The following is a 57671-nucleotide window of genomic DNA, read 5'->3' on the forward strand; positions in this document are numbered from 1 at the left end:
GCGTGGGGGTCGGCTGGGTGAGGGCGGCGGCGTCCAACTTGAGCCTGGGTGTGCTGGCGGTCGTGTAAGTGATCGACTTGCCGGTGGTCTTCATCCGGGAGATGAGCTCGCCGATGCTGGTGGCAGGAAATTTCTGGCGGAGTACGGCCAGCGCTCCGGTCACATGCGGAGCGGCCATCGAGGTGCCGCTCATCGTTCCCCACTTGGCGCCGGGAATCGAGGAGAGGATCTGGGTACCGGGAGCCAGCACGTCCAGCAGGAGACCTCGGTTGCTGAAGGTGGAGACGGCGTCGTCATCGGTGGTGCTCCCCACCGTGACGGCCGAGGAGACGCAGGCGGGAGCGGTGACCGCGTCGCCGTACCCGTTGTTCCCGGCTGCGATCACCGTGGCTACGCCCGCCTCCAGCAGGATGTCGATGATTTCCTTGCGCACGTCCGTCTCGCAGGCCGCGGTCCACCGGCCACCGCCCAGGCTCAGGTTGGCGGCCACCACCGGGATGCCGGACTCCTTGAGCTCCAGGACCTTCTCCAGGGCGAGGAGCTGAGCACTGGTGAAGCTCAGCACGCACGGCGCGGCACCCGCACCGCAGAAGTCCTCGGAGTCGAACTTGCTGAACACCTGGATCGCGACCAGGCCGGCGCCGGGGGCCACGCCGGCCGGCGGGGCTCCGCTGACGTTCGCGCCTTTGCCGACGGCGATGCCGGCCACGTGGGTTCCGTGGTCGCAGTCGAGGTCGGCGGCCGCGCACGGCCCCTGATCGGAGTCGGCCGCTCCGGTGCCCTCCTGCTCGTCCTCACCGCTGGGGCAGAGGCTGGAGGCGCCGTAGTCGACGTCGGAGGGAGAGAAGCAGGCCTCGGCGACCACCCGGCCGGCGAGGAAGGGGTGATTGCGTGCCACCCCGGTGTCCAGGACGGCCACCGCGCCGCCGGCGCCGGTCAGGCCCGCGGCTCTGGTCTTGTCGGCGCCGATCAGGGGGATGCTCTCGGCGAGGACCGGCGGGACGGGGACGTCCTCGGTGACGCTCACCACGCCGGCCTGCGCGGCCAGGCGGTCCAGGCCGGCGGCGTCGACCCGCATGGTGACCACGGGAAGGCGGGAGAAGGTCGTCAGGGTCGTGCCGGCGGCGGCCGCGTCGAGAAGCTGGGCCCGGGACTGGGTGAGCACGTTGACGCGGATCTTGCGGTTGTCGGTCGTCTTCTTCCGCAATACGGGATCGATGACGGGGGAATCTACGGCTTTTGTGGCTACGTCGGTCGGTGTGGGCGTAGGGGTTGCCGACGCGGTTTGGGCGCCCGTGAATGCCGTGACAGTTAACGCCAGAATGATGGCCAGGGACCTCACGGATGCTACGGAGGATAGAGACCTTTTCATGGCAGTATTTCGCCTTATCTATCGAAACCTGTGCGTTATCGAATACGTGGGCCGCGGAGCAGCAGCCACAACAGCCAGGCCTGGAACACGCCGCACCCCACCAGCGCGATGAGCAGGACATCGCCATCCGGGGCGTTCTCCCCGATGCCGAAAAGCGCCGGAAGGATGACCAGCAGCGAGGTGGGCAAGGTGATGACCACCAGCACCACGCCCGGCCCGATGGGAGCGCCGGACGTCACGGAGACGTACTCCGCGACTCCCGCCGTGACCACCACGACGGCGAGATAGGAACCGGCGGCCAGCGCCGCTCTCCTGTCATTCCCGCGGCTGCGGATTCTCGTGCCGATCCAGCTCACCCGGGACCTCCGTGAAAGGGACCGGATGACGGTCGCCCGCCATCCGGTCATGGTCACTTGCCTGCGTCAGGTCCTGTCCGCGCCATTCTTGGGCTTACCGAGGGACACCCCTACGCGGTAGATGACGGCCCACCGAAGGCAGCTCGGCCTGGAGAGGATGATGTACTTGGGGCAGGTCTTGCTGACGAGCGTGGTGAAGAACAGGTTGTCCACGTTTTTCTCTTGGTTCCGGTCGAGGTACCACCTGTAGCCCTTGTAGGTGTTCCCGATCAGGCCATAGCCGTAGTCGTGCATGTCACAGGCCACGCGATAGTCGAACTTGTAGAACAGATTCCAGCGGGGCTGGTCCGGCGCCGACGTGCAGTGGTCGTAGTTGATGCCGACGACGCGGAAGCCGGTGGGGGTGTTCTTGAAGTACGGGTTGTGCCAGCCGTTGTGCGCCACCTTCGTCGCGCAGCCGTACTTCGTGTACCACATCCAGTTCCGGACGGTGGAGCAGTAGCTGGGGGAGGACAGAATCCCGTCGATGTCGGGGTTGGGGAAGTCGGCGGGGTCCGGTTCGGTGTCGTTGGGGTCGAATGTTCCTGCCGGCCCGGCCAGCGCGTCGGTGGCGCTCGGGCGGTCGGGCTCGGTGTTGGTCACGACGGGGGCGGCGCTGTCCGCCGGGAAGGACACGTCCCAGGCGCCCAGGTCGAGGGAGTCGATCTCGGACAGGCGGCCGGCCGCGTCGTAGGCGTAGGTCTCCTCCTGGGTGCCGCTGCTGGGGTCGCTCGTCGAACGGAGCCAGCCCGACAGGTCGTAGTCGAAGTCGGCCACGGTCTTCGGCGCCTCGGAGCCGGAGACGAGCGTGATCTCCTTGACCTGGCCGGCGTAGTCGCCGAAGGAGCCGGAGGTGGCCGTCGTGGTGGTCGCGTAGTGGAGCGTCACCGTCTCTTCGGGCTTCTCACCGACGGCCGGCTCCTTGACGGTGCTGATGCGCCCCGCGGAGTCGTAGGTCAGCGAGGTCGTGCCGTACGCGCTGGTCCCGAAACCGGCGACCCGCCAGTTGTCGCCCTGGAGCGCGCCCAGCCTGGTCCAGGTGTAGGTGGGGGTCAGCTCGGCCGCGGAGAGCGCGGCGCCGCTGTCGTTGGCGAAGGTGTCGTCGCCCTCATCCGTGTCCGTGCTCGTCTTGAGGGTCTCCACGATCGTGGTGCGCAGTTCCCCGGCCGACGCGTCCCACTTGGTCGTCTCGGTGATCTTCGAGCCGTCGGTGGCCTCGTACTTCTGGACGCCGCCGCCGGAGGGGAAGGAGACGCTGCTCGTCAGCGCGTAGCGGGTCGAGGTGCCGCCGTCCAGCTCGGTGACGACGACGGCGTCGCTCTGGACCTCCAGCTTCCTGGTGATCGTGCCGCCGAGGATCTCGGCCTGCCAGCCCGGGCCGAAGACGCCCAGCTCGGGGCGGGACTCTGGGGCGGTCTCCGGCTTGGCCAGGCCGCTGTCCACGACGGTCACGTCGTGACGCCGGCCGATCGCGCCCGCCGCCACGTCCACTTCGTGCAGCTCGTAGGTGTTGGATTCGGGGAAGTAGAGGCCGGGGCCGATCTCCTGGACCGGGACCGTCGGCGCTTCCTCGACGGTCTCGGCGGCGGCTGCCGGCGCGGCGAGCAGGGGAAGCAGTACCGCCGCGACCGCGGCGGCTAACGTTAACCTGCGCAAGCTTGTCTCCTCACAGGTGCTTCTCGGTGTTCCTCCGAGATCGTCGCGACCCCGCCTGGCAGGCGGATGGCAGCTCGCTGGCACGGTTGTCAGGAATTCCCTTCACCGATTGACCCGCCCGGTTGACGCACCCGGTTTGGCTGATCATTGTGTGATTGATCAGCAAAAAAGCAGCATTGTGCCACGCGCTTCTGGCATCCGGCTGGCAACTCGATGGCACCAGAAAGGTGAGCAGTCGGTGAAGATCAAACTGCTTGGCCCGCTGGAGATCCGCGACGACCTGGACATGCTGATACCGGTCACGTCCGCCAAACAACGCATCATTCTCGCGGCGCTCGCGTTCCGCCTCGGCGAGGTCGTCCCCGTCGAGCACCTCGTGGACTGCTTATGGGACGGTGAGCCGCCCTTGACGGCACGGGAAACCGTGCACAGCCATGTCATGCGCCTGCGCAAGCTCCTCGCGACTTCGCAGGTCCTCGTCACCCAGCCGGGTGGTTACATGCTGAACGTGGACAGGTGCGACGTGGACACGGCGCAGGTCCGGCGCCTGCGCGCGCGAGCCGCCCAGGCCGCCGCGGGCATGAACCAGCAAGGGCAGTCCGCGTTACTCCGGGACGCGCTCGCCCTGTGGCGCGGCGAGCCGATGACCGGCATCGACTCCGAGGTGCTGCGGGCGCACTACGTCCGGGCATGGGAGGACACCTGGTCCCAGATGATGGAGGAATGCGTCGACGCCGAGCTCGCGCTGGGCCGGCACGCCTCGCTCGTCGGCGAACTGCGCTTCCTCGTCGCCAGCCACCCGTTGCGTGAACGGTTCCACGGCCAGCTCATGCTGGCGCTGAACGCTTCCGGCCAGCGGGCCGAGGCCCTGCGGGTCTACCAGGAAGTCCGGCGCGTGCTGATCGAAGAGCTGGGCATCGAGCCGGGCGAATACCTTCGTGAGGTTCACCGGCAAGTTCTGAACGCCTCGCCCGAGCCCTCTTCGATGTCGCCTGCCCTGTTGCCTCTGGACGTCTACGGATTCGTCGGACGCGACCCCGAGATGGAGCGGCTCGACGCGATCCTGGCCGCCGCCGACGAGCAGCCCACCGCGGTCGTCGTCACCGTGTTGTCGGGAGCGGCCGGAGTGGGGAAGACAGCCTTGGCCGTGCACTGGGCACACCATGTCAGTAAACGTTTCCCGGACGGCCAGCTGTACGTCAATCTCCGGGGTTTCGACCCGACCGGATCGCCGATGAGCCCTGCCGAGGCGATGCGAAGCCTCCTGGAGTCGCTGGGCGTGCCACCCGAACGGGTGCCCGCCGGCCTGGCCGCCCAGACCGGCCACTACCGGAGCATGCTCGCCGGACGCCGGGTCCTGATCGTGCTCGACAACGCCCGCGACTCCGAGCAGGTTCGTCCACTCCTGCCGGGTTCGCCGGGCTGCCTGGTCCTGGTGACCAGCCGTAGCCAGCTGTTCGGGCTCGTGGCGATGGAAGGCGCCCACCCGCTGTTCCTCAAGCTGCTGCCCGTCTCGGACGCACGCAAGCTGATGGCCAGGCGTCTGGGCGCGAACCGGGTGGTCGACGAGGCCGCCGCGGCGGAGGAGATCATCAGGCGCTGCGCGAGACTTCCCCTGGCCATCGCGATCGTGGCGTCCCGGGCGGCGAGCAACCCCGACGTCTCGCTGTCCGCTCTGGTCACCGAACTGGACGACGCCTACCTGGACGTTTTCGATGGCGGCGAACCGATGACCCAGATCCGTACCGTGTTCTCGTGGTCCTACCACGCGCTCACCGCCGACACCGCCCAGCTGTTCCGGCTGCTCGGTTCCCACCCCGGCCCCGAGATCACCACGCCGGCCGCCGCCAGCCTCGTAGGCGTGTCCCTGACCCAGACGCGTCCCTTGCTGGCCGAGCTGACGCGCATGCACCTGCTCACCCAGCACGCTCACGGCCGCTACGCCTTCCATGACCTGCTGCGGGCCTACGCCGCCGAGCTCGCGACCACCCACGAGGTCGAGTCCGAACGGCAGGCCGCTCTCCACCGGCTGCTGGATCACTACGTGCACACCGCACACCACTCGGCCCGGCTGCTCAACGTCCATCAGAACCCTCTGCTCCTGGCGCCGCCCCAGCCGGGGGTCGTCCTGTCGGCGCCGACCGACCACGCGCAGGCATGGGAATGGTTCAAGGCCGAGCATCCGGTCCTGATGGCGGCCGTCTCTCTTGCTGCGCAGTCAGGGTTCGACACGCATTTGTGGCAGCTTGCATGGCTTTTGAATGATTTTCTGGACCGGCAGGGTCGATGGCGTGAACAGGCAGGACTCCAGGAGTCAGGCCTGGAGGCCGCCCGCCGTACGGGTGACAAGATCGGACAGGCGCACGCCTACCGGAATCTCGGGTGGGCTCTCACCAAGCTGAGCCGCTATGACGACGCCCTCGGGCATTTCCAGTCCGCACTCCAGCTCTACGGCGACCTGGGCAACCTCACCGGCGCCGCGCACACCCACGGGAACATGTCGGGAGTGCTCGAACGGCAGGGACGTCACCGGGAGGCGCTCAGCCACGCCAAGCAGGCGCTTGACCTCTACCAGCGGACCAACCATCAGGCCGGGCAGGCGAGGGCGCTCAACGCGGTCGGCTGGCACTACACGTTGCTCGGCGAGCATCCCAAGGCCCTCGCCTACTGCCGGCAGGCGCTCGACCTGCAGTATCTTACGGGTGACCTCCACGGCCAAGCAGCGACATGGGACAGCCTGGGCCACATCCATCATCATCTCCAGCAGCACGAGCAGGCCATCGACTGCTACCGGCAGAGCCTGGAGCTGTTCCGGCACGCGGGCGACCTGTGCAGCGTGGCCGGAACGCTCACCCGGCTGGGTGACAGCCACCAGAAGCTGGGCGAGGGTGAGTCTGCCCGGCTCATCTGGGGCGACGCGCTGCGGATCTTCGAGGAGCTCGACCACCCTGACGCCCAGCGGGTCAGGGCGAGCCTCGCGGGACTGCCGGACCGGGGTTCCATCGTTCATGAGCACATCACTCGATCGGCTGGTTTGCCCTTGTGACCCGTTGTCGGCGTACTGCTGAATGTGCAGAGCCGAGTACGGTCAGCGCCACGTTGAGGTCATGCGGGCCGGCCGGAACCGCGCGAAGGCACTGACCGGCTCCTCCGACCAGCGGATGCCGATACAGGTAGCGTCCGTGTCCTTTGTCCTTCACCTTCGTCATGATTATTCCATAGGTCGTTTGCCGTCTATCGACATCCGGAACATTAGACGGCTACTCATTAGCCATCAAATCATTAGCCGGGCAGCTATTCTGGAGGCATGACCGAGATCCTCGACCTGATGACCATCACCCACAAGGCGGTACGCGCTCTGGCCGAGGAATCGGTCCTCGGACACACTTTGGTACATGATCGTCCAAGCTCTGCTTGGGCGATCACTGTTTTGTCGCCAGGATCGTAGGTCAGGCGAAGGCCCAGTCGCCCATACGCCTCAGCCTTGTCTTGAGGATCTGCGCTACGAAGCACCTTCCTCATGTCGCCGAGCATCCGAATCATGGTGGCGATCTCTTTCTCTGTGAGTCGTCTAGGCATGCTGCCGATCACCTGGTCCAAGCGCATCTGCTCGACCTTTCGCTTGGCCTCTGTCTCGGCGATCCACCCGGCCACGACCGCGGGATCGCTTCCCGCATCCACCAGTGCCCGGTACGAGGCGAGCTTCCGCTCACACTCCGCCACAGCCTGCCGGGCTGACTCGACAGCGGCGAGACGATGGTCGTCGGCAAGTTGCGCGTCAGTCATGGCTTGGATCGTTTCTGGCAAGCGCGCTGGATCGAACACGGTCGCCAGCCAGTCATCCAAGGGCTCGACGATCAGCTCTTCCCGGACATAGACCGAACGCGGGTGCTCGACGCTGTTGGCCTGGGCGTACTCCCGCGGAAACACGCAGCGGTAATGCGGCTTACCGTTGTTCCAGCTTCCCTGCATCCGTCGTTCACAGACGCCGCAGAAGATCAGACCACGGAAGATGTACGGCCGAGGCGTCTGGCGCGGCTTCCGGCCTTCTTGACGCGTTCCAGGCGTGGCAAGCAGCGCCTGGACATCGCCGAAGGTCTTCTCGTCCACAAGCGCCTCGTGTACGGGCTGTTCGGACCAGATCCAGTCCTCCGGGTTGTTCCAACGCAGCTTGGTCATGTGACCGAGAGCAACGTCGTTCACGTCGATCAGCACTTCGTCCTTGTGCTGGCGGCTCCACACCTGTCGCCCCGTGTAGCGGGGGTTGAGGAGAATCGCCCGGACCGCGTACTTGGACCATGCAACCCCGCTGCGGTGCGAGTTCCGCCCCCGGTCGTAGGCGGACGGGCACAGGATTCCGTCGCGGGTCAGCCCTTCAGCGATCGCGAGCAGACCCATCCCGCCGAGGAACTCCGCGAAGATCCGTTGAACCACCGGCGCTGTCACCGGATCGGGCTCCAGGCGATGCAGGCGTTTTCCATCTGCGGCCTTGCCTGGGTTGGGATGAGGTCCCGCGTCCATCAAGCGATACCCGTATGGCGGCCGTCCCCCCAGGTAGCGGCCTTCCAACTGGGCGAGAGCGGCCATAGACGAACGGACCCTGAGTTTGATCCGATTCCTTTCGCCTTTGCTGATCCCGCCGAACATGGACATGATCAGCTCGTGTGCTTCGTTGGCGGGATCGATCGGCCCGCCGACCTCGGGCACCCACAGAGGCACGCCGTAGTGCTCGAACAGTGGGAAAGTCAGACCGAACTGATTGCCGTAGAACGCCCGCTGGGGCTCGCCCACCACCACGGCGTCGAACCCGCGGTCCGGCATGGCGAGTTACCCCAGCAGGAGGGCGGCCTGGGGCCGTCTCAACGGCGGTATCGAGCGCGACTTGTCCACATCGAAGAACTCCGCCACGATCCGGCCTCCACGAGGCTCTACGAGCGCTTTGGCGCGGCTGATCTGCCACGCCCGCGAGGCTTCGGGGTCCTGCCGGTCCTCCGTCGAGCACCGGCCCCAGAACGCCAACTCGATCACTCAGCTCTCCTAATGAGTTCTGGGAGTAAGCCATCCGGCAGACTCCGTGGTGGATAGTGGCCGCCGGTAGGTGAGCACTCTGCTCTCCCGGACGTTGAGTCCTGACGAAAGAGCGTGCCCCTGCCGGTTGGTCGGGAGAGTTGATCGCTGATGGGATGTCGTGCCCGCCCGTATGCGGCGTGAGCACTGCTTCATTAGGTCGCCGATGGTTCTCCTGCGGGCCGCTGACCAGCAAAGACAAACACAGGAGGACGGGTGCGACTGTTCGTGGGAGACGACTGGGCCGAAGACCACCACGATGTGGAGCTGATGGACGCCACTGGCAAGCGGCTGGCCAAGGCACGGTTGCCGGAGGGGGTGGCGGGCATGGCCCGGCTTCACGCGATGCTCGCTGAGCACCTCGGCGCCGCGGTCGAGGACGAGCAGGCCGCGAGCCAGGTGCTCATCGGCATCGAGACCGACCGTGGCCCCTGGGTACAGGCGCTGGTGGCGGCCGGGTACCAGGTGTTCGCGGTCAACCCGCTGCAGGCTTCGGAATATCGTCGGCGGCATGCGGTTTCGGGTGCCAAGAGCGACGCCGGCGATGCCCACGTGCTGGCCGACATGGTGCGTACTGATTCCCACCAGTTGCGCACCGTGGCCGGCGACAGCGACCAGGCTCAGGCGGTCAAGGTGGTCACCCGCGCGCACAAGACGCTGATCTGGGAGCGCACCCGGCAGACCCAGCGGCCGCGGCACGCGCTGCGCGACTACTTCCCCGCCGCCCTGACCGCCTTCGACGACCTGGATGCCCCCGAGACACTGGAACTGCTGGCCAAGGCGGCCACCCCGACCGCCGCGGCGAAGCTGACCATCAGCCAGATCAGCGCAGCGCTCAAGCGAGCCGGCCGCCGTGGCGACCTGGCCGCCAAGGCCGCACCGATCCAGGCCGCGCTGCGCACCGAACACCTGGGCCAACCGGAGGCGGTCACCGCCGCCCACGCAGCTTCCGTGCGGGCCCTGATCGCCGTCCTGATCACCCTGAACGAGCAGGTCGCCGCCCTGCACCGGGAGGTCGAGGCGCATTTTGGGTAGCACCCGGCCGCTGAGATCATCACCTCCCAGCCCGGACTGGGTCCGATCCTCGGCGCCCGGGTGCTCGCAGAGTTCGGTGACGACCCCAAGCGGTACAGCAATGCCAAGGCCCGTAAGAACTACGCCGGCACCAGCCCGATCACCCGGGCCTCGGGCAAGAAGAAGATCGTCGCCGCTCGCTTCGTGCACAACGACCGGCTCATCGACGCCCTGATGACCCAGGCCGCCCGAGCCATCAGCGTCTCGCCCGGCGCCCGCGCTTATTACGACAAACAGCGTGCCCGCGACGCTGACTACAACGCCGCCCTGCGCCAGGTCGCCAACCGGCTTGTGGGCATCCTGCACGGCTGCCTCAAGACCGGAACGCACTACGACGAAGCAACCGCTTGGTCTCATCACGCCGAGTCGCTTGCTGCTTGACATCTAAGCTCCTGGGATGTCTTTCTCATCTCTTCCTGCTTGAGCCGCTCGTAGGCGCTTAGCAGGATGCGGAGGAACGCCACTGCCGCTCCCGGGGTCAGGCACGGCAGTTCCTCAGGCGGCACCACCCGGATACCGGACGGATTGCCTGCTGTTCCGGGCCCGCCAGCGTACGGCTCTGAACGAGATTCGGGAGGCCCCGAGCAGGCCCCTTGTAGCCTTGGGGTCACTCTTCGATCTCCTTCGCAGCCGACTCGGCAGCGGCGGCAACGATGCGCGCCCGAGCAAGATCGCAGAAGGGTTCACTGATCTCGATTCCGACGAACGATCTGTCGAGTTGCCGCGCGGCAAGAGCCGTGGTTGCCGCTCCGGCAAACGGGTCGCAGACGGTGCCGCCGGGGCGGCAGCCGGCGGCAATGGCCCGTAGCGGGATGTCGATGGGGAATGCTGCGAAGTGCGCGGCCCTGAGCGGGCGAGTGGAGATCGACCACACGTCTCCGGGGTTTCGGCCTTGGGGGTGTGCGGCGGTATGCCGTTGCCCGGTTGCCAGCATGGACGTGCCGTGGCGCTTGCCGCAGAAGGTGTCTTGGTCATCGTGGTACTTGCCGTTGCCCGGCCAGGCCGTCGTGATGCTGTTGGGCTTGTTGCCGCCGTGGCGCGCGCGGCGGGACAGAGGCCGGTCGCCTGTGTAGGTCTCGCGGATGGCGTCGAGGTCGAACCAGTAGCGCCGCTGTTTTACGAGCAGGAAGATCAGCTCGTATCGGGTGGAGACGCGATCCAGTACGGACTGCGGCATCGCGTTCGGTTTGTGCCAGACGATGGCATTCCGGAGAATCCAGCCGTCCTCTTGGAGGGCGAAGGCGACTCGCCACGGCATGCCGAGCAGGTTCTTGGGCGGCACCGATAGTCGGGAGCGGGGACGGACGACCGGTTGATGTTGGTTGTAGTCGGCGCCCCGTGCCCAGCCGTCGGAGTTGGCGGCGTAGCAGTTGCCGATGTTGAGCCAGAGCGTTCCATCGTCCGCCAGCACCCTGCGCGCCTCGCGGAAGGTCGTGGTGAGCGTTTCCACGTAGGCGGCCGGCGTGGGCTCCTGACCGTACTGTCCCTCTACGCCGTAGTCGCGAAGGCCGTAGTACGGCGGGCTGGTGACGATGCAGTCCATCGAGGCGGCTGGGAGCTCCGCGAGTACCTCACGTGCATCGCCGAGGTACAGGGTGGAGGGACCATCGGTCCAGTAGGACTGCCTCATCGCGCCGACCCTTCGTCGGCGTGGTCACCGGCGCCGAGTGACAGCAGCCGCGGAGCGGGAACCGTGGAGGTCCCTACTCCTTTTCGGCCATCTGAAACAGATTGATCAGTGGTACTAAATGTCGGTGATGCGGCGTGGATGCGCGTCGTCATCGCCAGTTGGGGCGGGCCTCAGATCCGCAGCGCCCACGCCGGCACGAGAACCGCCGTGAGACGCATTCACAGGTGAACAAGGACCTTCGGCGACCCTCTGGCTCAGATTGAGCAGGCGATATACGGGATCAGATGATCTCCGGCGGATCGAGGTGCTCACTCTCGGCGCAAGGTCACTGGTCAAGACCGCACGAGGGTTGCCAGAAGTGGTGCCTACACCGGATGGCGAGACCGAAATTCCTCTCGCAGTGGAGCCACCCGATGAGTACCGACCGTCGCGAGACGCCCCTGAAGGACCTCTCACCACTCGATGTCGCCGAGCACGTCTTCCAACTCGTCGCGTGCGCTCCCGGCGGCCTGGCCCTCAATGGCACGGAGCTCTCGCGCGAGCTGCCCCGCCGCCTGATCCTGCTGACCGAGCTTCGCGATCTTCTGACCTCACGGGCGCTGTGCAACGCCACACACGACATCGTCTGGCGCGAACTCGTGATTCGGGCTCGCCGGGATGGCCCGCAGTGGCTCGTAGGGGCGGTCGGTACGGCGGTGCCCGCCCTCCGTCGCACCGGCGGGCGGCTGTCCCTCTACCACCACGCCACCCAGGACCGCGCGGCAATCGACATCGAGGTCCTTGCCGCGTTCATCGCCGCCGTGAAGGACATTGACCTCGATCCGCCCAGCGTGCTGCCCCGGATGTGCGCAGCCGCCCGGCGTGCCGGCGAGCGAGCCCGGCGCAATATCGAGGCTGAGGCCGCGCGGCGTATCTCGGGCCACGCTTCCGCCAAGCCGGCCGCGTCATCGGGACATCCAGATCCCGTCGTGGCCGACGCGATTGCCGCGGGCGTCGTCAATCAGCTGGATGCCGAGCCGATCCTGCCAACAGGGTTGCAAGGTCGAGCGGCGCCCGAGGCTGCCGCGGCCGCGCTCAGGCTGTCGTGCGACGCGGCCAAGAAGGAACGGCAACGGTTTGAGGCAATCCTCGCCGATGCCGTTCTGGCAAGTGACGCCGATCCGGCGCTGCAGCTTGCGATCACTTCCGCCATCCGCAGGAGGGCGGAGAGCACCCCCAAGACTTCCGCGCGGAGCCGGATCACCTCAGATCCGAAGCCCATCAACACCGAACAGAAGGGAGGCTGGGGCAACCCCACCGGCTTCGCGCGGAACCCTTCACCACTGCGGCGCCGCCGTCTCTACCGCGGCGTACTGGTAGCGGCAGTGGTTGTCATCGTCCTTGCCGCTACGGCAGCGGCGGCCTTGGCCGACGCACCGACACTCCTGCGCGCCGCCGCGCCGCCCAAGGATCTCAACACGGTCTTCGACAACCTGCGGAACTGGCTCGTCGGCCTGCTTGCCGCCCTGGCAACGCTCATGCTCACCGTCGGCGGGCTGCGGTACCTGGTGGCAGGCGGCGATCCCGGCGAAGTCCAGAAGGCCAAAGCTGCGCTCAAGGCGGCCGCGTACGGCTACGGCCTGGCGGTCCTGGCGCCGCTGTTCGTCAGCGTGCTCAAGCGCATCGTGGGCGGCGGGTGACCACCATGACGCCACCTCCCACGATCCCGGCAACCGCTCGCCTCCTGATCGTTACTGCCATCGCCGCAGCGGCATTCGGAATTGCCGCCGGCAACGCATGGGCCGAACCCACCCCTTCCCCGAGTCCTGAGCCTTCCCCCACTCAGGAGACGTTGCCCTCGCCTCCGCAGATCAGCTTCGGTTTCGGCGACTGGCTGATCAAACAGATCAACAGCTGGTTCGCCCATCTGGCCGCCTCCGCCATCAAGCCGCTGCTCGACGCACTCGCGGTGACACTGCTGGCCACACCCGACGTCTCCAGTTCCGGCCGAGTCTTCGACCTGTGGAAGGTCACGGCGATCATGGCGGACTCGGCCTTTCTCCTCCTGGCCACGATCGGCGCCGTGATCGCGATGGGCCATCAGACGGTGCAGACGCGCTACGCGGTCAAGGAGGTCCTGCCGCGCCTGGCGATGGCCATGCTGGCGTCCAATATGAGCTTTCCGATCTGCGGCAAGCTCATCCAGCTCGCCAACGGGGTGTCCACGGCGCTTCTCGGGCAGGACTTCGACGCCGAGCGGGCGACAACGCAGCTACGGCAGCTCATCCTGCCGCCGAGCAACTCACAGATCTTCTACATCCTGCTCGAACTCGTCGCGATCGTCTTGTTGATCCTCCTGCTGGTCAGCTTCGTGATGCGGTCCGCGCTCGTGCTACTCCTGGTGGTGGCCGCGCCCCTGGCTCTGGCCTGCCATGCGCTGCCGCATACCGATGGGGTGGCCCGGTTCTGGTGGCGCGCCTTCACCGGCCTGCTGGTCATCCAGGTCGCCCAGTCGCTGAAGCTGGTCGTCGCGGTGCGGGTCTTCTTCAACCAGGACGGCCGGTTCCTGCTCGGTCTTGCCCCGACGGGACAACTGGTCAACCTCGTCCTGGCCCTCTGCCTGCTGATCATCCTGGTACGCATCCCCTCCTGGATCCAGCGGAGGATCTTCGTCCAAGGCAACCGGTCGATGATCCTACGGATCTTCAAGTACGCCGTGGTGTCGAAACTCACCATGCCGGTCCTGAAGGCCATGCATCTCGGCAAAGGCGGCAGCGGCGGCGGCAAAGGCCGCGTCGGCAAGGCGGCAACCCGCGCGGTGGCAGGCAAGGTCATTGCCGGCACGATCGGCGGACCTGCCGGGACTGCCGCGGCCACCACCGCTGTGGCCGTGCGTGGCGCTCAGACAGCGAAGAGTTCAAGGGTCGCGCAGCAAGGGGCCGCAAGGGCCAACGCGTCCACAGCTCCCGGACGGCAGCCGCGTCGGCAATCTCCCGCGCGCCCGTGGACCCCGCCCGATCCGCAGGCCCGAATCAACCGGGGCGCCTCCTGGACTCCTGAGGCCTACTATCGCTGGTCCGATCCGGCCCGGCGATGGACTCCACCGGGGACGTCCACGCCGGCTGCCCCAGGGGCCATCCCTTCAACTGCGCGCCCCATCCGGACTTCCTCACCGCTCGCCAACTCAACGGTGTGGGTCCCACTTGACACCCGCCCCGCGCCACCAGCCCAAGCCCATGTTCCTGGGACTCCCGCATCGGCGACCAGCCGAGATCACCGTGCCCGCCAACGCGGCAGCAGGCGAACAAGCCGCGGAGGTGAGGAGCGGTGAGCTGGGTTGAGCCGGTGCGGATCCCGGCTGACGTGGAGCAACCCGACAAGATCATTGCTTCGTTCACCGCCCGGCAGCTTGCCATCCTGCTCGGCACCGGCGCCACCCTCTATGCCGCCTACATGGCGGTCGGCCACCACGTGCCGCTCGTGGTTTCCGCGGCAGTGGCCCTGCCCATCGCGGTCGGCGCGATCCTCCTGGCCATCGGGCAACGCGACGGTATCTCCCTCGACCGCTACGTCGTGGCCGCCATCCGGCACTACCGCTCCCCCAAGCACCTGGTCACCTCCTGCGAGGACATCCCCATGCCACCCACCTGGATCGCGGCCGGTACCCAACGCCCGCCCGCGCCGCTCAAGCTCCCCGCCCGCGGCGTCGTGGGCGACGGCCTGATCGATCTCGGGCCGGACGGCGTCGCCGCCGTGGCCGAGGTCTCCACCGTGAGCTTCGCCCTGCGCACCCCGGACGAGCAGGACGCCCTGGTCGCCGTCTTCGGCCGCTGGCTCAACTCACTGTCCGGCCCCGCTCAAGTCCTGGTCCGTGCCGAACGCGTCGACCTGACCGAGACCGTCGCCTCGCTGCAGGACAACGCCCGGCAACTGCCCCATCCCGCGCTCGCCTCCGCCGCGCTCGAACACGCCGCGTTCCTGCAAGAGCTGTCCGCCCACCATGACCTGCTGCGCCGCCAGGTCCTGCTGATCATCCGCGAGCCGGCCGCCGGGGCCAACAGTCGCAACACGGCCGCCGCGCGAGCGCTGCGCCGCCTGGACGAGGCCTCCAGGGTGCTCGGCTCCTGCGGGCTCACCGCCCGTCTTCTGGACGCCCGGACCGTCGCTGCGCTGCTGGCCTCTTGCTTCGACCCCTCAGCCCTTCCGCTACCCGGCGACGACATCGCCCTGCCCGGCGAGGTCATCACGACAGGAGGCACCTGGTGAAGATTCGCCGCACTCCCTCCAGCACGGCCGGATTCGGTCCACAGGCTGTGGAAATCCAAGCCCGGCATCTACGGGTCGGCGAAAGCCTGTGCGCCACGCTGGCGATCACCGGCTACCCGCGCGAGGTCGCGCCCGGCTGGCTGGAACCGCTGCTCACTTATCCGGGACGGCTCGATGTCTCCCTGCACCTCGAACCCGTCCCCTCCCTGGTCGCCGCCGACCGCCTGCGCAAGCAACTGGCCCGGCTGGAATCCGGCTTGCGCTCCGATCACGAGCACGGCCGGCTACTGGACCCGGGCACCGAAGCCGCCGCCGAAGACGCCCAAGAACTGGCCTCCCGGATCGCGCGCGGCCAGGCCAAGCTCTTCCGCGCCTCGATCTATCTCACCGTGCACGCCACCACCGCCGACGAGTTGGACGACGCCTGCGCCCAGGTCCGCGCTCTGGCCGCTTCCCTGCTCCTGGACGCCCGCCAGGTCACCTTCCGCCAGCTGCAGGGCTGGGTCTCCTCACTTCCCCTCGCCTACGACAACCTCGCCATGCGCCGCACCTTCGACACCCCGGCACTGGCTGCCGCGTTCCCCTTCACCAGCCCCGATCTGACCACCGAACTCGGCTCCACGGCCGTGCTGTACGGCGCCAACACCGCCAGCGCCTCCCTGGTGGCCTGGGACCGGTTCGCCCAGGACAACCACAACTCCGTCACCCTGGCACGCTCCGGGAGCGGCAAGAGTTACCTGACCAAACTGGAGGCGCTGCGCTCGTTGTATGCGGGCATCGAGGTCGCCGTCATCGACCCTGAAGACGAGTACGCCCGTCTCGCGCACGCGGTAGGCGGCGCCTACGTCCACCTCGGTGCGCCCCAGGTCCGCCTCAACCCGCTCGACCTGCCGCCGAAGAACCAGCGAGGCGAGGATCCCCTCACCCGTCGCGCACTGTTCCTGCACACGCTGATCGCGGTGATGCTCGGCGAGCCGCTCGGCCACGCCGGCAAGGCCGCACTCGACCGCGCCATCCTGGCCGCCTACCGGCAGGCGGGCATCACCACCGCCCCGCAGACCTGGAACAGACGGCCGCCACTGCTGCGCGATCTGACGGCCAACCTGGAGGAAGACTCCGACCCCAAGGCCAAAGAACTGGCAGCCGGGCTCGCGCCGTACGTCTCCGGCAGCCACCGTCAGCTCTTCGACGGCCCGACGACGACCCGCCCCGACTCCCATCTGATCGTTTTCTCGCTCCGGGATCTGCCGGAAGAGCTCAAGGCGGTCGGCACCCTCCTAACGTTGGACGCGATCTGGCGCCGCGTCTCCGACCCCTACAACCGGCGCCCGCGCCTGGTCGTTGTCGACGAGGCCTGGCTGCTGATGAGGATTCCCGCGGGCGCACAATTCCTGCTGCGTATGGCCAAATCCTCCCGCAAGCACTGGGCGGGCCTGTCCGTGGTCACCCAAGACGCCGCCGACCTACTCGGCTCCGAAGTCGGCCAGGCCATCGTCGCCAACTCCACCACCCAGATCCTGCTCCGCCAGGCTCCCCAGGCCATCGACAAGGTCACAGAGGCCTTCCGGCTCTCCGACGGCGAACGCCAGCTGCTGCTGTCCGCCGAAAGGGGCACCGGCCTGCTCACCGCCGGCGCGAGCGGACAACGCTGCCCGCTCCAGGTAATTGCCAGCGCCGCGATGGAGGGCGCACAAGTTGCTCGTCGGCACGTGGGCGCAAGGCCGAGATGATGGCCAACAGACCGCCCAAGATCATGGCAGCGCTGAGGCCGCCCAGCAGGGAAAGGATGCTCATCGCACACCCCAGCGGGCAGACAGGGGATCGAGCAGGGCAGGATCGAAGCCGACGGCTTTCAGCCGGGGCAGACACTGCGGGGTGATGCCCGGTACGGCGCGGCCACCAGGACCGGTGGCCCGGTAAATATGGTTCCGGCTCGGCAACTCGCTGTCGGCCGGGGGCAGCACCTCGAGGACCTCTGAGACGAACCGGGTGTTGGTCGCCGGGTCCAGGCGCAGGTGAACGACCAGGTCGATGGTTTCGCCCGTGTTCAGATGGATGACGGCCGGTGGTGTTTGCGCGCCGACGCCGCGGGTCCAGAGCATGACGATCCGGTTGAAGATCTCCTCGGTGCCGTCGGCGTGGATGGTGCACATCGAGCCGGGATGGCCGGTGTTCATCGCCTCGAACATCGGCACGATCTCATCGGCCCGCACCTCGCCCACGATGATCCGCTTGATGTTCTTGCGTAGAGCGTGGGGGATCAGGTCGTTCAGCCCGATACCGCCGGCCCCCTCGGAGTTGGCCTGCCGCACCTGGAAGGCGATCACGTTCTGGTGGCGGTGGGTGAGCCGGTCGAGGAAGAGCTCGTAGTCCGACTCCAACGTGGCCAGCCGCTCGGCTGGATCGATCACCGAGGCCAGCGCCCTCAGCAGCGTCGTCTTGCCGGCCGCAGTGCCACCGGTGATGACGATGTTCAGCCGGGCCAGGACAGCGGCGCGCAGGAAGGCGTACAGGCTGCGGTTGATGGTGCCCAGCTTGAGAAGGTCATCGAGGGTCACGTCGACGAGGCGATGGCACCGGATACTCGCGCACGGACGGCGGGTGACGGCCATGGTGGCGCTGAGCCGCACCCCCACTCCGTCGTCACCGTCACCCGGCCGCAGCGCGGCATTCAGCAGCGGGCTGGCGGCGGAGAACTCCCGCGGGTTGTAGCTCTTGTGCAGGGCCCACATCTGGATCATGGTGATGAGGTCGTCGTCGCTGGTAGCGACGGCGGGGCCACGTGAACAAGTGCCGTCGTTGTAAGTGATCCATACCTGGTCGCACCCGTTGAGGTCGATGCTTTCCACCCGGGGATCGTCCAGGTACGGAGTGAGCACGCCGAGTTCGAAGCGTTCGTCGACCACCGCGTCGACGAGCCGCCGTTGCGTGGCGATGCTGATCGGCGTACCGGCGGCGACCTGCTCCTGGGCCCAGCGCTGAACGCGGGCCTGGATGACCTGGCGTGCCTCGTCGCGGTCTTCGGTGTCCTTGAGGTCGTCCGCGATCGCGGTCGTGATGGTGAGGACCGCGTCGCGAAACGCCTGCTCGTTGTCCGAGGGCATCGGCGTCTGGGGGACGAGGAAGGGGTCGGTCCGAGTCTGCGGCGGCCATGAACGACTCATCGGGCCACCACCGCTGCTTTGGGAAGGTGGGTTCTCATGGCGGAGCCCAGTTGGGATGTACCGCGTATCAACGCGGAGCGATGGAAGGACTTCTTGGCGCGGTTGCCGTCGGAGAGGACCGCGGCGGACCTGGGGTCGTGCGGGATCCACGCCAGCACCGGCAGTTCGAAGAGTGCTCCGCTGATCTCCTTGAGGGAGTACGGGCCGTTGCCGATCACGCAGAGCCCGACCGCTACGTCGCCGCCGATGCGACGGCCGAGCGCGTCCAGGCGCGGGCGCGCCTGCGCGACATGCCGCAGCGTGGGGTGCACCAGCATGACCGCCAGATCGCAAGCCGCGATGAGACTCATCGGAGTGTCGGATCGGCCGATCTGGCCGACATCGAGCACCACATCCGCGGTGTCCTGCGCCGCCTTCAAAACGCCGACGATGGTGTCCCAGGCGCCGTCTAGCTGCACCAGATGCCGGGGATCACGGAGACCGGGAAGCAGCAGCCAGTTGCGGGCGTCGTGGTCGAGGGCGATGACGTGCTGCCACAGGATGGCCGGGTCCGGGCTGTGGGCGGCGGCAAGCGCCAGCTCCAGCAAGCCGCACTCGTGGTCATCCATGCTTCCGGCCAGGAATCCGCGTAGGACGTCACCACCTTGGGGATCGCATTCGGCCAGCAGCGCCCGCCCTTGCCAGGCGTAGGTCAGTGCGAGGGCGGTCGTGGTGACTCCTGGTGAGCCGCCGGGACTCATCAGCGCGTACATCGCCATTCACGGTCTCCTCGGGTTGAGGGCCAAGGCGACCTGGCCGTCGGCGGCCAGCGGGGCGAGCTTGGGGCCATCGCTCTTGCTCACCAAGACGTCCACGACCATCAGCCCGTCGTTGTCCGGCCCTTTGGTGTGGTCCACTACGGCCTCGATACCATCGGGCGCTTCCTCGTCTGAGGCGACCTGACCCTCCGGTCTGAGCACCACGAGAAGGCGATCGCCTGGCCGCAGCCCGCGCGCCGGAAGCCGACTCGGCTTGACCGCGACCGGGATGAGCTGCTGGTCCGGCAGCGGTGTGACGTGGTCGGTGACCATTCTGGGTTGGACGAGCATGCCGCGCATGAGATCGGCGGCCGCACGCATGCCGATCACCCGCGGCAGGTCTTCGCCGCGAAGCATCGCCACGTTCTGGTCGGCCCCCACTGTGGCGGTCGACACGTTGTCGGCGGTAATGGGCTGTCCGAGCGCGACATCCTGGGTCATGACCAGGACCGATTGCCGATCGCTCATCCGGTTGACCGTGTGCGCGGCGAGTGCCGTGCCGCCGGCCACCACGAGTGCGCCCAGCACCAGCGAACTGCGACGACGCTGACGCGGCTGCGGGAGGATCTTGGGCACCTGGGCCGGCGGCGCTTCACCATTGGACGACGGTGTGGGCGAGGCAGGCTGAGACTTGCGAGCCATCATGGGTTCCTTCCGACCAGCGCGGGGGCCTCACCGATCCGCAGCGGAAACGTCGACGAAGTGGTGATCGGTGCGAGCGGGCCGCCGGCGCCACCCGAGCCGGTCCAACTGGCGGACCAGACCATCGACACCTTCACCTGATACCGCGACTCGGGGAGGCCGGCACTGGACTGAGTGAAGACGTGCGTGCACTCGATGTTCTGATCGTCTGGCGACTTCGCCGGGTCGTACGGGATGCCAGGGCCTGGGCAAGTGAGCGTTCCCTGGCCTGCGCCTGGGTGAATGATCAGCTTGGTTGGAGCTGCGGTGACCTGCGCCCAGACCGGCCCAGCAGTGACCTTCTCGGTGATGGGGCGCCATTGACCTGGCTCGGCCCAGAAGAACTGACGCAGCCCCACGTACCCGTTCTTGCTCCGCGGCGGAGCAGTGATGATCTTGGGGGTGGCCGGTGTGAGCAGGCGGCGTGCCCGCTCCATGAGCATCTCAGGAGTCACCGGCGGCGCCCCTGGCTCTCCGGGAAGAACGGCGTTGAAGACGTTCTCCCTACCGTCCGGCCCTTTGTCGCACTGTACGTAGCTGATCTGCCCCGGCCCACCAATGCCGTGGCAGTTGCGAAAGCGTCCGCCTGTCCCTCCCGCGACACCGCCTCCAGCACCCGATTCCGTGTCCCTGTGGACGCCGTAGGTGACCCAGTTCCCGCCCAGACGGGTGGCCCCGTTCTCCTCTGCCGGTGGCCCGTAGACCCCGGCGACTACGGGGAGAAGTGAACTCAGCGCGACGGTGACGTACATGTCGTCCCCTTCATGCTCAGCCCCGTCAGCCGCCATCGGCCATCTGAGGAACGTTCCAAATCCGCTACTACGGTCGTGGTGGTCTTGGCATCCGCGGTCTCAGGGATAAGCCGATGGGTACGCCGATCGGCCATAGCCGCTCCGGACATGTCCAAGCAATCGGTGACTTCGGCGTACTTACCGCTCACGCGGACCTCTTTGATCCGCGGGACGGCGTGGCCATACGGTTCGCGGCCCTGCTTGACCATGTCTCGGACGCCGTCGACGAGATGGTTGAGGTAGCCGCCCTTGACGTATGGCTCCAGCAGCTCACGGGCCCGCTCAGGGGAGGATCTGCCGGCCTCAGCAAGAACAGGCCAGTAGGTCGAATAGGCCTCCACAATCAGATCGTGAGACCGGGCCGGAGAAGGCTTGGGTGTGGCTGCCATGGTGGATGCAGTCGCCGGCGCTTTGGGCGGCAGGCTCGAAGGAGTCGTCGCTTGGCATGCCGTCACCGCCATCGGCGCGATCAGGAGCGCCAGGGTACGACCGCGAATCGCCACAACCATGCACATCTTGACTCCAAGCGATTACTCGAATGCGAGGAGTAGCGTATGGTTTCAACAAAGCCCTCATCAAGGCTGTGACCAGCAGATTCTTTGGAGCGCAACCAGGCCCAACCTGTCAGCGGCATGACTGATGCGATTCGCGCCACTCTGTGCCGGTTCGCCGTTCGGCCAATCGATCCGGGGCCTGGGACGCGCCAAAGGGCCTGTGCGAACGCCGGTCAAGGGTGACAGTAGAAAACGGTGAGGACACGCCTCGTGTCTCCAGACGTTCATAAGGTGACGACTATGGGATGGTCGGCACGCATCCGGGCCGAGCGTGAGGCGCACGACTGGGACGTGCACAGCATGGCACGTCGTCTACGGGAGGCCGCTGGGAAGGAGCCTCTCCCCGATCACGCCTCACTCGTCCGATCCATCCGCCGCTGGGAGTCCGGCGCGGTCGCCACGATGACCGACGCTACCGGCTGCTCTACAGCCGCATCTTCATCACGGGCAGCTACTCCCGGCGCGCTCCAGCCGACCTCTTCACCGTGGCCCGCCTCTATCGACGTAAGGTGGATCAGCTCATCGCCGGCCCGCACACCCTGAAAGAGGAGCGGGAGCTGTTCGTCTATGCCGGATGGCTGTCGGAGATCCTGGCGTGGCTGGCCCACGACCTGGGCGATCCGCTCACCGGCGAGGCGTACGCCATCGACTGCTTCGAACACGCCGACCAGGCCGGCCATGACGAGCTGTGCGGTTGGCCGCCGACGCGATGGCTTCCATTGCGCTGCACGCCGGACAGCCCGCCCGCGCCGTCACCGCCGCGGCGCGCGGCCTCGCCCGCGTCCCGGCAGGCCACCCGCTGGCGGTGCGGCTGCACGCCCAGCGCTCACGCGGCCACGCGCGGCTCGGCGACCGGGACGCCTTCAAAGACAACCTCCATCAGGCTGACCGTCTGTGGAACGCCCTGCCCAGCCGCACCCCTTGCTCGTCCGGACGGCACCGATACCGGCCCACTTGCTACCTATGCGATGACCACCTACACCGCCTTGTCCTTCATCTGGCTCGGTGACTACGAACGTGCCCGCCACCATGCCGAGCGCGCGGTCGAGGCGCACGAGGCCACCCCGATCGGACAGCGATCGCTCAGCCGCGAAGCGATCGCCTATCTGGATCTCGGGATCGCGCTGGCCTGTCTCGGCTCACCTAAAGAGGCGGCGGCACTCGGCCTGCGTGCCCTGGCCTCGCCCCGGCTGGTCGCTTCCGTCCGCGCGCGGGCGACCGAATTGACCACCACCCTGGCGACACGGCATCCCGGAACGAGCCACACCGCGCAGTTCCAGGCAGCGCTGGCCGCCGCAGGGATAGGAGGTGCGCCATGAGCGAGCACGAGAACACGCCCGCCCAGCGCGAACTCCACATCCGCAAGCCGTACTTCGACCTCATCGCTTCAGGGGTCAAGACCGTGGAGGTGCGGGTTGGGTACGCGAGCATGCGCAAGATCCGGTCTGGCTAGGACCTTGATTTTGTCTCGGGTGATGAGCGGCTGCGAACCCAGGTCGTGCGGGTGAGTGAGTACGCGTCGTTCATGGAGATGTTGGAGCACGAGGATCCGATCGCTATCGGCGAGCTCTCGGCAAGAACACCGAGGAATTGTTCGCGGTGATCCGCAGCATCTACCCACCGGAGAAAGAACGCCTTGGCGTCCTAGCCATCGAGATCGAGGTAGTCAGTCGATAGCCGTCAGCGGAGCATGCATAGCTGCACGTCCGCTCAGGCTGGCCAACTCGCTGATCTTCCCGAAAACCCCCCGACTTGACTGAGGACATCCACCAGGTCAGGCCGTGTCCCTGCCTGTCCGCCATTGACACCCTGCCTCCTCAGAGGGGCAGCGGCTTGGCTAGACGCGATGACTCCTTCGCTGCGCACCACCATGCCCTGCACCGCCTCCGCTGAGAGAAGATCCCCTGCGGAACCACGTCAACATGCAAGCGAGAGCGCTCTATCTCCAGGAGGCGGTAACCACGCGCACATCACAAGAATGATCGCCTGGTTCGAGGGCTTCCCCGCCGTTCTTGCGGACAACGGCGCCCTGGACGACAGCGCATTCGCCGCGATGCGTATCACTCGGAGACAGGCGCGATGACCGAGGGCCACTCCAAGATTGGCAAGCGGGTGACGATTGCGCATGTCTTTCATAGTCACGCGCGAACGCGTGCTTACCGGCACGAACTCCTCGGACGCGAGGGCGTGATCGTGGCGGTGCTGCGCAACGGCAAGATCGCACTCGTAGAGCTGGACGGTGACCAGTGGAGCTATCCCGCAGGCGTGCGACGCTGGTCCATCGCCTGGGATGACCTGCAGGTGGAGACGACGAGCGAGACACCCAACAAGCGTGCCCTGGAGTACCGAGCGGGTTTCTCCTGGAAGGGGCGTCAGGCCGTTCAACATGCCGTCCCCCCGGGGGAAACCGGCTCGCCGGGGAAAGAAGTCGGCCTGTGCGGGCATGGCGCCCGCCCCTTGCCGACCTGCGGTTGGTCGGTGAACTTCTGCCCGACCGCGAAGAGCGCCTGTCCGGCGTGCGTACGACTGGCCAAGATCAAAATATCTGACCGAGGTAACGACGCAGAGGCCCTCTTAGCCTCATAAACATGCCGCCGAGGGGCCTCCGGCCGCGACAATGACGGGTGAGAATGAGGAGCGCAGCGGACACGTAACGTACACGGACGAACGCGGAGGCGGACATGGCCGGTCCACCATTGTGGTCAGCGAGAATCCGTGCCGAGCGCAAGGCGCGTAAATGGGACATTCACACGACCGCGCGCCGCCTACGCGCCGCCGCCGGGCCAGACCGTCACGACTTGCCCGAACACACTGATCTGGTCCGCGCCATCCGCCGCTGGGAGTCCGGAAAGATCAAACTGATGAGCGAGCGCTATCGGCTGCTCTACAGCGTCATCTTCGAGATGGACGAGAACACCCTGTTCACCGCGACCGCCGAGATCGCCCCATTCCAGCCGCCCATGGACGCAGACACCGATCTCGGCAGGATGTCCTCCCTCAGAGAAGCCGACCGCCGCATAGGCGGGGGCCACCTGTACCCCACGGTGATCGGCTACCTGGAGCACGACATCGCCCCTCGTCTGTTCAGCGCGGCCGACGGAAGACATTCCTTCATGGCCGCTGCCGCCTTCACCGAGATGGCCGGCTGGATGGCTCACGACGGCGGCAAGGGCATCTTGGCTGATCGTCACTTTCACCGCGCCCTTGACTTCGCAGAACTTGCCGGCGATCCGCAACTCCAGGCGCACATTCTGGGCAGCATGAGCCAGCTCGCCCGGCACCTCGGCCACCCCCACGACGCCGTAGGCCTGGCCCAGCGCGGCATCGACACCCTTACCAAGTCCAAACCGGCGGCACCCACGACGCACGCGCGTCTGCTCGCTGTGGCAGCCTATGGCTCAGCCTCACTGGGAAACGGCAGTGAATGTGCCCGGCTGCTGATCCGCGCGGAGGACGCGCTCAGGCATCGTCCCCAACACGTACCCTCGGCGTGGATCGGCCCGTACGACGAGGCCACGCTAGCGCTCGATACAGCTCGATCGATGCTGCTGTTGGGAGAGCTAGCCGAGGCGCAGCGCCAGGCACGCCGATTCCTCAAGCTGCGCTCAACGGACCGGACCCGCAGCAGAGCCTTCGGCCAGCTGGTCCTGGCCAAAACGCTGCTCAAGCAAGATCAGCTCGATGAGGCGTGCACTTTGATCACGAACGCGGCGCAGGACACCCGATCGTTGAGCTCACTTCTCGTCACCCAGCAGCTTGCCGATCTTCATGAGCAGTTGCAAGCACGTCGAGACCAGGCAAATGTCGCCGACTGCCTTGAGGTCCTGGAGCACGCGCATCGCGAGCGATGCTGGATGTACCAGTAAGGAGGTACTCCGGGTGAGTTCCGACGCACCGCTCTACGAACGTGACCCCAAGGCCTGGAACGCCTACCTCGCCGAAGGCAACGCCCGCCAACCCCGGAAGCGAGTAGGCGCCGACGTGCTGATCCGCGACGAACACGGCCACGTGCTCCTTGTGGACCCGGTCTACAAGCCGGACTGGGACCTCCCCGGCGGCATGGCCGAAGCCAACGAGGCGCCCGCCGCGGCCGCCCGTCGAGAGCTCAAGGAGGAACTCGGTCTCGACCTCGAGATCGGCCGCTTGCTGGTCGTGGACTGGGTGCCACCTCACGGGCCGTGGGATGACTCCCTGATGTTCATCTTCGACGGCGGAATTCTTGAGCATCAGCAGCTCGCGCAACTGCATGTCGTCGACCCCGAGCTCGCCGACCTCCGCCTCGCAGACCCGGCAGAGATGCCGCAACTATTGCGCCCCTACGTATGCCGCCGAGTGCGCGCCGCACTCCACGCGCTCCCAACCGAACTCGCCATGTATTGCCACAATGGATATCCGCTTACTTAGCTTGACTCTGTCGGGAATCTTGTTCGCTGTCGGGTCAGCTGGCGGCTCGCCAGGAACGCAAGCGCGGGATGCCTTGCTGGTCGAGGTAGTCCTGGAAGGCTGTCGGCGGTCGCGGGGGCGCGCTTTCTCCAGGAGGGTGCCGGCTGAGGCGTTCGACGTTGACGGCGATGGCGGTGAGCACGTGTTGCAGGTGGGCCTTGGCTTGCCCGCGGTAGCGGCAGCGGCGCATGCCATGGCCGTGGGCCAACTCGCAGATGGTGCCCTCGATGCCGGAACGCCCCGCGTAGCGCTTGTGCCAGTCCGGTTCTCGCTGCTCCGCGCGGTTGCGCAGCTGCAGTTCGTGTAGTTCTCGCGGAGGAAAGCCCACGTTGCGCGCACCGTCGCGGGAGGTGGTGCACTTGGCTCGGACCGGGCAGGGTTGGCACTGGCTCTTGGTGAAGCGGGCCACGATCAACGGGGCGGCGGTCAGCGAGGATGTCGGATAAGGGCCGTGCCAGCCCTTGCTGACCTGGGCCTGTGGGCAGGTGACTTCCTGGCGGTCGAAGTCGATGCGAAAGTCGTCGCGGGCGAAACCCTCACCCTGGCGGTTTTGGTGGGTGGGGTTGCCTGGAAGCGGTCCGACCACGGCGATCTGGTGTTCACGTTCGGCCTGTTCGAGGTGGACCAGGGAGGTGTAGCCACCGTCGACTAGTGCTGTGACCAGGAAGGTTCGCCGGGTTAGTGGTCGGAGCGGTTGGATAGGGCTTGTTGTCCGATCCAACTGCTGGGGGTGTGGTGGCTGAGCCTGTTCGTGTGCGCAGGTTGACCGACCAGGAGGGGCAGAAGCTGCAGCAGATCGTGCGCCGGGGCAGCACCAGCTCGGTGCGGTACCGGCGCGCGATGATGCTGCTCGCTTCGGCCGGCGGCAACCGGGTGCCGGTGATCGCCCAGTTGGTGCAGGCCGACGAGGACACCGTCCGGGACGTGATCCATCGGTTCAATGAGATGGGCCTGGCCTGTCTGGACCCTCGGTGGGCGGGAGGCCGTCCCCGCCTGCTCAGCCCTGACGACGAGGACTTCGTCGTGGCGACGGCCACCATCCGCCCGACGAAGCTCGGTCAGCCCTTTACTCGCTGGTCCATCCGCAAACTCGCCGCCTACCTGCGGAAGTGCACGGCCGTGTGATCAGGATCGGACGCGAGGCGTTACGGTGCCTGCTCGCCCGCCGCGGGATTACCTTCCAGCGGACCAAGACGTGGAAGGAGTCCCCCGACCCCGAGCGTGACGCCAAGCTCGACCGGATCGAGGAGGTCCTGGAGCGCTTCCCGGACCGGGTGTTCGCGTTCGACGAGTTCGGGCCGCTCGGCATCCGGCCCACCGCCGGGTCGTGCTGGGCCGAGCAGGGCCGGCCGGAGCGGCATCCCGCGACCTACCACCGCACCCACGGGGTGCGCTACTTCCACGGCTGCTACTCGGTCGGCGACGACCGCCTGTGGGGCGTCAACCGCAGGAAGAAGGGCGCCGCGAACACCCTGGCCGCGCTGAGGTCGATCCGCGCGGCCCGCCCGGACGGCGCCCCGGTCTACGTGATCCTGGACAACCTGTCCGCCCATAAGGGCGACACCATCAGGCGCTGGGCGAAGAAGAACCGGGTCGAGCTGTGCTTCACGCCGACCTACGCGTCCTGGGCCAACCCGATCGAGGCGCACTTCGGGCCGTTGCGGCAGTTCACCATCGCCAACTCCAACCACCGCAACCACACCGTGCAGACCCGGGCCCTGCACGCCTACCTGCGCTGGCGCAACGCCAACGCCCGCCACCCCGACGTCCTCGCCGCCCAGCGCCGCGAACGCGCCCGCATCCGCAGCGAGAAGGGCATCCGCTGGGGCGGACGGCCCCTCGCCACGGCGGCCTGAAGAACCCGGCGAGCCTAATCCGGTCACAGAATTAGCCGGCGTAGGGGTTGCCGCCGAGCCAGGTGGTGCCGTCGATCAGTTCGCGGACCGCGTCCAAGTGGCCGCTGTGGCAGGCGACTTCGGCGAGCACGTGGATCAGGATGTGCCGCACGTCAGGCAGCCGCCAGGTCGGCCAGATCTCCACGGGCCACGCGGCGGGCTCCTGTTCGGGCACGGCGGCGGCGAGCACAGCGTCCGCGCGCGCGATGGCCGCCCGGTAGTCGGCGAAGACCTCCTTGGCGCTCATCCCCTCGGGTACGTACCAGTGCGCCTCCGCGCCCGCCGTGAGCTGTCCCACCACATCCGGCTCGCCCGCGATCACCCCGGGGAACCAGAAGCGTTCGACATCCAGGGTGAGGTGGCGCAGCAATGCCAGGCAGCTCCAGCCGCTGGGCAGCACCGGTCGCCGCAGATCCTCCTCCGAGAGCCCTTCGAGGATCCCGAGGACGTGCTCGCGCTGGCGGTCCAGGGCGCCCTTGAGGGCGTCGAGTTCGGCGTTCACCGGGCGGCGCACAGTTCGCCGAGGCGTTCCAGGGTGCTCGCCATCTGCGTCTGCCACCAGGCGCGCCCGCTGTCCACCTCCGCGCGTTTGTCCTCCGGCATGCGCGAACCGTCGAAGATCTCGGTCACCACCGTCGCCCCGGCCCGGTCCGGGAGCAGGTCGAAGATCCACCGGTGGCCCCACGCGGCCCCGGGCTCGGTGGCGTCCGGGTGCCCTCGACCGGGCCTCGGCTCCCAGCCGATGCGGCGGTCCGGCTCGTACTCGACGACGTGGTTGTTCATCTCGTAGTCGCCGTAGCGCTCGTAGTGCATCCGGATCACGAAGACGTCCCCGACGCCCGAGACCAGGGCGTCGGAAAAGCCACCGCGCAGCATCCCCGAGCCGTCCAGGTCCGGGTGCCGTCCGGGGTCGGCCAGGATCCGGAAGATGTCCCCCGCCGGGGCCTTGATGCGCCGGGACACCGCCACCACGGCCTCCCCTGTCGTACTCGTCATCCGCGCGCCTCCGTCAACCGCAGAGCATGAGCCTGACTTCGGCCTGGACGCTACACCGGGGGTACGACAACGCCAGGCCGAGCACGTACGAGCCTTGCCCTACGCGCACTCCCACCGAACCAGTTGTGTCGCCAGCACCACATGCCGTTGGGTGCGCGGCCATCTCCGAGCAGTACTCGCGCCAGCGTGCGGCCCATCTCCACCGTCGGCTGCCGCACGTTGTCCGGCACCCGCCAACCCGGTGAACCTTCCTGGTCACAGCACTAGGTGCTGCTCGGGCCGTAGGCCCCGGCGTTCCAGCCGGGTGTGGATGCCGGGCAGGACCTCGGTGTCAGCGCTGGTCGCGGGCATGGTGACCACGTCCGTGATCACATTGGGGCCGTCGCCGGAGCAGGTCTCGGTCACGTGCGCGAGGAACCCCTGCCAACGGGTGACCTGCCCCCGACGCGCATAGCGGGCCGTCAGGTCGTAGGGCGAGATGATCCGCTTGGCCGAGGGCGGCAGACCGCTATCGTCGTCATCGTCACGCCAGCGCAGCCGCCCGGTGGAGTCGCAGTAGTAGTTCTGCACCAGGATCCGTCGCAGGGCCTGCGCCTGGGGGCCGCCCAGCAGGCCGGGATGATTTCGGCTCAGGTGTTCCAGCAGGCGACGGGCATCTGCCCCGGTGGTGTTGATCCTGGTCTTGGGCCGGGTGGGGTTCTTGCCCAGGCGGACCTGCCGGCCGTAGCGGCGTCCCCAGTCCTCATCGACCAAGCCGTTCAGCGCGTGAGCGGCAGTGCGGGCCAGTTCCTCCAGGGCTGCGCGCATGGCCTCGGTGACCAGCTCCAGGCGGGTCAGGTCGCGCACGGTGGCCAGGACATGAGTGGAATCGGTGCGCTGGGTGGTGCGCTCGCGGACCAGTCCGGCCTCCTTCAGACGGGCCAGGGCCAGATCGAGAAGCCGGTCCGCCCGCCCGTCCTGCAGCAGGCGGTCACGGAAGTCACCGAGCACGCTGTGGTGGAAGCCGGGGTCGTCCAGTTCGAGGCCGAGCGCGTACTTGAAGTCGATGCGACAGCGCACGGCCTCGGCGGCATCGCGGTCGGAAAGGTCCAGCACGAATTGCAGCACGCTCACCGTGGCCAGTTGGGCGGGTGAGAGTCCCGGCCGGCCGTCGCGGGGATACCACTGCGCGAAGTCCTCATCGCTCCATAACCCATCCAGCCGGTCGCGGATCCACATGGCCGGGGTGCCTCGGGGATTACTCGCTCGTGCTACCTGGGCGGTGAGCTCCGGGACCTCCAGCGCGGACCGGGGACGAACCGGTAGAGACACCTGACCACCTCGGGGGAATGACCGACTTCGCCGACCCCAGAAGCCTCACAGTTACTGATCAGTCGCCCTTCGGGACATGCCGGATGTTTTCAAGATTCCCGACAGAGTCAAGCTAAGGCGAACCAGGCGCGGTCCGTCGCGGGAGGGGTGATCCTCGCCGTCGATCTGTCCCGATATGGAGGGGCATGGCTGCGCCCTCCGTCCATGTGGCCGGGCAAGCTGGCCCAGCGCTTCACCCCTGACTTCCCGTTCGCTGCGGTCGTGGTCTTCCGACAGGATTTGAGGCTTGCGTACCTCCTCGAGCCTGCTGTCGGCATCTCCGGCTACGCCGCTCCCCACACCCGCCGGCGAGTCGAGGAGTTGTGCGACATCTTGGCCTGGCCACACGCCACCGGCCCAGTCGGCGCGGTGGGATAGGGGCAGGGCGCCGGCAAAGCGGCGCAGCACCAGCAGGTCGGTGAGCGGGGCCAGGCCGCGCTCATAGCGAGAGACCTGCGAGGCGGAATAGCCGGCGCGCACCGAGCTCGGCCAGCCTGAGCGCGGCGGCCTGGCGGGCCTTCGGACGATCGCGCCATAGTCCCGACCGGCGGTGCCGGCGGGCCGCTGCATTGAAGGCGCGGTCATCCGGCGACTGCTCCACGGCTGGCGGCACAGGCTCACTCCTCACCGCCACGTTGGAGTCAGAGGCTTTACATAACGCGCAAACGCGTTACACACCGAGCCAGCGACCCTAGCTGTGACCTGGGCGAATGCGGCCTCCTGGAGGCACACGGGCTCCACCTTTCCGGAGCCCGTGTCACCATCCCCCGATCCGGGGAGCCTTCCATGCAACCTGTCCCCGTGCTCGCGGACACCCAGCCCGTCCTTCACCGCCAACGGGGAAGGGCCTGTTGTCATGCATCGGCTTGCTTGTCGCCCGCCGGATCACCGGGCGTGTGCCAGCCCGGCGGTGAGCGCGCGTACCGCTGTCACGGTCATCACCACAAGCGTGACGGCGGTGATGGCCAGCAGGGCCAGGCCGAGCCCGTAGGAGCCGAGCTGGCCGTAGAGGAAGCCCATGAGCAGTGGCGGTACGAACCCGCCGAGCCCGCCGGCCGCGCCGACCAGTCCGGTCACCGAGCCGACCTTGTCGGCCGGTGCGACCCGGGCGACCAGGGCGAAGGTGGCGCCGCTGCCGGCACCGAGCGCGGCGGCCATACTGAGGAACGCGATCGTGCCCACCGGCATCAGCCCTGGCGTGAGCGCCTGCACTCCCGCCATGACCGCGATGAGGAGGAACACGCCGGCCAGCACGGGAACAGGGCCGATCCGGTCGGACAGCCAGCCGCCCACCGGTCGGGCCAGGACCGCCAGCAGCACGAACCCGGCCATCCGGTTAGCCGCGTCAGCCTGCTCCAGGCCGTACCCGGTTTGCAGGTAGGCGGGCAGGTAGACGGAGAAGGCCACGTAGCCGCCGAACGCCACTGCATACAGCACGCACGCCTGCCACGTGATGGACAGCTTCAGCGTGGCGGCCATGCGCGCCGTGAGCGGCTGGGTCGCGACGGTGCGGCCGGGTGCGTCCCGCAACACCAGCCAGGCGACAACCGCATAGACCGCGAGCACGACGGCGGTAAGCAGGAACGGGACGGCCGCACCACTGGTGCGGACCAGGGGGACGGTGGTCAGGGCGCTGATGGCGGTGCCGCCCATGCCCGCGCCGAAGATTCCGACCGCGAGCCCGCGCCGGTGCGGCGGGAACCAGGCGCTGACGAACGGCACCCCGACGGCGAAAACGGTGCCGCCGATACCGAGGAAGAACCCGCCGGCCAGCAGGGCGGCCAGCGAGGTCTGCCCGGCCACACCGATGAACAGCACGGGCACGATGGTGGCGGCGGAGATGAGCGGGAACATCACCCGGCCGCCGAAGCGGTCGGTGAGCGCGCCGACCGGGATGCGGCCCAGCGAGCCGACGATCACCGGCACGGCGACCACCAGCGCCTGCTGGGCCGCCGTCAGGCCGAGCAGTTCCTTGAAACGCGGTCCCAGCGGGCTGAGCAGCGCCCAGGCCCAGAAGTTCACGGCAAAGCCCAAGGTCGCCAGGCCGAGCATCAACGCGGGCCGGTGGCTGGCCGTGGTGGGCGGTGCGTTCGTCATGTCTTCCTCACGTGCATTCATGGGGGTGAGCGGCCGGACGCGGCCGGGATCGCGGAAATTTCCTGCTCTCATCCCAGCTCACAGGTCATGGGGTGGCCTATGGGCCAAGGTCCCGGCCTTCGGGGACTTAAGACGCCTGGCGGTGCTGGGCGAGGTCGCTCTGGTAGGCCTCGGCGAATATCCCCGCCCCGCGCGGCCTATGCTCACCGCCACCTGCGCATCGCGCGAGATCGACCGCGTCGACCCGCAATGCCTTCGAAACGCGATCGGCGACCTCCTCGACGGAACCGACCGCATGCACGGATACCAGGATGTCGGCGTAGTAAGAGAGCAGCGGAGTGGTGTGGCTGCGATAGATCCGCTGCCGTTTACGGATGATCGCCTCGGTGTCGTCGGCTCGGCCACGGCCCAGCAGACGAGCGATCAGGTTCTCCTCGGAGACCTGAAGCTCCAGCGCCGCGTGCAGCGCAAGGCCGTTGGCCTCCAGGATCTCGGACAGGCTCTTCGCCTGCGCGACGGTGCGCGGGAACCCGTCCAGCAGGAATCCCCGCTCGGTGTCCGGGGCCGCCAGCCTCTGGGCGAGCATGCCGACAGTGAGGTGGTCCGGGACGAGAGTTCCCGCATCCACGTAGTGCTTCGCCTCGCGCCCGAGCGGAGTGCCCTGGTCCACATGGTGTCGAAGCAGCACGCCGGTCGAGATGTGCGGTACGCCTAGCGTGGAGCTGAGCATGGTTCCTTGGGTTCCCTTGCCCGCGCCTGGCGGGCCGAGGAGAACGAGTCGCATCTGCGGGTGTTCCTCTCTGTTGAAGTGCGCCGGGACGTGGCCCACCGGGCTCTCGACGGCGACAGAGTTGAGCGTGGACGACCGGGACTGCGGGTGGTCGGCGTCGGGGCCGCGCCCGCCCGCTGCTGTTCAGCCGTCTTGATCGGCGGAGGTGGCGGCGAGACCGGCATTGATCAGATCCATCACCGAGGGGTCGGCGAGTGTGGCGGTGTCGCCCGGCTGTCGGTGCTCGGCCACATCGCGCAGCAGCCGCCGGATGATCTTTCCGGAGCGGGTCTTGGGCAACTCCGCCACGACCAGGATCGTGCGGGGCTTGGCGATCGGGCCGATCTGCCTGGCCACCTGCTCGCGCAGGGCTGAGGTGATGTCCCCGTCCGGTCCCCCTGCCCCCTTGACTTCGGTTCGCAAGATTACGAATGCGACGATGGCCTGCCCGGTCATGGGATCCGCCGCGCCGACGACCGCCGCCTCCGCCACGGCAGGATGCTCGACCAGCGAGGACTCGACCTCGGTGGTAGAGATTCGGTGCCCCGAGATGTTCATCACGTCGTCGACTCGGCCCAGCAGCCATAGGTCGCCGTCGTCGTCGCACCGGGCGCCGTCGCCTGCGAAGTAGTAGCCTTGCTCGGCGAAACGGGACCAGTAGGTCTGCCGGTACCGCTCCTCGTCGCCCCAGATCCCGCGCAGCATCCCGGGCCAGGGCTGGTCCAGCACCAGGTAGCCGTCGCCGCCCTTGCCCACCTCGACGCCCTGGTCGTCGACTACCTTGGCGGAGATGCCGGGCAGGGGCCGCTGTGCCGAACCGGGCTTGGCCTCTCCCGCATCCGGAAGCGGAGAGATCATGATGCCGCCGGTCTCGGTCTGCCACCAGGTGTCCACCACCGGGCAGCGACCGCCGCCGAGGTGCTCCCGGTACCACCGCCACGCCTCGGGGTTGATCGGCTCGCCCACACTGCCCAGCACCCGCAGCGAGGACAGGTCGTAGCGGGCGGGAACGGACGCGCCCCACTTCATGAAGGTGCGGATCAGGGTCGGGGCGGTGTAGTAGATCGTTACGCCGTACTTCTGCACCAGTTCGAAGTGTCGCCCCTGGTGGGGTGTGTCCGGGGTGCCCTCGTACATCAGTGAGGTGGCGCGGTTGGCCAGCGGCCCATAGACGGCATAGGAGTGGCCGGTGATCCAGCCGATGTCGGCCGTGCACCAGTAGACGTCCCGGCCAGCGCGGTGGTCGAAGACGGTCCGGTGCGTATAGGCAGCCTGGGTGAGGTAGCCGCCGCAGGTGTGCAGGATGCCCTTGGGGCTTCCGGTCGTACCCGAGGTGTAGAGGACGAACAGCGGATGCTCGGCGTCGAAGGGCTCCGCGCGATGTTCGTCGTCCTGACGGTCGACCACATCGTGCCACCACAGGTCACGCCCCTTGGTCCAAGCGACCTCGGTGCCGGTGCGTCGCACAACCAGGACATGCTCGACGCTCGGGGCCGCGCGGACGGCCTCGTCCGCGCTGTCCTTCATCGGTACGCCGCTGCCGCGTCGGTATTGGCCGTCGGCGGTGATGAGCAGCCGGGCTCCCACGTCGGTGATGCGGGACCGCAACGCGGCGGGAGAGAAACCGCCGAAGACCACAGTGTGGATCAGGCCCAGCCGGGCGCAGGCCAGCATGGCGAACACCGCCTCGGGGATCATCGGCAGCTGGATCGCCACCCGGTCGCCCGGGGCCAGGCCCAGAGAGCGCAGCGCGTTGGCCGTCTTGCATACCTGGCGCCTGAGCTCGGCGTAGGTGATGGTCCGGATGTCTCCCGGCTCGCCCTCCCAGTGGAAGGCGACCTGATCGCCGTACCCGCCCTCGACATGCCGGTCGACACAGTTGTGAGCCACGTTCAGCCGGCCACCGGCGAACCAGCGGGCGAACGGGGCATTGGACCAGTCCAAAGTCTGTGTCCACGGACGGTCCCACTCCAGCCACTCGGCCTGCTCCTCCCAGAACGCCTCCCGATCGGCCTCGGCACGTGCGTACAGCTCCGCGGCCGGCAGGCCGGCAGAACGAGAGAGGCGGTCCGGCTGTGGATTCATGCCAAGGCCTTCCGGTGAGTACGAGGCTGAGCGGGGTGGTGATCAACGCTGGCGGCACGGGTGCGGACATGCTCACTGTGGCTCAGAGTGGTTGGCACAAGGTTGGCACTTCCATCTCCGGGCCGAACTTCTGCGACGCGATCGACGAGACCGTCATCAGCTGCCGTTCCAACCTGTGTGAGCCCGACCCCGATGACGCCGACATTCGGCCACGAGGAATCCGGAGACCAGCAGCTCGACGATGCCTTAGGGCGTGTGGAGGTGTCGGGCGAGGTCACTCTGGTAAGGGAAGCTGCCCGGCTCGTAGCCGCACCAGGGTTCCTCGGCGAGCATGTCCCCGGTGCAGGCGTACGCGCGGGAGCGGGAGCCGCCGCAGATGGTGCGGAACTCGCACGACCCGCACCGCCCGCCCAGCCGGTTGGGGTCACGCAGCGCGGCGAACAGCGGCGCCGACCGGTAAATCTCGGTCAGCGGCCGCTCGCGGACGTTGCCCGCGCCCAGCGGCAGGAACCCCGACGGGTGCACGGTGCCGGTGTGGGAGATGAACACGAAGCCGCGCCCGGCGTTCACGTCGATGGGCGGGCGGCGCACCCGGCTCTCCCCCGCCAGCCCGGCCTGCTGCGCTCGCCGGCGCAGGTCCTGGTAGAGCGGCCCGAGCGTCTCGGCGTGGTCGGCGCCGTGCTCGGCCAGGATGAGCCGTTGCACGGCCACGCGCCGGAAATGGTGGGCCTCGGTGGTCTTGACCGGGATGGTGGTGCCGAGGTCGTACAGAAAGTGCAGCACGTCTTCGGCCTCCTCGGGGCTCAGCGCGGACAGGGCGCGGCCCCGGCCGGTGGGCACCAGGAAGAAGACGCTCCACAGCAGCGCGCCCTGGTCGCGTACCAGGCGGGCGATGTCCGGTAGCCGCGTGAGGTTGCGGCGCGTCACCGTCGTGTTGATCTGCACCTTGAGCCCGGCCTCGCGGGCCGCCCGCCAGGCCGCCATGGTGCGGGCGAACACGCCATCGTAGCCGCGGAAGGCGTCGTGCCTGGCAGCCGTCGCCCCGTCGAGACTGAGCGAGATCGCCGCCGCGCCCGCCTCGCGCAGCCGGGCCAGGTTGCCCGGGGTGAGCGCCGGGGTGGCCGATGGTGACACGGCGGGGGACAGCCCGAGCTCACGGCCCCGCCGTACCAGCTCGAACAGGTCGGGCCGCTCGAACGGATCGCCACCGGTGATCACGAACAGCGGCGCGGGCCGGCCGAAGTCCGCCACCTGCCGCATCAGCTCCCCGGCCTCATCGGTGGTCAACTCCTCTGGGTGCCGGTCCGGCACCGCCTCGGCGCGGCAGTGCAGGCAGGCCAGTGGGCAGGCTCTGGTGGCCTCCCAGATCACGATGAACGGGCAGTGCGCGACATCCCGCCGCACCCGCCGCAATGGCGGCCTCCCGGGCCCCCGCTCATCGCCACCGGATCGCCCCCTCCGGCCCTCCTCCGGGGGAATCTGAGGCTGTTCCGTCATACGTGGGCTCCCAGCAAGATGTGGGCCACCACGTCGGCGGCCGAGTGGTCGTCGGGCAGGCCGTCGAGAAAGGCGACATCCTGGCCGAGCGTGAGCAGCGGCGGCTCGACGTACCCGTCGGCACGCTGCTGGCCGAGGCCGATCGCGGCCATCAGGCCGTTGCACAGGCAGCGCCGCCCCTCGGCCTCCTCGGCCGGGCGGCCCTTGCGCACGTAGACGTCCACCGGCTCGGCCGGGCACCGGTAGCCGATCGCGCCATCCGGCTTCGCGTACGGCGTGCGCAGGTAGCCCAGGTCGCACAGCCGCGGCCGTGCCTCGTACACCTTCTGCTCCGACAGCGTCCCTGCGATGGCGGCGACCTTGAACGGGAACCCGGTAGGCGAGGTACGCGGGTCGTTACGCACCCGGAGGCTGCGGTCTGCGGCCTGCTCGCGCAGCCGCCCGCGCAGGGCCGGGTCCAGCCCGGACTCCCGGCACAGCGCGAACGCCGACCCCACCTGGATCCCTTCCGCACCCGCGGCCCAGGCCCGTTCCAGCCCGCCGGGCGTGCCGTACCCGCCCGCCAGCCAAAACGGCAACCCGAGCGCGGCCACCTTGGCCAGGTCGACCTCGTCGCGCGGCCCGTACACCGGCTCACCCGCCGCATCGAGCGTCATCCGGCCCCGGGGCGGCGCGCTGTGCCCACCCGCGACCGGCGTCTCGATCACGAACCCGTCCGGCCTGGTCAGCGGCGAGCGAGCCAGGTACGCGGCCAGCACGTGCGCCGACACGATCGCCAGCAATCTGGGCCGGGCCAGCGGTGTCAGCCGAGAGCCGAGCAACTCGACGGGGTCGATCCCGATCGAGTGCCCGTCCGCGCCCGCCACGGCGACCGAGACATGCCCGGGCCGGTGCTCGGCCAGGTCATCCAGCAGCCGCGGGATCTCCGCCGGGATGCCAGCGCCCATCAGCACGTAGTCGGCCCCGGCCAGCACCGCGCCGTACGCGGCGGCCGGCGTGGCGAGCTGGATCTTCTCCAGGTAGTTCACCCCGACGGGGCCGTCGTGGTCCTCCTTGGCGAGGAAAACCTCGGCAAAGTTGGCGACCACGGCCAGCTCGTCTCGGGCGCGGCTGTGCCGCAACCCCAGTCGGGGAACGGGCCGGTACGGGACGTCCCGCCCGCTCCCGCCGGGCACGAAATAGCGGCCGAGCACGCGCTCGGCGACCTCGGGCACTGGGAAACAGGCCAGCGCGCGGCGCAGGTGGCCGCCGGGGTCGCCGCGCTGCAGCCGCCTGGCCAGGGTGACGTCCAGCGCCGTGCCCGACACCACGCCCAGTTGCCCGGTCTCGGCGACCGCCCTGGCCAGCCGCCACCCCGACACTCCCACACCCATCCCGCCCTGGATCAGCACGGGCCGCGGCGGCTCATCCACGCGGGACCTCCACCGGGTCGAGCACCTCGAACACGGAACGGCGTGGCACGCGCCGCGCCGGTGAGCCATACCCGAATCTGGCCAGCATCTGCACGTGACCCAACGGCCCGGCCTGGTCGCCGCGGTGCTGCGCCGGGCGCAGGTCGAGCGGCTGGCTGAACATCGACGCCGCCACACCGTGCGCGGTCGCGGCAAGCAGCACCCGCTGCAACGCCTGCCCGGCACGCAACCAGTCCAGCGGCCCGTCACCCCTGGTGAACAAGGCCCCGATCTGCGGATCCACCTCGAAGTCGGCACTCGGCCGCGCGCCGCCCAGGCCGAAGTCCCGCATCGGCAACTCGCCGTTCCGCGGGCGAGGGCCGACGGCATGCCCGGGCACACCGTCGAAGCGCCGACCCGGATCCGTCCAGCAGGCCAGCTCGGCCCGGTAAGAATTCTCGGCGGCTAGCGTGCCCTCTGCCGCGCCGACCATGTCGAGCACCCGCCGTGCCGTCCGCCCCTTCACCAGGACCAGCGTGGCGCCCTCCGCGTACGCGGCGTGCACCAGGTCGACGAAGACATCCCTGGGCAGCCGGCGGCCGTCGAACGGGAAGCGGTTGGTGCGCCGGTGCGGGATCATGTCATACAGCAGCCGCTCATCCTGATCGGGCGGGTCACCCGGGGCGGCGTGCACGGTGGCCAGCAGGTCGGGGCGGCGAGCCGGGTCCGGCAGCGCCTTAACCCGGGCCTCGTGCCCGGTCATCCGGATCGCCAGCCGCAGGTTAAACAGCGCGGCCCCGCAACTGATGCCGAGCCCGCGCCCCATCGGATCGGTGACGGCCAGCAGCCGGTCCAGGTCGGCGTACAACTCCATCGTCGCGTCATCGACACGGCGGAAACGCCACGGCTGGGTGTTGTGCACCGACGGCGCCGCGACGGCGGCGTTCACCATCCTGCTCACGCCGCCGGGCGTCGCGAACGGAAGCTCTTGGGCGGCGCGCGATCCGGCGTCGGGGGGAGCCGGGATCGCATCGATATCGGTCACCGGGACATCCCCGACACAGAAGTAACAGCGGACATGAGATTAAGATCCCGTGCCTCGCTGTGGTCGCGGCAGGGACTAAAGTCCCTTGGATCGCCTCCGATGGACCGTTTCCCGGCCACAACCCCGCATGCTCCCTTTGGGGCGTCTGGCAAGCCATCGGTTGACGGGCGCTGCCCTCGCATCGGCAATCTAGGCCGCTGCGGCGCTCCAGTTTGCCCCAGGCCAACGCCGCGTGCCAGCGTCACACTCGGACATCGGGATTGTCGCCGAACCCACGCCCCAAGGACACCGGTTGCGACACCGTCGGCGGCTCGGTCAGCGGCTCGTCGCGGCGTCCGTGCTCCTTCCACCGCGCGAGAAGCCGATCACGGGCAGCGTCAGCAGGACGAGTCCGGCGCCGTTGCCAGCGTGCTGCCGGTGGACAGGCTGTCGACGGCGAGACCGCCGACGAGGGCGCCGAGGGCGATGGACAGGTTGAACATCGAGACGTACAGCGAGGAGGCGGCCTCGGCGGCGTCCGGGGCGGCGTCGAGGATCCAGCTCTGGAAGGTGACGGGCACTGCACCGTAACCCAGACCCCACAGGACAAGGGGCGCCGCGGCCGGGACGACGCCGTCACCATACGACGCGAGCAGCGCCATGGCGGTGGCCAGTACGAGCGCGATGGCGACGACGGCCCGGCGCAGCCGTCCGGTGATCAAGGCGCCGGCGATGAAGTTCCCGCACAGACCGGCGACACCGAAGACCAGCAGGAGCGTGCTGATCATGCCGTCGTCGACGCCGTCTCCCTGCAGGATAGGCCTGACGAAGGTATAGGCGGTGAAGTGCCCGGTGATGACCAGGAACGTCATCGCGATGCCCACCCGCACCCCGGCGTGGGAGCGGAGGACCTTCGGCAGCGCGGCGAAGATGATCGTCTGCTGCGGCTCCACCTTCGGCATCAGCGCCGCCATGCCGACCAGCGAGGCCACGCCGAGCAGGCCGACGGCGGCGAACGCGACGCGCCAGCCGAGCAGATCGCCGATGAGCGTGCCCAGGGGCACGCCGAGGACGGACGCAGCCTCGACGCCGCCGAAGATGACGGCGGTGGCGCGGGCCACGTGCCGCTCGGGCACCAGCCGGAGCGCGATGCCGCCGGCAAGGGACCAGAACCCGCCGACGCTGACCCCTATCAGGATCCGGGCGAGGAGGACGACGGCGAACCCGGCCGCGAACGCCGAGGCCAGATTGGCCGCACCCACCAGGCCGACCAGGACGGCCAGCACCAGGCGGCGGTCGAGCCGCCCGGTGGCCACGGTCACCAGGGGCGCGGAGACGGCGGCGACCAGCCCGGGCACGGTGACCATCAGGCCGGCCGTGCCCTCGGAGATCTCCAGAGCCGAGCCGATCTGGTTAAGCAGGCCCACGGGCAGCAGTTCGGAGGTCATCAAGGAAGATGCCCAGGGCCACGGCGCATACGGCGAGCCATCCCCTGAGGGGACGGCGAGCGGTGTACGGCGGGGAGTCGGCGAGTGTCACAGCGCCTTCCTTGAAGGTCTTGCTTTGGTCGTGGACATGGGATGGGCGGCGGCCACGTGGCCACCGCCCGTGACGTGGGGGTGCTCCGGAACTAGGTGGTGCCGGGCGTCTTGCGCGTGGTCACGTTCATGCGGTTCCAGACGTTGACCGTGAAGATCAGCGCGATGAGCTGGGCCAGCTCCTTGTCGTCGAAGTGCTCGCGGGCCTGGTCGTAGATCTCGTCGGTGACGCCGTCGGGCAGCAGGGTGATGGCCTCGGTCAGGGCGAGGGCGGCCCGCTCCTTGGCGGTGTACAGGCTGGACTCGTGCCAGGCGCTGAGCTGGTAGAGGCGTTCCTCGCTCTCGCCGCCCTTGCGGGCGTCGCGGGTGTGGTAGTCGAGGCAGTAGGCGCATGTGTTGATCTGTGAGGCGCGTATCTGCACCAGCTCCAGGAGCGCCGGGTCGAGGCCCTCGCGGGCGGCGGCGTCCAGGGCAAGGACGGCTTTGAAGACGCGCGGAGCCATGGCGGCGAAGTTCATGCGCTCGGGGATCTGAACGGTTGTCATGGTGACCACGCTAGGAGCACAAAGAACCTAGGATATGGTTCATTTCCGTGGCGGAATCATGGGCCAATTCCGGGTCCCGGAGGGCGGGCGGCAGCGACCTCTACCTGGACCTCGGCGGCACGGGCAGCGTACGAGCGCGGCTGATGGGAGCACTGCGCGAGGTGATCCAGTCCGGGCGGCTGGCTCCCGGGACCCGGCTGCCGCCCTATCGCGCCCTCGCGCTCGACCTGGGGATCGCCCGCAACACCGTCGCCCAGGCGTACGCCGAGCTCGCCGAGGAGGGCTGGCTGACGGCCCGCCAGGGCTCGGGCACCAGCGTCGCCCGGCGTGCGGCTCCGCTGGAGACCGGCCCCGCCCATGGCCCGGTTCGCCGAACGCCCCGCCGTGTCCTGTACGACCTCGCGCCCAGCTCACCGGACGCGGCCGCCTTCCCCCGCGGTGTGTGGTTGACCTCGGCGCGCAGGGCGCTGGCCGCCGCGCCCACCGAGGCCTTCGGCGTGGGTGACCCGCGCGGCCGCATCGAACTCCGCCAGGCCCTGGCGGACTATCTGGCGCGGGCGCGCGGCGTACGTGCGGAGCCGGGCCGAATCGTCGTCTGCGCCGGTTTCGCCTCCGCCCTGCGGCTGCTGCGTCAGGTGCTGGAGGGCGCGATCGCGGTGGAGTCGTACGGCCTGGACTTCCACCGCTCGATCCTCTCCGAGGCGGGACCGGCGACCGTCCCTCTGACGGTGGATGCGGACGGGGCCCGCGTCGACGAACTCTCCGCCACCGATGCTTGCGCGGTGCTGCTGACACCCGCGCACCAGTACCCGACCGGCGGGCCGCTGCGCCCCGAGCGGCGGGCGGCGGTCGTCGACTGGGCACGCGCGATGGGCGCCATAGTGCTGGAGGACGACTACGACGGCGAGTTCCGCTACGACCGCGACCCGGTCGGCGCCGTGCAGGGCCTCGACCCCGACCACGTCGTCTACCTCAGCTCGGCGAGCAAGAGCCTGTCGCCCGCGCTGCGGCTGGGCTGGATGGTGCTGCCCGGGCGGCTCGTGGAGCGTGTGGTCGAGGCGAAGGGACCGCGGGAGACGTGGTCGGGCGTGGTGGACCAGCTCACCCTCGCCGACTTCCTGTCCAGCGGCTCGCACGAGCGCCACCTGCGGCGCATGCGCAAGATCTACCGGCGGCGCCGGGACCAGCTCACCGCCACGCTTGCCCGGCAGGCCCCGCACATCCGCGTCAGCGGCATCGCCGCCGGCTTGCACGCCGTGCTCGACCTTCCGCCGGGGACCGAGGAAGCCGCTCTTCGCGCCGCCCGCCGCCTGGGCCTGGCCCTCGACGGCCTCGGGGCCTACCGCCACCCCGCTGGCGCCATGCCCCCACGTGACGGCCTCGTCATCGGGTACGGCACCCCGCCCGAGCACTTGTTCACAACCGCTCTGGACGCGCTGTGCCTGGCCCTGCCCGCCCAGCCGCAGACCGTAGAGGGCCGGTAGGAGTCCACTGTCCCTCTGCCGACAACGTAGACCGCCGGGTTGGGGCCCCGGTGGTCAGCGGCCGGTCCGTGAGGATGCCAGTCGGAGCACGCAGACCACAGACCATGCCCTTGCCCGCTCAAATTGCGGAGAAGTGCACCCGGTACTTCCCGCAGATCGAGACCGGACAGCCGACCATCTGCTCGGAGACCTGCGGCCTCGACCCCGAGCTGATCGCAGCCGCCAGGAACGACGCCCCAGGGCCCCGGGTGGCCAGCGCGGCCACCGTGCCGGCCTGGCGCAGCGCCGCGCGCTGGGGATGCCAACCGGGGCATCCCGGCCGGCGCGGTCAGTCGGCGAGCCGCTGGTTGATCCACCCGATGATCGTCGTCATCACCTGGTCGAGCTTGGACACCGCGCAATGGCCAGTGTCCGGCACGAGTTCGACCTGGGTGGCGCGGCGGGCTTGGAAGACGAGGGTGTCGAGCTGGGGGACATGTACGTCGTCGGCACCATTGATCACCAGCATCGGCGCGTTGACGTCCCGGTCGAGCAGGGGCCGCAGCGACATCGAGGCCAGCCGCTCGGCGAGTTCGCGCGTGCTGGGCCGGTGGTCGAAGCCTGCGGCGTTGCCGACGATGTCGGCCATCCCGAAGCGCCACTGGCGGTCGTGAGCGAAGGCGGCCTCGACCGGCCCGCCGAGCACGACCGCACCATCAACCTGGCCGGCCAGCCCGCTGCGCGCGGAGAAGTAGCCGCCCATCGAGATGCCCAGGTGCACGACAGTGCCGTTGCCGAGCGTGCGCGCGGCGTCGATCAGGCCATCGATGACCTCGACGCTTGCCGGGCCCATCGGCACCTGCATCTCACCGGTGCCGGGGATGTCGAACGCGAGCACCCGGGCGCCGACCGTCAACGCCCCCCGGCGAACAGCCGGTGCAGGTCCATCTTCCAGCTGCCGACGCCGCCGCTGACCATGACCACGGGAGAGTCGGCGGGCAGACCGGGCGCGGCGAGGAGGTGGACCGCCACCTGGGTGGTTGTGCCCTGGTACGGCACCTCGAGCACACGCCGCTCGAAGGACACCGGAAAGCGCGCCGAGGCCAGTTCGTACTGCGCCAGTTGACGTTGCAGGGCGGCGCGCTTGGCGTCGTCGGCCAGCGTTGGGAACTTCGCCCAGCCGTACGCCAGGGCCGCGAGGTCGTGGCGGCCATCGTCGGCGTACTGGGCGGCCAGCGTCGACCATTCGTGCACCCACCCGGGCTGGAGGGCCACATCCGCGTGATGGCGGCGCGTACTTGGTCGACGGCCTCAGCGGGAAGGCCGGTGTTGACCATCTGCGGGTAGCGCTCGGCGAACAGTTCCCGAGGGTCGAGTGGCCACTGGTAGGACATCGCCGGGCCTCCTTAATGCGTGAACTCTTGCGTTAAAGCTCTAGCGGCGTTGACTGTAAAGGCAAGCAGACTTGCGTTAGTGTGTTCCTGGTGAGCGAGACCAGCGTTCGTCGCCGCCCCGGCGGCCGCTCCGCGCGGGTGCGCCGAGCCTTGTTCGACGCCACGATCGAGGTTCTTCACCAGCACGGCGCGTCGGGCCTGACCGTACGCGAGGTCGCGACCCGAGCCGGCGTCAACGAGGCGTCGGTCTACCGGCGTTTCGGCACGCGCGAGAACCTCATGATCGAGGCACTGCTCAGCCACAGTGAACAACTGCTCCCGATCCCGGACACCGGGTCGTTGCACGGCGACCTGGTCGCCTTCGCCACCGAGATCAGCGCGTACGTGACCAGCCCCTTGGGCAGCGCGCTACTGCGGGTGCTGGCCGCAGCCGGCGACGACCCGGCGGTTGACCGCGTCCGAGAGCAATTCGCGCGGGGGCGCTTCACGTTGGCGGGCGACATCGTCACCCGAGCGATCGCCCGCGGGGAACTGCCCGACACCACCGATGCGCGGCTGGTGCTGGAGATGCTGATCGCTCCGCTGCACTTGCGCGCACTGCTTACCCGCGAGCCGATTGACGACGAAGCACCACGGAGGCTCGCGGACGCGATCGTGCGTGGCTTCGGCGCCCGCCCCGATACGACCGGCGCTCAGCACGGCTGATCCGGCTCCGAGGGCGACGGGCCACGGTGCCGGATGGTCCGGCGGCGGTGGCCGAGTATCCACCGCGCGCCGGCCCGCCGCTGGACGAGCGCGATCGTCAGCGACTCCGGTAGGTCATCGGCCGGCTTGCCGGGTGAGACCGCGCCGCGCGGGCAAGCCCGGCCAGGTCAGCGCCAGGCATGCGGCCGGCAACAGCACGCCCACCCCGAGCGAGATGGTCTGCCCGATCGCGTCACCCACCGAGAATTCCTCGAGGTGGAAGGCGTGGAAGATGAAGTGTGGCACCGCGAATATCAGGTTGGCCACCAGGGCCGTGCGTACCATGAGCCGGTCCATGGTCACCGCGGCAACGGCCAGAACGAAGGCGTACGTCATGGTCAGCGCGCCGACGTCGCGCATGAGGTGCTCGCTGTAGGGCGGGATGAGCGACACCCACGGGTGGTTTGTGGTGGGGACGTTGTCGTAGAAGAACTTCGGCGCGAACAGTTGCACCGCGCCGCTCACGCCCTGCGTGACGGCCAGAAACACCACTCCCGCGCGCAGCCATGATCGGGTGTTCATCGGTGGGCTCCCTCGGCCAGCCAGGACTCGAATGTGGCGGATCCGCGGTCGGGGTCTCGGGCGATGTTGTGGCCCTCGCGCAGCGCGCGAAACAACTTGCCAGGTAGCTTGAGAGTCCAGACGGGGCGTTGCTTGCCGGTGATGCGCAGGTAGGCGCGCGCCAGGTCACCGGTGTCGCGGATCTCAGGGCCGGCCAGGTCGCGTACGCGGCCACCCGGTTCCCCGAGCGCCAGCTCGACCAGCCGGTCGGCCACCTCGCGCACGTCAACGGGCTGAAGGCGGCCGGTCGGCAGCGGCATGACGGGCAGTTTCGCGGCGCCCGCGAACAGGGACCGAACCAGGTCGTGGAACTGGGCAGCGCGCAGGATCGTGAACGGTACGCCCGACTCCTCGATGAGCTTCTCCGAGGCGAGCTTGCCGCGGTAGTAGGCCAGCGGCACCTGGTCGATGTTGATGATCGAGATGTAGACCAGGTGCGGCGAACCCGCCTGCCGGGCCGCCTCGAGCAGCGTACGCGTGATGTACGCCTCCTTCTGCCGGCCAGAGCGACCGGAGGCGCAGTGCACGATCGTCCGTACGCCGGCCATCGCGTCGGCGACTCCCCGCCCGGTGGTCAGATCCGCCACCGCCCATTCGTAGTGCTGAGGGTCCTCGGCGGGACGTGGGCGGCGGCTCATCACGCGGACGCCGTGCCCGATGGCCAGCAGCCGTGCCACCACCTCCCGGCCGAGCGTCGCCGTGGCGCCGGTCACCAGAGTCCGTTCCTGCATCAGCCTCTCCCTTCAAAGTTCTTCTCCTTGACATCGGCGGTCGTGATCGTGGGTTGAGCGGGCTGGCCATGCGGCTCGGTAGACCAGTCGGGGTAGGCATCGCGCACACGGCCGGTCAGGCATCGACGGTGGCCAGGCCAATGAGTGGGACGAGCGTGGCAATCGCGGTCAAGGCCGGCCCGGCGGACATGGCATACACGACGGGAGTACGTCCAGGGGCGGACTGCCCGGTCTGAGACGTTGCGGTTGTCGGCAATGTTCTTCCTTCATCTGAGGCGTCGGCGTCATGCACCGTGAAATTTACAACGTAAGTTTCAGGGTGCATGCTAAACTTACGACGTAAGATTCGTCAAGTGCGAGGATGACCACGATGTCGGGCAATCGCAGCCGCGGTCAGCGCGCAGGTTTGACCCGCCGGGCCGTACTTGAAGCGGCCATGGCGCTGGCCGACCGCGAAGGCCTGAAGGCACTGTCGATGCGCAGGCTCGGCGCCGAACTCGGGGTGGAGGCCATGACCCTTTACAGCCATGTCTCCAACAAGGACGCGCTGCTGGACGGGCTGGTTGAACAGCTCTTCGCCCAGATCGCCCCACCGCTGTTCAGGGGCACCTCATGGAAGGCCGGGCTTCGCGACTACGCCCGCTCTCTGCTGGCGGCTCTGCTCGCGCATCCGAACGTGATCCCGCTCGTCGTGTCACGCCCCGCCATGACCTCGCAGAACCTGCACATCCTGGAGAACGCACTCCAATCGTTGCAGGCGGCGGGCTTCCCCCTGAGCAGGGCGCTTGACATGTTGTACTCCGTTTCGGGTTTCGTCGTCGGGCACGCCGCCACCTTCGCGGCCGACGCCGAGGGCGATCAGCGCGACGCAACCGACCAGATGCGGTCACTGTCCAACGTGGACGCCATCGAGTTCCCGCTGCTCGCCAAGGCCGCGCGCGCCGAGCACCGCCCCGGGCCAGTCTCCCGCTTCGACTTCGCGCTCGAAGCCATGTTGTCCGGATTCGACACGGCCCGACACGCCCGACGGCGTGACAAGAACGCTACTGAAGAGGCGGGTGCGTCACCCGCCCAACTCCATCAGGAGCATCTCCGCCCTGACGCATAACGGGACGGCCTGGATCGACTGGCAGAAGAGAAGACATCAGCTTTGCCTCGCGCGGCTGGACTGCCATTGATCGGGATCTGTGGAAGTTGTTGTCGCTGTTCGCCGCCGGTAGTGCCGATCAGCCTTGGTCCGGTTGCCGCACACCTTCATGGAGCACCAGCGCCGGGTACGTGACCGGCTTGTGTCCAGGTACCACAGCACGCACTGGGGGTGCTCACAGCGGCGTATGCGGTCGGCGGAGTGCTCCAGAAGGTCGAGGTAGTTCTCGGCGGCGAGCCAGGCGACGGTCCAGACCGGTTCCGGGACGACAACTCGTGTGGCGGGACCAGTGGCCGCCAGGTACCTCTCGCGGTGGCCGCGTGCGAGCAGGGCGTTGAACGCGGTCAGCGCCCGCGGGTCCTGGGAATGTTCGGCGAGATCCTGCACGACGCTTCGGGCATGGTCCAGCGTCTGGCGTAGTGCCTCGTCGGCGGTCTTCGGGGCCACCTGCGGGTCAAGTTTGGTGGAGGCCAGCCAAAGGGCGACCCCTGGAATGGTCTCAAGAAGGTCCTGCAACCGCCCGTCCTCGATCCAGTGCGTGTTCAGCAGGTCGAGCGCGCCCGATCGATGATGAATCCCGCGGCGGCAATGGCCCGCTCGGTGTCGCGTGCGAGGTGGTAGCCCGCCCCCTGCAACGCCAGAACAGGTCCAGGGCCCGCTGTATCCGCGCGAAATCTGTGAGCGGATGTGCTCGTAGAAGTACATGTGACCGTCGGGATGCAGCACGCGGGCCGCTTCGGCCATGGCACGGGGGACATCGCGGACCGAACACAGCACCTGGGAGGCCACGACGGCATCCGACCGAGTTGTCGGGCAGCGGCAGGTGCTCGGCGTGGCCCGCGCGGACATTTATAGGGACGGTGGCGTGAGCCGCGGCGCCTTCAGCCGACAGGCGCAGCTGAGGCTGGGTTCGATGGCGATGACCTGCCGCACGGTGGGCGGGTAGTGGCGGTGTTCGAACGCTCCGTGGGCGTCTCCGTAGTCGCTCAGGCGCGGAGAAAGGCGACGGCGGCTCGTCGAGTTTCTGGGCCCGGAAGCGGGCAGGTCGCGGCGCATACCGGTGTTGGCTTTGCGGGTGCGCGTAGAGACGACGCCGTCCATGTGGTCCATCGCTCGGCCGCATGCCCGGTCGCCGATCCGCCGGGGCCCGTGTCCCTCGCGCCTGGGCACAAGGGAATGGGCATGGCGGCTTGATCTATATAGGTCACAGCGGGTCACGTCAGCGTGCTCGGCGGTCGAACTCCTCCTGGTCGGCGGTGCAACTTGGCGCCGAAGTTCTTCTACGACAGCGTCCCCACCACGAACCATCCGTGGGTGTCGCTCATCCCGCCCTACAACGAGCACCTCATGCGTGACGTTGGCGCGCTGATCATGGCGTACGCCTTCGTTCTGGCCGTTGCCGTGGTGACCATGGACCGGCTCATGGTACGCACAGCGCTAGAAGGTGGTACTCATCCTCTCCGTTGCGTCGCCGGGAGTCTCGGTGCGAGTTACGGTAGCAAGGGCGAGGAGCACGCCCCACGCGGCGACCAATATCGCGACCAATGAGTTCCACCAGTTCGGTGTCAGCCAGGGGAAAGAGCCGACGATGAATGCGGCTGCGGCAAAGATGCCGGCAGCTCGCCCGATTAGTCCGGCGCGTGTCGACCAGCTGAGCGCGACCGCAGCAACGGCGAAACCTAGGAACGCCAGATGCAGGGCGCCGAACGTCGAGCTGACGACCAGGGCTAGAACCTCGGCTGACAGTTGAATCTCAAACACCGGGTAGACCAGACGCCCCACCGTGAGCAGTAGGACGACGAGGGCGACGAGGGCGGCCGTGAGAGCGGTCACTCCCACGTTGATCCGCGCCGACGGTCCGGCCTTGCGCACGCCGAAGAGGCCGCGGGCACCGGCTCCCCAGCAGATGACCGCGAAGAACAGCAGTTCGTCGCTCCACGACAGTAGCGAGTGACCGCGTTCGACCCACGCCGTCATTGCGACCGCCTCGGAAGGCGCGCTAGGGAGCAGCGACAACAGCAGAAGGGCGACGCCGGTGAGGAGCGCCCCAACAATCATCAGCCAGCGGTGCACCCGTAAGTCAATCGCTTGGCGCGACGTCGTGTCTTGTACCATCGGACCGCCTATCGTACCCGTCATCCGTTTACCGTGCCCTGCGCCCTCTGCCTTTCGCTGACGCTCGCCGTCCAGCTTGAAGCACACCGCCGCACCCACACCCGGGCCGAAAGTCCCAACCCTGTGGACCTTGGTCCTGGATCGGGCGTCACCGCGGCGATCGAGCGATCCGGTATGTGCCTAGAGCATCGGCAGACCGGCGAGCGGGCTGTAGCTGTTGCTGCGCGACGATCGGGCTCTCGACGTTCGCTGCGCGAAGATTGGACCGCTAGAGCCTTCGGTCCTTCCGATTCAGGACAAAGCCCACTTGGCGGGATCTCGTTCGGGTGCCACCATGAGCCGCCGAGCAATCCGCCGTGAAGGGGAGCCCCGAGTTGGCCCGGCCGAGACGAGCCGACCTGCCTGTTGTCTACTCCTGCTCTGGCTGCTCCAGCGCTGCCCAGATGGCCACGACCTGGCTCCGGTTGGACCGCATGGGCCTGGCCGAGATGTCGTGCATCGCCGGGGTAGGCGGAGACGTGGCCTCGCTCGTGCGCGTGGCCACGTCGGGGCGGCCGATCCTCGCCCTCGACGGCTGCCCGTTGACGCGCGTACTGGCCGCGCTCCAGCGTCACGACGTGGTCCCCGACGAGCACGTCATGCTGCACACTCACGGGGTGCGCAAGCGCAAACATATCGACTACGACCCCGAGCAGGCCGAACAGGTGCTGCAGTCCGTCGCCGAGGCGGCACGGCGGATCACCCGAGGCCGATGATCTCTCTGGGCGGACCATGCCCGGCTGCGGGCTCTGGTGTGCGTCTCCTGGTCGTGCTCGCGATCCGGCCGTGCTCCAGCCTGATCGTGCGTTCGCCCTGCTCGGCGATGCTCGGGTCGTGCGTGACGACGATGAGCGTGGTCCCTTGCGCGTGCAGCCTCTTGAAGAGGTCGACGATGACGGCCTCGTTGTCCGCGTCGAGGTTTCCGGTGGGCTCGTCGGCGAGGATCAGTTTCGGGTAGTTGATCAGAGCTCGGGCGACGCACACCCGCTGCTGCTCGCCGCCGGACAGCTGGCTGGGCAGATGTGTGGCGCGGTCCCTGAGTCCCACGCGATCGAGCGCGTTCAGCGCCTCCGCCTCGTCGGGCATCGAATGGTAGTACTGCGCGACCATCACGTTCTCGAGGGCAGTGAGGTAGCTGATCAGGTGGAACTGCTGGAAGATCAGGCCGATCACGGCTCGGCGGAGGATGGTCAGATTGCCCTGGGTCTCGGTTGCGATCTCGGTGCCGTTGAGCACGACTGATCCGATGCTCGGCTTGTCCATGCATCCGATGATGTTCATCAAGGTCGTCTTTCCGGAGCCGGAGGGGCCGACGATGGACAACCAGTCTCCCTGCTCGACCGTAAGATTCACCTCGCACAGCGCGTGAACGTCACCGTAGGTCTTGGAGACGTTTGTCATCTCTAGCAGGCTCATGGGGAACTGACTCCTACTCACCACGAAGAACGATGGCCGGGTCCACATCGATGGCGCGCCGCACCGGGATCAGACACGCCACGGCCGTGCAGACCACTGAGATCAGCACCGTGAACGGGACCAGCGACGGCCGGAACGAGATCCCCCGATGGAATACGTTCATGCTGAACATCTCGGCAAGCCCGAAGCCGAGCAGTGCGCCCACAAGCCCGCCGGCGGCGCCGATCAGAATCCCTTCGCCCAAGAACTCTCTGACGATCCCGCTGTTTTCCGCACCCAGCGCCTTCTTCAACCCGATCTCGCGACGCCGCTCCGTGACCACTGCGGTCATCGTCGTCGAGACGCTCACCATGGTGAGCGCGAGAACGATGACGGTGACCAGGAAGACCAGTGAGGTCAGTGTGCTCAGCACGTTGCCTTCGGACTCGGTGACCCGTTTGACCGGAGCGGCGCTCGCCCCGTCGATGGTGTATGTGATCCGGGTGGCTGCTGCGTCGAGGAATTCCCGCGATGCCGCGATGCTGTACTCGACGACGTCGAAGCGTTCGCCGCCTCCGACAAGCTTGTGCAAATCGTCGTCCGCCATGAAGACGAAGCCGTCCTCGGCGCCGCCTGTCTCGAGGATCCCCGCAATGGTGAACGTCTCGGTGACGTCCCGGTCTTTCTCATCGGCCCCGACCAGCGTCGCGGTTTCTCCGACCTTGCGGTCGAGGAATTCCGCCACGTCACGGCCGATCAGCAGTTCCCTCGGCGCCTGCGGCCACGTCCCGTCGACGTACCAGTACGGGCTCACTGCTTTGGCTCCAGCCAGATCCGTGCCGGCCACCGTGAACGGCTGCTCGTTGATCTTCACCGTTTCGTACCGATAGGGCGCCACACCAACGACGTCACCCTGTCGCAGGACGTCGGCGGCGGCATCCAGGACCGACGGGCTGAGAGCGGCGGCCTCGCCGGCAGGCAGGATCACCAGATTCGCGCCGTAAGAGCGGAACTCCCGCTCCAGCTGGCGCGGGATGTCGAGGCACACGGTGATCAGGCCGGCCAGCGTGGTGGCACCGACCGCGACGGACAGCAGCGCCACGATGACCCGGGACCGGCGGCGCCCCAGCGAGCGCGCGACCATCCGCAGGTACATCCTCTGCCTCTTCATCGTCATCCTCACCGCCCGTGCAACACTTCGGCCGGACGCAGCGACAGCAGCACCCGCATGGCCGGCAAACTGCCAAGCAGGATGACGAGGGCCACCAAGACGGCTACCAGCGGGATGACCATAGGTGCGACACCGATCGCAGAGGCGAAGATGGAGTGCCCGATCACCTGGGCGAAGACGAGTCCCACCAGGAACCCGACGGTGCCCCCGCCGATGCTGACAGCAAAGATCTCAGTGAGCATCAGCAGCAGCACCGAAAGGTCGCGCGCTCCCAGGGCCTTTAGCAGCCCGATCTCGGGGGCGCGTTCCATCACGCTGACCGTGACCAGGTTGGAGATGGCGAGCGCGGTGCCGATCAGGCTGAGCCCGGTGATCGCCAGCATCAGCAGTCGGGTCTTCTCCAGGACAGCGCCCTCAGCCTCCGCCACCTGGCGGACCGGCTTGGCCACCGAGCCGGTGAGGACCTCCTCGATCTGGTAGGAGATCGCCGACACGTACGCCGTGCAGTACCAGGTCTCCCATTCCGATGCCGACAGGCTCTGCGGATCCTTGGCCGCGCGGCGAGACAGCTCATTGTCCGGCGTGGTGAGGGCGCTGATCTCGACGCTCCCCACCTGCCCCGCTTTGCCGGTGAGGTGCTGGATCACCTGCAGCGGTATGAAGATCTGGCCGTCCTCGTGCCCGCCGGCGTCAAAGATCGCCTTTGTCCGCAGCTGTACCGAGCGGCTGCCCGAGGTGAGGGTCAGCCGGTCCCCGACGGTGATCCCACGCTGGTTCGCCAGGTCGCTGCCGACCATGGCGGAGCCGGTGTCGTCGTCGGTCACCCATTCCCCCTCGACGTCCCACCAGGACTTGAGGTCGCGCATCCCAGTGTCGAACTCCTCACCGGTGGGGAGCTTGAGGCGTTGGGAGAACCACGTGCCGACCACGGTGACCTGGTCGTCGCCGAGACTCACCCGCTGCTCCAGGTAAGGGGCGAAGTCGACGATGTTCAGCGCCCAGAAGATCGTCTTGATGTTGCCGAGCTCGTCCTCCCGCAGGTAGGCGTCCGTGACGGCGGTGTCATCGGCTTCGTAGAGCTCGCCGAACAGGGCGGCGCCTTCGGGCCGCACGGTGATATTGGCACCATAGGCCTTGAGCTCCTGATTGACCTTGTCTCCGACGTCGAACATCACGTTGAGCATCGCCGTCGCCAGGGACACCCCGAGGGCGACCGTGAACGCGATCATCAGCCGCTTACCCCGCTGCCGGAGCAGCCCACTTCTCACCACCCGCCAGAACACCTCACCACCTCCTATGCGAACACTTCCGCGTGTGCCTCGAGCGCCTTGGCCTCGAGCAGCAACCGCCCATGGCTGAGCGAGTACGGCACCGGGATCGGATTGCAGCCGCCCTTGAAACCGATGGTCGGGATGTTGATCGCGACGTCGCACAGCTTGCAGATGACCTTGCCGGCGCGCTCGAAGTAGCCGGTTGCACCGCAGGTGGTGCAGGCGTCCAGGCCAACGCCGAACGCCGCCTCGTTCCGCTTGACGACGATGAAGCGGACCTCGATCCCGTCCTTGGCCGGGTAGGCGAACCGGTGGAGGTGCCCGTCGCTGACCCGTTCGACGGGGATGCTGACCGTGCCGTCGGCCTGATCGACCGGCTCCGCAGGGGACAGCACCGGCTCTTGCTCGTCATACGTCTTGATCACGGTAACGGTGGCGGTGGAGAGCGCGTATCCCGCCAGCACCATCGTGCAAAAGCGCCGCCGGCTGAGCGCATGCGCGCGCTGGAGCCGCAATTCGGCCGGGTTGGCATAGCCCGACGGTGCGAGGCGGCTTCTGCGCCAGGCGGCCAGGGGCAGCAGCAGGGTGATGATCAGCAAACCGAAGAGGACGGCGTGCTCATGGTTGATCACCCAGGCGACGACGGTGAAGGCCACCGGGTCCATCGGGATCAGGCCGCGGACCAGCAGAATCTGCGCCGCCAAAACCAGCTGGCCGAGCGCGGTCAGGGCCAACGCGGCCGTCAGCACGATGCGGAGCATGCGCGGTGACGCCTCCACGGAGGTCCGGTACACGGCCAGTCCCGTCAACGACACCAGCAACAGGCCGATCACGTAGCCGCCGGCCCTGAGCAGCACCGCGGTGTTCAGAACACTCTCGCCGGCGGTCACGAAGCTCGACGGCAGCAGCAAGACGTCGGCCAGCGCGGACAAGACCAGCACCCCGGCCAGCAGGGCGGGCACCCCGGCCCGCACGGTGCCGGCCCAGCCTCCTCGCCCTCCAGCCCCGCGGGTCGCATCGCCATACAGCCACACCCCCAGGAGCAGGAGCACCTCGAGGGCGAGCGCCACCGTGGCCAGCACGAGGTTGACATACTCCCGGTTGACCAGGACGGTCGTGCTCCTCAAGACGACCAGGACGACAGCGCCCAGCAAACCGGCCACGGCGCACCAGGCCGGCCACCTCCGCATCTGCCTGCCGATCCCGGTGCCGGGAAGGCGCAGGTAAGCGATGAGCAGAGCCAACACGACAGCCGTGGGAAGCGCGCCCTCCACCACTGCGATCAGGTACTTCACCACCTGTCCCCGCTTCCTCTCGGCTCAGCCGGCCAGCCGGCGGCTACCATTCGCGCGGCACGTAGTTGAACTCCCACTGGGCCACCAGCGGCTCGGACCAGAAACGGCCCTTCACACCGGTCGTCTTGTCGGTGTGCAGGGCAAAACCCGACCCTTCCGGGCTCTTGATGGTGAACTTGACCGTGTAGGTGCCCGCCTCCCCCAGCTTGATGTTGGCGCCGTAGTGCGGGCCGTCGCTGGCGTTCATCGGCATGAACGTGCCCGACGCCTTGGCGCCGGCCTTGCTGATGATCTCGTAGTCGACCGTCAGGTTGGGCACGAAATCGCCGATCCCGTAACCAAGATCGTTCTGCAGCGCGGAGATGTCCGCCTCGATGTGCATGTCGGCGTCGGCCGCGGCCAAGCCCGTCCCGGCCGGTGTCATGTCGACCGGCTGGAAATACACCGCGGCGACATTCAGCGGCCCGACCTCGACGTCATCGCCGATCGGGAACTCCTCAAAGCCCGCGACGTCCCCCGGAGCGGCGGCGGCAGGTCCAGGGGAACCGGCTCCGCGGCTGGAGGTGTCGTCACTGGAGCAGCTCGTCGCGGTCAGCGAGGTGACCAGCGCCGCACCCAGCATCGCCACGAACGTCATCTTCTTCATCGGGTGCCTCTCAGATCTTCATCAGCTGTCGTTGTTGCCTTGACCGGTGTCGGAGCGCCCGGCATTTTCGGGGCCCGGCCTCCGATTCGTGAATCCACCGCCGTTCACGACCGCTCGGCCATTGACGCCGCCTCGCCTGCAACCTGGCCGGACCGCCGGCCTCTGCGGTAGGCGATCAGCGCCGTCGTGATGAGGAGGGTCAGTACCAAGGCCTGCGCCGTGAGAGTCTCGATCGTCGGGTACACGCCCAGCAGGTCAGCCGAAGGAAATCTGGGCACGGGAGACACCGGAATGACGTTGCCCTCCTGAAGCTCCTTGACCCCGGTGCCGACGAAGCTGAAGGCCAGCACGGCCAGCAGGATGGAGGTTGCGAGGAAGAACGGCTTGAGCGGCAACGTGAGGCTCAGTACCCGGATCAGGACGTAGATGATCACAAGCAGGATCGCACCGAGTCCGACGCCGAGCCCGACCATGTCGAGGTGAGCCTCGGAACGCCCCAGCAAGGCCTGATAGAAGAGGATGATCTCGGCGCCCTCACGGAACACGGCAAGGAACGCCACGGTGGCCAGCGACATGAGGCTGCCCTTGGACAGGGAGGTATCCGCCCTGGATCTGATGTACCTGCTCCATGCCTGTGACTCCGCCTTCGACAGCAGCCAGTTGCTGACGTAGATGAGCATTGCGGCGGCCAGCAGCATCGTCGCGCCCTCGATGATCTCCTGGCTCGCCCCGGTCAAGCCGGGCAGGCTGTCGAGCAGGAAGGCCAGCAGCACACTTGACGCACCCGCGGCCAAGGCGCCCCAGTACACCGCCCGGACCTTGTCCTTGTTCCCCGACTTGATCAGATAGGCGATGATCGCGCCGACCACCAGGATCGCCTCGAACCCTTCCCGGAGAATGATCAGCAAAGATGCGAGGAAGATCGCCGTGGCGTTCTCCTGCGTGCCGTCCAAGCGGTTGGCGTCCTCGCGCAGCATCGAGGCGAGAGTGTCGAGGGAATCTCGTACGTCAACGTCCGGGGCATGATCGGCCATTGCCTTCTTTGCGGCGCTGAACTGGTACTCGACCGCGGCCGCCCGGTCGCCCGAGATGTAGGACATCACCGTCTTCTCGAAACCGAGTTTCTCGTAATGGCCGAAGTAGGCGATGTCGACCTGTGCCTTGGCCGCATTCTGGTCACCCGTGCGGTAGAGCTCGTACGCCTTGTCGAGGATGGTCTGCATCTCGTCGACGACGTCGTTCCAGGTCCGCTGTTCCGCCGCGGGGACCACCATGAGAGCCGGTCTGTCCGAGGTTGCAGAGATGGCCGAGCGCACTGGGGTGGCCGCGCCATAGGCCAGGGACGGCACCGCGACCGCCACCCCGAGTGGCACAAGCACCGCCACCACGAACAGGAGTCGCCTCACTGTCTCATCCCCCTTCCATCGGGGCGTGGAAGGTCGGGCCACAGGCCATCCACACCGAGGGCACGGAAACCGCCCCACCACGTGGGGCCCATCTCATTAGGTAAGCCTCAGCTAAGATATGGAGAAGCTCGCATCAGGCTGAGGGTCTTTGGGCCCAAGAATCCGGGACTTATGGCACATGACCCTGGTTTCGGGCAAGGCGGCCAGTGGTGTTGGCGGGGCGGCGGCCGGCTGCTGTTGTGGCTGGTGGGATACGTGCTGCCGATGGCCGGGTATGCGGGCATGGGCATCTTCCCGCCCCGGCTCGTCGCTGTGAGCAGCGGCCTTGCTCTGGTTGAGTTCGTTGTGGCGATCGCGATCGGCTCGTGGCGATATCGCGATCGGCCGATGCGGCATCGCTGAGCAGAGCCACCTCCACCCTGGACGCGCGGGTGCCGGTGCTGAGGGCCGGGCCCACTCAACCAGGGAAGGTGCTCGACGAGACCGTCGCGCACGTGGTGCTGTCGACCGGAGCGTGAGGTGGCGCGTCAGCGCGATGGCTCCCAACCGTGCCGGGCGGCGGGCCTGCCTTCGTCTGTGCTGCGGCAGGCGATGTACGGGCCGGTGAGGTAGCGGATGGGGAGACGGCTGAATGGACGTGGCACGACCTCGGACGAACGGTCCTGTTTTCCGGGACCAAAGACCCTTTGCCCGGTCCGCAGTGCGGCAGCAAGCTTGATCGCGCTGTCCAACCAGGTCTGGGTGGAGATCTTGATCAAGGCCGAGCGTCTGAGGAGCGAGATTTGACCGTCCGGCTAGGTCATATGCCAGGGATTGAGCCGCCATGCGACTAATCGTGGGGATGACGGGTGCGACGGGTGCCGTGTTCGGTGTGCGGCTGCTGGAGAACCTGCGGCGCCTGCCGGAGGTGGAAACCCACCTGGTGCTCTCCCGCTGGGCCCGTACCACCGTCACGCTGGAGACGGGCCTGTCGGTGCGGGAGGTGAACGCGCTGGCCGACGTGGTGTACGGCCCCGACGACCAGGCAGCGCCGATCTCTTCGGGCTCTTTCCTGACCGGCGGGATGGTGATCGCGCCGTGCTCGATGAAAACTCTGGCCGGTATCCGCACGGGATATGCCGAAGGGCTGGTGGCCCGCGCGGCCGACGTGGTCATCAAGGAAGGCCGCAGGCTCGTGCTGGTGCCGCGCGAAACTCCGCTGAGTGAGATCCACCTGGAGAACATGCTCGCGCTGTCG

At 68.0% G+C, this 57671-nt stretch carries 50 protein-coding genes and 3 pseudogenes (1 of these 53 running past the window's edge); 18 read left to right on the forward strand and 35 right to left on the reverse strand.

Features of this window, described 5'->3' with window-relative positions:
* The 3 genes from EJK15_RS21050 to EJK15_RS21060 all read right to left on the reverse strand — a co-directional run.
* The coding region (locus tag EJK15_RS21050; RefSeq protein ID WP_206061001.1) for a S8 family peptidase at nucleotides 1–1207 on the reverse strand (1207 nt) is incomplete at its 3' end.
* A 200-nt stretch (nucleotides 1208–1407) separates the two neighbouring features.
* Nucleotides 1408–1728 (reverse strand): SCO4225 family membrane protein, encoded by a 321-nt coding sequence (locus EJK15_RS21055; RefSeq protein ID WP_138712178.1) that lies wholly within the window; start codon nucleotides 1726–1728, stop codon nucleotides 1408–1410.
* Between the two features lie 66 nt (nucleotides 1729–1794).
* Complete coding sequence (locus EJK15_RS21060) at nucleotides 1795–3423, reverse strand: phospholipase A2 (RefSeq protein WP_138712179.1); 1629 nt, start codon at nucleotides 3421–3423, stop codon at nucleotides 1795–1797.
* A 238-nt stretch (nucleotides 3424–3661) separates the two neighbouring features.
* Here EJK15_RS21060 and EJK15_RS21065 point away from each other — a divergent pair, with 238 nt between their 5' ends.
* Complete coding sequence (locus tag EJK15_RS21065; protein ID WP_138712180.1) at nucleotides 3662–6469, forward strand: AfsR/SARP family transcriptional regulator; 2808 nt, start codon at nucleotides 3662–3664, stop codon at nucleotides 6467–6469.
* A 248-nt stretch (nucleotides 6470–6717) separates the two neighbouring features.
* On the opposite strand, the gene EJK15_RS21070 is transcribed toward EJK15_RS21065, so the two are convergent.
* Entirely contained in the window at nucleotides 6718–8244 is a 1527-nt protein-coding gene (locus EJK15_RS21070) for a recombinase family protein (RefSeq protein WP_206061002.1), read from the reverse strand.
* Nucleotides 8245–8250: 6 nt separating this feature from the next.
* Entirely contained in the window at nucleotides 8251–8451 is a 201-nt protein-coding gene (locus tag EJK15_RS72865) for a hypothetical protein (protein ID WP_206061003.1), read from the reverse strand.
* 255 nt (nucleotides 8452–8706) lie between these two features.
* Between EJK15_RS72865 and EJK15_RS21075 the strand changes: the two are divergent.
* Nucleotides 8707–9945, forward strand: a pseudogene (locus EJK15_RS21075) (IS110 family RNA-guided transposase).
* 226 nt (nucleotides 9946–10171) lie between these two features.
* Here the strand turns inward: EJK15_RS21075 and EJK15_RS21080 are convergent.
* Nucleotides 10172–11107 carry a DNA-methyltransferase gene (locus tag EJK15_RS21080; RefSeq protein ID WP_206061004.1) on the reverse strand — a complete coding sequence of 312 codons (936 nt, stop codon included), beginning with the start codon at nucleotides 11105–11107 and terminating at the stop codon, nucleotides 10172–10174.
* Between the two features lie 500 nt (nucleotides 11108–11607).
* Here EJK15_RS21080 and EJK15_RS74645 point away from each other — a divergent pair, with 500 nt between their 5' ends.
* From EJK15_RS74645 to EJK15_RS76355, 4 genes are all read left to right on the forward strand, one after another.
* Nucleotides 11608–12873, forward strand: coding sequence for a hypothetical protein (locus EJK15_RS74645; RefSeq protein ID WP_240777100.1), 1266 nt, complete (start codon nucleotides 11608–11610; stop codon nucleotides 12871–12873).
* 152 nt (nucleotides 12874–13025) lie between these two features.
* The gene (locus tag EJK15_RS21090) at nucleotides 13026–14504 is read left to right on the forward strand and encodes a conjugal transfer protein TrbL family protein (protein ID WP_138712182.1); all 1479 of its coding nucleotides are present in this window, start codon (nucleotides 13026–13028) and stop codon (nucleotides 14502–14504) included.
* Nucleotides 14501–15439 carry a PrgI family protein gene (locus EJK15_RS21095; protein WP_138712183.1) on the forward strand — a complete coding sequence of 313 codons (939 nt, stop codon included), beginning with the start codon at nucleotides 14501–14503 and terminating at the stop codon, nucleotides 15437–15439. Before EJK15_RS21090 ends, EJK15_RS21095 begins: the two co-directional genes overlap by 4 nt.
* Nucleotides 15436–17169: a VirB4 family type IV secretion system protein gene (locus EJK15_RS76355; RefSeq protein WP_206061005.1), complete on the forward strand. Its 1734-nt coding sequence runs from the start codon at nucleotides 15436–15438 to the stop codon at nucleotides 17167–17169. Before EJK15_RS21095 ends, EJK15_RS76355 begins: the two co-directional genes overlap by 4 nt.
* Before the next feature lie 60 nt (nucleotides 17170–17229).
* Here EJK15_RS76355 and EJK15_RS21105 read toward each other — a convergent pair whose 3' ends face one another.
* The 5 genes from EJK15_RS21105 to EJK15_RS21125 form a co-directional block, all read right to left on the reverse strand.
* A complete protein-coding gene (locus tag EJK15_RS21105) occupies nucleotides 17230–18603 on the reverse strand; it encodes a TadA family conjugal transfer-associated ATPase (RefSeq protein WP_138712184.1) in 1374 nt (457 codons plus the stop codon).
* On the reverse strand, nucleotides 18600–19361 hold the full coding sequence (locus EJK15_RS21110) for a hypothetical protein (RefSeq protein WP_138712185.1): 762 nt from the start codon (nucleotides 19359–19361) through the stop codon (nucleotides 18600–18602). Before EJK15_RS21110 ends, EJK15_RS21105 begins: the two co-directional genes overlap by 4 nt.
* Complete coding sequence (locus EJK15_RS21115) at nucleotides 19362–20045, reverse strand: SAF domain-containing protein (protein WP_138712186.1); 684 nt, start codon at nucleotides 20043–20045, stop codon at nucleotides 19362–19364.
* The gene (locus EJK15_RS21120; protein ID WP_138712187.1) at nucleotides 20042–20536 is read right to left on the reverse strand and encodes a hypothetical protein; all 495 of its coding nucleotides are present in this window, start codon (nucleotides 20534–20536) and stop codon (nucleotides 20042–20044) included. Before EJK15_RS21120 ends, EJK15_RS21115 begins: the two co-directional genes overlap by 4 nt.
* Before the next feature lie 275 nt (nucleotides 20537–20811).
* Nucleotides 20812–21387, reverse strand: coding sequence for a hypothetical protein (locus EJK15_RS21125; RefSeq protein ID WP_138712188.1), 576 nt, complete (start codon nucleotides 21385–21387; stop codon nucleotides 20812–20814).
* Between the two features lie 548 nt (nucleotides 21388–21935).
* On the opposite strand from EJK15_RS21125, the gene EJK15_RS21130 reads away from it, so the two are divergent.
* The 5 genes from EJK15_RS21130 (at nucleotide 21936) to EJK15_RS21150 (ending at nucleotide 25830) form a co-directional block, all read left to right on the forward strand.
* Nucleotides 21936–22745 carry a tetratricopeptide repeat protein gene (locus EJK15_RS21130; protein WP_138712189.1) on the forward strand — a complete coding sequence of 270 codons (810 nt, stop codon included), beginning with the start codon at nucleotides 21936–21938 and terminating at the stop codon, nucleotides 22743–22745.
* A complete protein-coding gene (locus tag EJK15_RS72870) occupies nucleotides 22742–22879 on the forward strand; it encodes an ASCH domain-containing protein (protein WP_206061006.1) in 138 nt (45 codons plus the stop codon). Before EJK15_RS21130 ends, EJK15_RS72870 begins: the two co-directional genes overlap by 4 nt.
* A 626-nt stretch (nucleotides 22880–23505) precedes the next feature.
* On the forward strand, nucleotides 23506–24012 hold the full coding sequence (locus tag EJK15_RS21140) for a hypothetical protein (protein ID WP_138712190.1): 507 nt from the start codon (nucleotides 23506–23508) through the stop codon (nucleotides 24010–24012).
* Nucleotides 24013–24107: 95 nt separating this feature from the next.
* Nucleotides 24108–25292 carry an NsdA family TPR-like regulatory protein gene (locus tag EJK15_RS21145; protein WP_138712191.1) on the forward strand — a complete coding sequence of 395 codons (1185 nt, stop codon included), beginning with the start codon at nucleotides 24108–24110 and terminating at the stop codon, nucleotides 25290–25292.
* Nucleotides 25293–25305: 13 nt separating this feature from the next.
* Entirely contained in the window at nucleotides 25306–25830 is a 525-nt protein-coding gene (locus EJK15_RS21150; RefSeq protein ID WP_138712192.1) for an NUDIX domain-containing protein, read from the forward strand.
* 34 nt (nucleotides 25831–25864) lie between these two features.
* On the opposite strand, the gene EJK15_RS21155 is transcribed toward EJK15_RS21150, so the two are convergent.
* Nucleotides 25865–26590, reverse strand: a complete 726-nt coding sequence (locus tag EJK15_RS21155) for a transposase (RefSeq protein WP_206061007.1) — start codon at nucleotides 26588–26590, stop codon at nucleotides 25865–25867.
* Nucleotides 26591–26604: 14 nt separating this feature from the next.
* On the opposite strand from EJK15_RS21155, the pseudogene EJK15_RS21160 reads away from it, so the two are divergent.
* A pseudogene (locus tag EJK15_RS21160) lies at nucleotides 26605–27725 on the forward strand (IS630 family transposase).
* Nucleotides 27726–27756: 31 nt separating this feature from the next.
* On the opposite strand, the gene EJK15_RS21165 reads toward EJK15_RS21160, so the two are convergent.
* From EJK15_RS21165 to EJK15_RS21215, 11 genes and pseudogenes are all read right to left on the reverse strand, one after another.
* Nucleotides 27757–28266 (reverse strand): DinB family protein, encoded by a 510-nt coding sequence (locus tag EJK15_RS21165; protein WP_171074439.1) that lies wholly within the window; start codon nucleotides 28264–28266, stop codon nucleotides 27757–27759.
* Entirely contained in the window at nucleotides 28263–28760 is a 498-nt protein-coding gene (locus tag EJK15_RS21170; RefSeq protein ID WP_138712194.1) for an SRPBCC family protein, read from the reverse strand. Before EJK15_RS21170 ends, EJK15_RS21165 begins: the two co-directional genes overlap by 4 nt.
* Before the next feature lie 255 nt (nucleotides 28761–29015).
* A complete protein-coding gene (locus EJK15_RS21175; RefSeq protein ID WP_206061008.1) occupies nucleotides 29016–30071 on the reverse strand; it encodes a transposase in 1056 nt (351 codons plus the stop codon).
* A 924-nt stretch (nucleotides 30072–30995) separates the two neighbouring features.
* A complete protein-coding gene (locus EJK15_RS21180; RefSeq protein ID WP_276615413.1) occupies nucleotides 30996–32207 on the reverse strand; it encodes an MFS transporter in 1212 nt (403 codons plus the stop codon).
* A 244-nt stretch (nucleotides 32208–32451) separates the two neighbouring features.
* A pseudogene (locus EJK15_RS21185) lies at nucleotides 32452–32991 on the reverse strand (adenylate kinase); the annotation flags it as partial.
* 129 nt (nucleotides 32992–33120) lie between these two features.
* On the reverse strand, nucleotides 33121–35061 hold the full coding sequence (gene acs / locus EJK15_RS21190; protein WP_138712196.1) for an acetate--CoA ligase: 1941 nt from the start codon (nucleotides 35059–35061) through the stop codon (nucleotides 33121–33123).
* Nucleotides 35062–35307: 246 nt separating this feature from the next.
* Nucleotides 35308–36465 carry a TIGR04053 family radical SAM/SPASM domain-containing protein gene (locus EJK15_RS21195; protein WP_240777103.1) on the reverse strand — a complete coding sequence of 386 codons (1158 nt, stop codon included), beginning with the start codon at nucleotides 36463–36465 and terminating at the stop codon, nucleotides 35308–35310.
* A gap of 89 nt (nucleotides 36466–36554) precedes the next feature.
* Entirely contained in the window at nucleotides 36555–37970 is a 1416-nt protein-coding gene (locus EJK15_RS21200; protein WP_240777104.1) for a nitronate monooxygenase, read from the reverse strand.
* On the reverse strand, nucleotides 37963–38994 hold the full coding sequence (locus EJK15_RS21205) for an Acg family FMN-binding oxidoreductase (RefSeq protein ID WP_240777105.1): 1032 nt from the start codon (nucleotides 38992–38994) through the stop codon (nucleotides 37963–37965). Before EJK15_RS21205 ends, EJK15_RS21200 begins: the two co-directional genes overlap by 8 nt.
* A gap of 377 nt (nucleotides 38995–39371) precedes the next feature.
* Complete coding sequence (locus tag EJK15_RS21210; protein ID WP_171074440.1) at nucleotides 39372–40421, reverse strand: MFS transporter; 1050 nt, start codon at nucleotides 40419–40421, stop codon at nucleotides 39372–39374.
* Between the two features lie 182 nt (nucleotides 40422–40603).
* Entirely contained in the window at nucleotides 40604–41056 is a 453-nt protein-coding gene (locus EJK15_RS21215; protein WP_171074441.1) for a carboxymuconolactone decarboxylase family protein, read from the reverse strand.
* Nucleotides 41057–41103: 47 nt separating this feature from the next.
* Here EJK15_RS21215 and pdxR point away from each other — a divergent pair, with 47 nt between their 5' ends.
* Complete coding sequence (gene pdxR, locus EJK15_RS21220; protein ID WP_240777106.1) at nucleotides 41104–42540, forward strand: MocR-like pyridoxine biosynthesis transcription factor PdxR; 1437 nt, start codon at nucleotides 41104–41106, stop codon at nucleotides 42538–42540.
* Between the two features lie 328 nt (nucleotides 42541–42868).
* Here pdxR and EJK15_RS72875 read toward each other — a convergent pair whose 3' ends face one another.
* Together EJK15_RS72875 and EJK15_RS72880 are read right to left on the reverse strand one after the other, a co-directional pair.
* Entirely contained in the window at nucleotides 42869–43435 is a 567-nt protein-coding gene (locus EJK15_RS72875) for an alpha/beta fold hydrolase (RefSeq protein ID WP_206061009.1), read from the reverse strand.
* On the reverse strand, nucleotides 43432–43794 hold the full coding sequence (locus tag EJK15_RS72880) for an alpha/beta hydrolase (RefSeq protein WP_206061010.1): 363 nt from the start codon (nucleotides 43792–43794) through the stop codon (nucleotides 43432–43434). Before EJK15_RS72880 ends, EJK15_RS72875 begins: the two co-directional genes overlap by 4 nt.
* A gap of 209 nt (nucleotides 43795–44003) precedes the next feature.
* Between EJK15_RS72880 and EJK15_RS21230 the strand changes: the two genes are divergently transcribed.
* Nucleotides 44004–44618 (forward strand): TetR/AcrR family transcriptional regulator, encoded by a 615-nt coding sequence (locus EJK15_RS21230; RefSeq protein ID WP_138712199.1) that lies wholly within the window; start codon nucleotides 44004–44006, stop codon nucleotides 44616–44618.
* A 114-nt stretch (nucleotides 44619–44732) separates the two neighbouring features.
* Here EJK15_RS21230 and EJK15_RS21235 read toward each other — a convergent pair whose 3' ends face one another.
* Both EJK15_RS21235 and EJK15_RS21240 read right to left on the reverse strand, forming a co-directional pair.
* Nucleotides 44733–45179, reverse strand: a complete 447-nt coding sequence (locus tag EJK15_RS21235; RefSeq protein WP_206061011.1) for a hypothetical protein — start codon at nucleotides 45177–45179, stop codon at nucleotides 44733–44735.
* A complete protein-coding gene (locus EJK15_RS21240) occupies nucleotides 45176–45949 on the reverse strand; it encodes an SDR family oxidoreductase (RefSeq protein ID WP_138712200.1) in 774 nt (257 codons plus the stop codon). The genes EJK15_RS21235 and EJK15_RS21240 overlap by 4 nt, the downstream gene beginning before the upstream one ends.
* 436 nt (nucleotides 45950–46385) lie before the next feature.
* On the opposite strand from EJK15_RS21240, the gene EJK15_RS21245 reads away from it, so the two are divergent.
* Complete coding sequence (locus tag EJK15_RS21245) at nucleotides 46386–47057, forward strand: TetR/AcrR family transcriptional regulator C-terminal domain-containing protein (protein ID WP_240777107.1); 672 nt, start codon at nucleotides 46386–46388, stop codon at nucleotides 47055–47057.
* 36 nt (nucleotides 47058–47093) lie between these two features.
* Here the strand turns inward: EJK15_RS21245 and EJK15_RS21250 are convergent, their stop codons facing one another.
* Nucleotides 47094–47945, reverse strand: a complete 852-nt coding sequence (locus EJK15_RS21250; protein WP_276615414.1) for a CGNR zinc finger domain-containing protein — start codon at nucleotides 47943–47945, stop codon at nucleotides 47094–47096.
* 588 nt (nucleotides 47946–48533) lie between these two features.
* Complete coding sequence (locus tag EJK15_RS21260; protein ID WP_138712203.1) at nucleotides 48534–49298, reverse strand: hypothetical protein; 765 nt, start codon at nucleotides 49296–49298, stop codon at nucleotides 48534–48536.
* Nucleotides 49299–49567: 269 nt separating this feature from the next.
* Between EJK15_RS21260 and EJK15_RS21265 the strand changes: the two genes are divergently transcribed.
* Nucleotides 49568–49966 carry a putative zinc-binding protein gene (locus tag EJK15_RS21265; RefSeq protein WP_276615415.1) on the forward strand — a complete coding sequence of 133 codons (399 nt, stop codon included), beginning with the start codon at nucleotides 49568–49570 and terminating at the stop codon, nucleotides 49964–49966.
* Here EJK15_RS21265 and EJK15_RS21270 read toward each other — a convergent pair.
* The 6 genes from EJK15_RS21270 to EJK15_RS21295 all read right to left on the reverse strand — a co-directional run bounded on the left by EJK15_RS21270 (nucleotide 49950) and on the right by EJK15_RS21295 (nucleotide 56434).
* Nucleotides 49950–50666, reverse strand: coding sequence for an ABC transporter ATP-binding protein (locus tag EJK15_RS21270; RefSeq protein ID WP_138712205.1), 717 nt, complete (start codon nucleotides 50664–50666; stop codon nucleotides 49950–49952). The two genes, EJK15_RS21265 and EJK15_RS21270, sit on opposite strands and share 17 nt — an antisense overlap.
* Before the next feature lie 13 nt (nucleotides 50667–50679).
* A complete protein-coding gene (locus EJK15_RS21275; RefSeq protein ID WP_206061014.1) occupies nucleotides 50680–51801 on the reverse strand; it encodes an ABC transporter permease in 1122 nt (373 codons plus the stop codon).
* 23 nt (nucleotides 51802–51824) lie between these two features.
* On the reverse strand, nucleotides 51825–53099 hold the full coding sequence (locus EJK15_RS21280; RefSeq protein WP_138712207.1) for an ABC transporter permease: 1275 nt from the start codon (nucleotides 53097–53099) through the stop codon (nucleotides 51825–51827).
* An 11-nt stretch (nucleotides 53100–53110) separates the two neighbouring features.
* Nucleotides 53111–54382 (reverse strand): Fe-S-containing protein, encoded by a 1272-nt coding sequence (locus EJK15_RS21285; RefSeq protein WP_138712208.1) that lies wholly within the window; start codon nucleotides 54380–54382, stop codon nucleotides 53111–53113.
* 43 nt (nucleotides 54383–54425) lie between these two features.
* Nucleotides 54426–55028, reverse strand: a complete 603-nt coding sequence (locus EJK15_RS21290) for an iron transporter (RefSeq protein ID WP_206061015.1) — start codon at nucleotides 55026–55028, stop codon at nucleotides 54426–54428.
* Between the two features lie 104 nt (nucleotides 55029–55132).
* On the reverse strand, nucleotides 55133–56434 hold the full coding sequence (locus EJK15_RS21295; protein WP_206061016.1) for an FTR1 family iron permease: 1302 nt from the start codon (nucleotides 56432–56434) through the stop codon (nucleotides 55133–55135).
* Between the two features lie 365 nt (nucleotides 56435–56799).
* Between EJK15_RS21295 and EJK15_RS70740 the strand changes: the two genes are divergently transcribed.
* Both EJK15_RS70740 and EJK15_RS21310 read left to right on the forward strand, forming a co-directional pair.
* A complete protein-coding gene (locus EJK15_RS70740) occupies nucleotides 56800–56952 on the forward strand; it encodes a hypothetical protein (RefSeq protein WP_171074443.1) in 153 nt (50 codons plus the stop codon).
* Between the two features lie 305 nt (nucleotides 56953–57257).
* On the forward strand, nucleotides 57258–57671 hold the 5' portion of the coding sequence (locus EJK15_RS21310) for a non-oxidative hydroxyarylic acid decarboxylases subunit B (protein ID WP_138712210.1). 177 nt of this gene lie beyond the right edge of the window; 414 of the gene's 591 nt are visible here — the first part of the coding sequence; its start codon is at nucleotides 57258–57260; its stop codon lies beyond the right edge, outside the window.

The sequence above is a fragment of the Nonomuraea basaltis genome (genome assembly GCF_005893125.1).
Lineage (GTDB): Bacteria > Actinomycetota > Actinomycetes > Streptosporangiales > Streptosporangiaceae > Nonomuraea > Nonomuraea basaltis.

What these genes read in the sequence shown, in the direction of transcription:
- EJK15_RS21070 (WP_206061002.1), bottom strand. Translation starts at nt 8,244, where the DNA reads ATGCCGGACCGCGGGTTCGACGCCGTGGTGGTGGGCGAGCCCCAGCGG.
- EJK15_RS21080 (WP_206061004.1), bottom strand. Translation starts at nt 11,107, where the DNA reads ATGGACTGCATCGTCACCAGCCCGCCGTACTACGGCCTTCGCGACTAC.
- EJK15_RS74645 (WP_240777100.1), top strand. Translation starts at nt 11,608, where the DNA reads ATGAGTACCGACCGTCGCGAGACGCCCCTGAAGGACCTCTCACCACTC.
- EJK15_RS21105 (WP_138712184.1), bottom strand. Translation starts at nt 18,603, where the DNA reads ATGAGTCGTTCATGGCCGCCGCAGACTCGGACCGACCCCTTCCTCGTC.
- EJK15_RS21110 (WP_138712185.1), bottom strand. Translation starts at nt 19,361, where the DNA reads ATGGCGATGTACGCGCTGATGAGTCCCGGCGGCTCACCAGGAGTCACC.
- EJK15_RS21115 (WP_138712186.1), bottom strand. Translation starts at nt 20,045, where the DNA reads ATGATGGCTCGCAAGTCTCAGCCTGCCTCGCCCACACCGTCGTCCAAT.
- EJK15_RS21125 (WP_138712188.1), bottom strand. Translation starts at nt 21,387, where the DNA reads ATGTGCATGGTTGTGGCGATTCGCGGTCGTACCCTGGCGCTCCTGATC.
- EJK15_RS72870 (WP_206061006.1), top strand. Translation starts at nt 22,742, where the DNA reads ATGAGCGAGCACGAGAACACGCCCGCCCAGCGCGAACTCCACATCCGC.
- EJK15_RS21140 (WP_138712190.1), top strand. Translation starts at nt 23,506, where the DNA reads ATGACCGAGGGCCACTCCAAGATTGGCAAGCGGGTGACGATTGCGCAT.
- EJK15_RS21145 (WP_138712191.1), top strand. Translation starts at nt 24,108, where the DNA reads ATGGCCGGTCCACCATTGTGGTCAGCGAGAATCCGTGCCGAGCGCAAG.
- EJK15_RS21170 (WP_138712194.1), bottom strand. Translation starts at nt 28,760, where the DNA reads ATGACGAGTACGACAGGGGAGGCCGTGGTGGCGGTGTCCCGGCGCATC.
- EJK15_RS21180 (WP_276615413.1), bottom strand. Translation starts at nt 32,207, where the DNA reads ATGACGAACGCACCGCCCACCACGGCCAGCCACCGGCCCGCGTTGATG.
- acs (WP_138712196.1), bottom strand. Translation starts at nt 35,061, where the DNA reads ATGAATCCACAGCCGGACCGCCTCTCTCGTTCTGCCGGCCTGCCGGCC.
- EJK15_RS21210 (WP_171074440.1), bottom strand. Translation starts at nt 40,421, where the DNA reads ATGACCTCCGAACTGCTGCCCGTGGGCCTGCTTAACCAGATCGGCTCG.
- EJK15_RS21215 (WP_171074441.1), bottom strand. Translation starts at nt 41,056, where the DNA reads ATGACAACCGTTCAGATCCCCGAGCGCATGAACTTCGCCGCCATGGCT.
- EJK15_RS21235 (WP_206061011.1), bottom strand. Translation starts at nt 45,179, where the DNA reads ATGAACACCCGATCATGGCTGCGCGCGGGAGTGGTGTTTCTGGCCGTC.
- EJK15_RS21240 (WP_138712200.1), bottom strand. Translation starts at nt 45,949, where the DNA reads ATGCAGGAACGGACTCTGGTGACCGGCGCCACGGCGACGCTCGGCCGG.
- EJK15_RS21245 (WP_240777107.1), top strand. Translation starts at nt 46,386, where the DNA reads ATGGCGCTGGCCGACCGCGAAGGCCTGAAGGCACTGTCGATGCGCAGG.
- EJK15_RS21250 (WP_276615414.1), bottom strand. Translation starts at nt 47,945, where the DNA reads ATGTCCGCGCGGGCCACGCCGAGCACCTGCCGCTGCCCGACAACTCGG.
- EJK15_RS21270 (WP_138712205.1), bottom strand. Translation starts at nt 50,666, where the DNA reads ATGAGCCTGCTAGAGATGACAAACGTCTCCAAGACCTACGGTGACGTT.
- EJK15_RS21275 (WP_206061014.1), bottom strand. Translation starts at nt 51,801, where the DNA reads ATGTACCTGCGGATGGTCGCGCGCTCGCTGGGGCGCCGCCGGTCCCGG.
- EJK15_RS21290 (WP_206061015.1), bottom strand. Translation starts at nt 55,028, where the DNA reads ATGAAGAAGATGACGTTCGTGGCGATGCTGGGTGCGGCGCTGGTCACC.